The organism is Bradyrhizobium sp. CCBAU 51627, assembly GCF_028128765.1.
GTDB lineage: Bacteria > Pseudomonadota > Alphaproteobacteria > Rhizobiales > Xanthobacteraceae > Bradyrhizobium.
In genome coordinates this window covers 1-51,873 of record NZ_LBJG01000076.1, presented here as the reverse complement: position 1 = coordinate 51,873, position 51,873 = coordinate 1, and the positions used below count along the sequence as shown (strand labels likewise).

The 51,873-nt window shown below is 64.5% G+C and carries 51 protein-coding genes and 2 tRNA genes; 32 read left to right on the top strand and 21 right to left on the bottom strand.

Translation table 11 applies throughout. From position 1 onward, the window contains the following. Window positions 1–148 precede the first annotated feature (148 nt). On the bottom strand, window positions 149–664 hold the full coding sequence (locus tag XH88_RS27200) for a L,D-transpeptidase (protein WP_271671316.1): 516 nt from the start codon (window positions 662–664) through the stop codon (window positions 149–151). Window positions 665–1,086: 422 nt separating this feature from the next. Next, window positions 1,087–3,033 (bottom strand): acetate--CoA ligase, encoded by a 1,947-nt coding sequence (acs, locus tag XH88_RS27195; RefSeq protein WP_271671315.1) that lies wholly within the window; start codon window positions 3,031–3,033, stop codon window positions 1,087–1,089. Window positions 3,034–3,442: 409 nt separating this feature from the next. Between acs and XH88_RS27190 the strand changes: the two genes are divergently transcribed. After that, complete coding sequence (locus tag XH88_RS27190) at window positions 3,443–4,609, top strand: DNA topoisomerase IB (RefSeq protein ID WP_271671314.1); 1,167 nt, start codon at window positions 3,443–3,445, stop codon at window positions 4,607–4,609. An 8-nt stretch (window positions 4,610–4,617) separates the two neighbouring features. On the opposite strand, the gene XH88_RS27185 is transcribed toward XH88_RS27190, so the two are convergent. Continuing rightward, window positions 4,618–5,073 carry an SRPBCC family protein gene (locus XH88_RS27185; RefSeq protein WP_271671313.1) on the bottom strand — a complete coding sequence of 152 codons (456 nt, stop codon included), beginning with the start codon at window positions 5,071–5,073 and terminating at the stop codon, window positions 4,618–4,620. Window positions 5,074–5,175: 102 nt separating this feature from the next. Between XH88_RS27185 and XH88_RS27180 the strand changes: the two genes are divergently transcribed. Continuing rightward, window positions 5,176–6,276 (top strand): adenylate/guanylate cyclase domain-containing protein, encoded by a 1,101-nt coding sequence (locus XH88_RS27180; RefSeq protein ID WP_271671317.1) that lies wholly within the window; start codon window positions 5,176–5,178, stop codon window positions 6,274–6,276. On the opposite strand, the gene XH88_RS27175 is transcribed toward XH88_RS27180, so the two are convergent. Genes XH88_RS27175 through tsaD form a run of 3 tightly spaced genes read right to left on the bottom strand, consistent with a single transcriptional unit; the run spans window position 6,271 to window position 8,743 of the window. Then, window positions 6,271–6,684 carry an EVE domain-containing protein gene (locus XH88_RS27175; RefSeq protein ID WP_271671312.1) on the bottom strand — a complete coding sequence of 138 codons (414 nt, stop codon included), beginning with the start codon at window positions 6,682–6,684 and terminating at the stop codon, window positions 6,271–6,273. The genes XH88_RS27180 and XH88_RS27175 overlap by 6 nt on opposite strands. A gap of 2 nt (window positions 6,685–6,686) precedes the next feature. Continuing rightward, entirely contained in the window at window positions 6,687–7,667 is a 981-nt protein-coding gene (locus tag XH88_RS27170; RefSeq protein WP_271671311.1) for an NAD(P)H-dependent glycerol-3-phosphate dehydrogenase, read from the bottom strand. A gap of 2 nt (window positions 7,668–7,669) precedes the next feature. Then, the gene (gene tsaD, locus XH88_RS27165; protein ID WP_271671310.1) at window positions 7,670–8,743 is read right to left on the bottom strand and encodes a tRNA (adenosine(37)-N6)-threonylcarbamoyltransferase complex transferase subunit TsaD; all 1,074 of its coding nucleotides are present in this window, start codon (window positions 8,741–8,743) and stop codon (window positions 7,670–7,672) included. A gap of 153 nt (window positions 8,744–8,896) precedes the next feature. Here tsaD and XH88_RS27160 point away from each other — a divergent pair, with 153 nt between their 5' ends. The 4 genes from XH88_RS27160 to XH88_RS27145 all read left to right on the top strand — a co-directional run bounded on the left by XH88_RS27160 (window position 8,897) and on the right by XH88_RS27145 (window position 12,895). Beyond that, window positions 8,897–9,643: a uroporphyrinogen-III synthase gene (locus XH88_RS27160; RefSeq protein WP_271671309.1), complete on the top strand. Its 747-nt coding sequence runs from the start codon at window positions 8,897–8,899 to the stop codon at window positions 9,641–9,643. A 65-nt stretch (window positions 9,644–9,708) separates the two neighbouring features. After that, window positions 9,709–10,932 carry a COG4223 family protein gene (locus XH88_RS27155; RefSeq protein WP_271671308.1) on the top strand — a complete coding sequence of 408 codons (1,224 nt, stop codon included), beginning with the start codon at window positions 9,709–9,711 and terminating at the stop codon, window positions 10,930–10,932. A 48-nt stretch (window positions 10,933–10,980) separates the two neighbouring features. Further along, window positions 10,981–12,720, top strand: coding sequence for a heme biosynthesis protein HemY (locus XH88_RS27150; RefSeq protein ID WP_271671307.1), 1,740 nt, complete (start codon window positions 10,981–10,983; stop codon window positions 12,718–12,720). A 99-nt stretch (window positions 12,721–12,819) separates the two neighbouring features. Then, window positions 12,820–12,895: transfer RNA gene (locus XH88_RS27145), tRNA-Thr, on the top strand. Window positions 12,896–13,190: 295 nt separating this feature from the next. On the opposite strand, the gene XH88_RS39290 is transcribed toward XH88_RS27145, so the two are convergent. The 3 genes from XH88_RS39290 to XH88_RS27135 form a co-directional block, all read right to left on the bottom strand. Then, window positions 13,191–13,436 carry a DUF6946 family protein gene (locus tag XH88_RS39290; protein WP_442868477.1) on the bottom strand — a complete coding sequence of 82 codons (246 nt, stop codon included), beginning with the start codon at window positions 13,434–13,436 and terminating at the stop codon, window positions 13,191–13,193. A gap of 84 nt (window positions 13,437–13,520) precedes the next feature. Next, window positions 13,521–13,820, bottom strand: a complete 300-nt coding sequence (locus XH88_RS27140) for a hypothetical protein (protein WP_271671306.1) — start codon at window positions 13,818–13,820, stop codon at window positions 13,521–13,523. A gap of 197 nt (window positions 13,821–14,017) precedes the next feature. After that, window positions 14,018–14,479: a cupin domain-containing protein gene (locus XH88_RS27135; RefSeq protein WP_271671305.1), complete on the bottom strand. Its 462-nt coding sequence runs from the start codon at window positions 14,477–14,479 to the stop codon at window positions 14,018–14,020. A gap of 775 nt (window positions 14,480–15,254) precedes the next feature. On the opposite strand from XH88_RS27135, the gene XH88_RS27130 reads away from it, so the two are divergent. Continuing rightward, window positions 15,255–15,434, top strand: coding sequence for a hypothetical protein (locus XH88_RS27130; protein WP_271671304.1), 180 nt, complete (start codon window positions 15,255–15,257; stop codon window positions 15,432–15,434). A 354-nt stretch (window positions 15,435–15,788) separates the two neighbouring features. Here the strand turns inward: XH88_RS27130 and XH88_RS27125 are convergent, their stop codons facing one another. Next, window positions 15,789–16,856 (bottom strand): polysaccharide deacetylase family protein, encoded by a 1,068-nt coding sequence (locus tag XH88_RS27125; protein WP_271671303.1) that lies wholly within the window; start codon window positions 16,854–16,856, stop codon window positions 15,789–15,791. A 254-nt stretch (window positions 16,857–17,110) separates the two neighbouring features. Here XH88_RS27125 and XH88_RS27120 point away from each other — a divergent pair, with 254 nt between their 5' ends. Both XH88_RS27120 and XH88_RS27115 read left to right on the top strand, forming a co-directional pair. Then, window positions 17,111–17,419 carry a hypothetical protein gene (locus tag XH88_RS27120; protein WP_271671302.1) on the top strand — a complete coding sequence of 103 codons (309 nt, stop codon included), beginning with the start codon at window positions 17,111–17,113 and terminating at the stop codon, window positions 17,417–17,419. Between the two features lie 150 nt (window positions 17,420–17,569). After that, window positions 17,570–17,785 (top strand): hypothetical protein, encoded by a 216-nt coding sequence (locus XH88_RS27115; protein ID WP_271671301.1) that lies wholly within the window; start codon window positions 17,570–17,572, stop codon window positions 17,783–17,785. 8 nt (window positions 17,786–17,793) lie between these two features. On the opposite strand, the gene XH88_RS27110 is transcribed toward XH88_RS27115, so the two are convergent. Then, window positions 17,794–19,488, bottom strand: coding sequence for an MFS transporter (locus XH88_RS27110; protein WP_271671300.1), 1,695 nt, complete (start codon window positions 19,486–19,488; stop codon window positions 17,794–17,796). A 137-nt stretch (window positions 19,489–19,625) separates the two neighbouring features. Between XH88_RS27110 and XH88_RS27105 the strand changes: the two genes are divergently transcribed. The 7 genes from XH88_RS27105 to XH88_RS27075 all read left to right on the top strand — a co-directional run bounded on the left by XH88_RS27105 (window position 19,626) and on the right by XH88_RS27075 (window position 27,342). Further along, window positions 19,626–20,996, top strand: coding sequence for a hydrolase (locus XH88_RS27105; protein WP_271671299.1), 1,371 nt, complete (start codon window positions 19,626–19,628; stop codon window positions 20,994–20,996). A gap of 33 nt (window positions 20,997–21,029) precedes the next feature. Beyond that, window positions 21,030–22,397 carry a cytochrome P450 gene (locus XH88_RS27100; protein ID WP_271671298.1) on the top strand — a complete coding sequence of 456 codons (1,368 nt, stop codon included), beginning with the start codon at window positions 21,030–21,032 and terminating at the stop codon, window positions 22,395–22,397. 50 nt (window positions 22,398–22,447) lie between these two features. Then, window positions 22,448–23,857, top strand: coding sequence for an adenylate/guanylate cyclase domain-containing protein (locus XH88_RS27095; protein WP_271671297.1), 1,410 nt, complete (start codon window positions 22,448–22,450; stop codon window positions 23,855–23,857). A 137-nt stretch (window positions 23,858–23,994) separates the two neighbouring features. Further along, window positions 23,995–24,483, top strand: coding sequence for a tellurite resistance TerB family protein (locus XH88_RS27090; protein ID WP_271671296.1), 489 nt, complete (start codon window positions 23,995–23,997; stop codon window positions 24,481–24,483). 229 nt (window positions 24,484–24,712) lie between these two features. Further along, complete coding sequence (locus XH88_RS27085) at window positions 24,713–25,492, top strand: SDR family NAD(P)-dependent oxidoreductase (RefSeq protein ID WP_271671295.1); 780 nt, start codon at window positions 24,713–24,715, stop codon at window positions 25,490–25,492. 130 nt (window positions 25,493–25,622) lie between these two features. Further along, window positions 25,623–26,417, top strand: coding sequence for a glutamine amidotransferase (locus XH88_RS27080; protein WP_271671294.1), 795 nt, complete (start codon window positions 25,623–25,625; stop codon window positions 26,415–26,417). Between the two features lie 112 nt (window positions 26,418–26,529). After that, window positions 26,530–27,342, top strand: a complete 813-nt coding sequence (locus XH88_RS27075; RefSeq protein ID WP_271671293.1) for an enoyl-CoA hydratase — start codon at window positions 26,530–26,532, stop codon at window positions 27,340–27,342. Between the two features lie 102 nt (window positions 27,343–27,444). On the opposite strand, the gene XH88_RS27070 is transcribed toward XH88_RS27075, so the two are convergent. Beyond that, a tRNA-Ala gene (locus XH88_RS27070) sits at window positions 27,445–27,520 on the bottom strand. 200 nt (window positions 27,521–27,720) lie between these two features. Between XH88_RS27070 and XH88_RS27065 the strand changes: the two genes are divergently transcribed. The 3 genes from XH88_RS27065 to folD are packed head-to-tail and all read left to right on the top strand — an operon-like array spanning window position 27,721 to window position 29,265. Beyond that, complete coding sequence (locus tag XH88_RS27065) at window positions 27,721–28,011, top strand: YggT family protein (protein WP_271671292.1); 291 nt, start codon at window positions 27,721–27,723, stop codon at window positions 28,009–28,011. Window positions 28,012–28,043: 32 nt separating this feature from the next. Continuing rightward, window positions 28,044–28,379 carry a DUF167 domain-containing protein gene (locus XH88_RS27060; protein WP_271671291.1) on the top strand — a complete coding sequence of 112 codons (336 nt, stop codon included), beginning with the start codon at window positions 28,044–28,046 and terminating at the stop codon, window positions 28,377–28,379. Between the two features lies 1 nt (window position 28,380). Continuing rightward, window positions 28,381–29,265 carry a bifunctional methylenetetrahydrofolate dehydrogenase/methenyltetrahydrofolate cyclohydrolase FolD gene (gene folD, locus XH88_RS27055; protein ID WP_271671290.1) on the top strand — a complete coding sequence of 295 codons (885 nt, stop codon included), beginning with the start codon at window positions 28,381–28,383 and terminating at the stop codon, window positions 29,263–29,265. 135 nt (window positions 29,266–29,400) lie between these two features. On the opposite strand, the gene ppa is transcribed toward folD, so the two are convergent. Together ppa and XH88_RS27045 are read right to left on the bottom strand one after the other, a co-directional pair. Then, complete coding sequence (gene ppa, locus XH88_RS27050; RefSeq protein ID WP_271671289.1) at window positions 29,401–29,937, bottom strand: inorganic diphosphatase; 537 nt, start codon at window positions 29,935–29,937, stop codon at window positions 29,401–29,403. A gap of 196 nt (window positions 29,938–30,133) precedes the next feature. Further along, on the bottom strand, window positions 30,134–30,643 hold the full coding sequence (locus tag XH88_RS27045; protein WP_271671288.1) for a GNAT family N-acetyltransferase: 510 nt from the start codon (window positions 30,641–30,643) through the stop codon (window positions 30,134–30,136). A gap of 266 nt (window positions 30,644–30,909) precedes the next feature. Here XH88_RS27045 and XH88_RS27040 point away from each other — a divergent pair, with 266 nt between their 5' ends. Genes XH88_RS27040 through XH88_RS27025 form a run of 4 tightly spaced genes read left to right on the top strand, consistent with a single transcriptional unit; the run spans window position 30,910 to window position 34,069 of the window. Continuing rightward, complete coding sequence (locus XH88_RS27040; protein ID WP_271671287.1) at window positions 30,910–31,809, top strand: alpha/beta hydrolase family protein; 900 nt, start codon at window positions 30,910–30,912, stop codon at window positions 31,807–31,809. Next, window positions 31,806–32,273: a DUF2269 family protein gene (locus tag XH88_RS27035; RefSeq protein WP_271671286.1), complete on the top strand. Its 468-nt coding sequence runs from the start codon at window positions 31,806–31,808 to the stop codon at window positions 32,271–32,273. The genes XH88_RS27040 and XH88_RS27035 overlap by 4 nt, the downstream gene beginning before the upstream one ends. 8 nt (window positions 32,274–32,281) lie before the next feature. Then, window positions 32,282–33,601, top strand: a complete 1,320-nt coding sequence (locus XH88_RS27030; RefSeq protein ID WP_271671285.1) for an SDR family oxidoreductase — start codon at window positions 32,282–32,284, stop codon at window positions 33,599–33,601. Window positions 33,602–33,661: 60 nt separating this feature from the next. Beyond that, window positions 33,662–34,069, top strand: coding sequence for a thiol-disulfide oxidoreductase DCC family protein (locus tag XH88_RS27025; protein WP_271671284.1), 408 nt, complete (start codon window positions 33,662–33,664; stop codon window positions 34,067–34,069). Window positions 34,070–34,161: 92 nt separating this feature from the next. Here the strand turns inward: XH88_RS27025 and XH88_RS27020 are convergent, their stop codons facing one another. The 3 genes from XH88_RS27020 to XH88_RS27010 all read right to left on the bottom strand — a co-directional run bounded on the left by XH88_RS27020 (window position 34,162) and on the right by XH88_RS27010 (window position 38,466). After that, window positions 34,162–35,406 (bottom strand): flavin monoamine oxidase family protein, encoded by a 1,245-nt coding sequence (locus XH88_RS27020; protein ID WP_271671283.1) that lies wholly within the window; start codon window positions 35,404–35,406, stop codon window positions 34,162–34,164. Window positions 35,407–35,571: 165 nt separating this feature from the next. Continuing rightward, the gene (gene typA / locus XH88_RS27015) at window positions 35,572–37,398 is read right to left on the bottom strand and encodes a translational GTPase TypA (RefSeq protein WP_271671282.1); all 1,827 of its coding nucleotides are present in this window, start codon (window positions 37,396–37,398) and stop codon (window positions 35,572–35,574) included. Between the two features lie 291 nt (window positions 37,399–37,689). Continuing rightward, entirely contained in the window at window positions 37,690–38,466 is a 777-nt protein-coding gene (locus XH88_RS27010) for a Crp/Fnr family transcriptional regulator (protein WP_271671281.1), read from the bottom strand. A gap of 187 nt (window positions 38,467–38,653) precedes the next feature. On the opposite strand from XH88_RS27010, the gene XH88_RS27005 reads away from it, so the two are divergent. Then, complete coding sequence (locus tag XH88_RS27005; RefSeq protein WP_271671280.1) at window positions 38,654–39,037, top strand: response regulator; 384 nt, start codon at window positions 38,654–38,656, stop codon at window positions 39,035–39,037. Window positions 39,038–39,044: 7 nt separating this feature from the next. On the opposite strand, the gene XH88_RS27000 is transcribed toward XH88_RS27005, so the two are convergent. Together XH88_RS27000 and XH88_RS26995 are read right to left on the bottom strand one after the other, a co-directional pair. Continuing rightward, the gene (locus XH88_RS27000; protein ID WP_271671279.1) at window positions 39,045–40,592 is read right to left on the bottom strand and encodes an alkaline phosphatase D family protein; all 1,548 of its coding nucleotides are present in this window, start codon (window positions 40,590–40,592) and stop codon (window positions 39,045–39,047) included. Between the two features lie 193 nt (window positions 40,593–40,785). Then, window positions 40,786–42,231 carry a TAXI family TRAP transporter solute-binding subunit gene (locus tag XH88_RS26995; RefSeq protein ID WP_271671278.1) on the bottom strand — a complete coding sequence of 482 codons (1,446 nt, stop codon included), beginning with the start codon at window positions 42,229–42,231 and terminating at the stop codon, window positions 40,786–40,788. A 151-nt stretch (window positions 42,232–42,382) separates the two neighbouring features. Here XH88_RS26995 and XH88_RS26990 point away from each other — a divergent pair, with 151 nt between their 5' ends. Further along, entirely contained in the window at window positions 42,383–42,685 is a 303-nt protein-coding gene (locus tag XH88_RS26990) for a 4a-hydroxytetrahydrobiopterin dehydratase (protein WP_271671277.1), read from the top strand. Between the two features lie 101 nt (window positions 42,686–42,786). After that, window positions 42,787–43,176 carry a YkvA family protein gene (locus XH88_RS26985; RefSeq protein WP_271671276.1) on the top strand — a complete coding sequence of 130 codons (390 nt, stop codon included), beginning with the start codon at window positions 42,787–42,789 and terminating at the stop codon, window positions 43,174–43,176. A gap of 154 nt (window positions 43,177–43,330) precedes the next feature. Here XH88_RS26985 and XH88_RS26980 read toward each other — a convergent pair whose 3' ends face one another. Then, a complete protein-coding gene (locus tag XH88_RS26980) occupies window positions 43,331–44,305 on the bottom strand; it encodes an NADPH:quinone oxidoreductase family protein (protein ID WP_271671275.1) in 975 nt (324 codons plus the stop codon). Between the two features lie 220 nt (window positions 44,306–44,525). On the opposite strand from XH88_RS26980, the gene XH88_RS26975 reads away from it, so the two are divergent. From XH88_RS26975 to argG, 6 genes are all read left to right on the top strand, one after another. Further along, window positions 44,526–45,365: an SDR family oxidoreductase gene (locus XH88_RS26975; RefSeq protein WP_271671274.1), complete on the top strand. Its 840-nt coding sequence runs from the start codon at window positions 44,526–44,528 to the stop codon at window positions 45,363–45,365. A gap of 114 nt (window positions 45,366–45,479) precedes the next feature. Further along, a complete protein-coding gene (locus XH88_RS26970; protein WP_271671273.1) occupies window positions 45,480–46,130 on the top strand; it encodes an invasion associated locus B family protein in 651 nt (216 codons plus the stop codon). Window positions 46,131–46,320: 190 nt separating this feature from the next. Beyond that, entirely contained in the window at window positions 46,321–47,523 is a 1,203-nt protein-coding gene (gene rlmN / locus XH88_RS26965; RefSeq protein WP_271671272.1) for a 23S rRNA (adenine(2503)-C(2))-methyltransferase RlmN, read from the top strand. 133 nt (window positions 47,524–47,656) lie between these two features. Next, entirely contained in the window at window positions 47,657–48,145 is a 489-nt protein-coding gene (locus XH88_RS26960) for a hypothetical protein (protein ID WP_271671271.1), read from the top strand. Window positions 48,146–48,193: 48 nt separating this feature from the next. After that, complete coding sequence (locus XH88_RS26955) at window positions 48,194–48,970, top strand: phosphatase PAP2 family protein (RefSeq protein ID WP_271671270.1); 777 nt, start codon at window positions 48,194–48,196, stop codon at window positions 48,968–48,970. A 93-nt stretch (window positions 48,971–49,063) separates the two neighbouring features. Next, complete coding sequence (gene argG / locus XH88_RS26950; RefSeq protein ID WP_271671269.1) at window positions 49,064–50,401, top strand: argininosuccinate synthase; 1,338 nt, start codon at window positions 49,064–49,066, stop codon at window positions 50,399–50,401. A gap of 184 nt (window positions 50,402–50,585) precedes the next feature. On the opposite strand, the gene XH88_RS26945 is transcribed toward argG, so the two are convergent. Beyond that, window positions 50,586–51,873 (bottom strand): OmpA family protein (locus XH88_RS26945; protein WP_271671268.1); only part of this gene is annotated, 1,288 nt, incomplete at its 5' end.

Below are 51,873 nucleotides of genomic sequence, written 5' to 3'. Positions count from 1 at the left end.
GCTCAGCCTGTTGCTGCGCCAAATCCTCTCGGCTCTCACCGCCGCGCTTCAGGCCATTCCAGCCTGAAGCCAGAGTTCTTCACGGACGACTAACAAAAGAGCCGCGTCGGCGACGCGGCTCTTGCGATCTCTGTTGTGGTGGCGACGATCAGCGCGTCACGACGACTTTCGTTCCCACCGACACGCGGCTGTAGAGGTCGGTGATGTCGTCGTTGAGCATGCGGATGCAGCCGTAAGAGACGAAGCCGCCGACCGAGCCCGGCACGTTGGTGCCGTGGATGGCATATTCGCCACCGGCCAGCGTCATCGCCGCCACGCCCATCGGGTTGCGGGGCGAGCCGCCCGGAATGACGTCGGGAAGCTGTGGCTTGTCGCGCTTCACCTCGGCGGGCGGCGACCAGGCCGGATAGCGATACTTGCCCTCGATTCGGGTGGTGCCGGCCCACTGCTTGCCGGACTTGCCGACGCCGACCGGATAACGCATCGCGTGCCCGCCATCGAGGATGAGATAAAGCCGCCGCTCATTGGTTTTGACCACGATGGTGCCCGGTGAATAATCGGCCATATGTGTGCCGACCATTTCCGGCCGCGCCTCGGCCGCCGTCGACAGCAAGAGCCCGGTCCCGATGGTGGTAGCCAGCGCCAGCACAATCTTCATCGACATCGATTTTCCCCTGCCCCCGAACGGATCGTCCAAATTCACGCAAACCGGCAATTGCCCGCGCGCCCAGACATTCTTAACCCCGCCTGTTAACCGGATTGTTTCCACGCGAGACTGCCGGGGCGAGCCAGCAGGGGGAAGCAAAGGAAATGTTCGAAATAAAGTAAATGACCCGAAAACAACACCCGGCGGGAAAGATGCCGACACGGCCGCTCGCGCTCTGACAAATGTGTGAGGGGGTGAACGGCGGTTGTTTCAGGCGACGTCGGCGCGAAAAGCAGTCTCATGTCCCGCACGCGGCGCAGCGCGAAGCGGCGCAAGCCGGGACACCGAAAGCCAGAGGGTGCGCTGCGGATGGGTGGGCCCCGGCCCTGCGGCGCATCGTCGAAGAGACGCTGCGCTGGGTCCGGGGCACGAGAGCGGCCTTACGCCGACTTCCTGTTCTGCCGGTTCTTGACGAGATCGTCGACAACGGCGGGATCGGCCAGTGTCGAGGTGTCGCCAAGGCTACCCGGCTCGTCCTCGGCGATCTTGCGCAGGATGCGGCGCATGATCTTGCCGGAGCGGGTCTTGGGCAGGCCGGGAGCGAACTGGATCTGGTCGGGCGAGGCGATCGGGCCGATTTCCTTGCGTACCCAGCTGACGAGCTCCTTGCGCAGGTCCTCGGTCGGCTCGATGCCGGCCATCAGGGTGACATAGGCGTAGATGCCCTGGCCCTTGATGTCGTGCGGGAAGCCGACGACGGCGGCCTCCGAAACCTTCTCATGCGCGACCAGCGCGCTTTCGACTTCGGCGGTGCCCATGCGATGGCCGGAGACGTTGATGACGTCGTCGACGCGGCCGGTGATCCAGTAATAGCCGTCGGCATCGCGGCGGCAGCCGTCGCCGGTGAAGTATTTGCCCTTGTAGGTCGAGAAGTAGGTCTGCTCGAAGCGCGCGTGGTCGCCATAGACGGTGCGCATCTGGCCGGGCCATGAGCGCGTCAGGCATAGATTGCCTGTGGTCTCACCCTCCAGCACCTTGCCGTCGGCATCGACGATTTCAGGCGCCACGCCGAAGAACGGTTGCGTCGCCGAGCCCGGCTTGAGCTTGGTCGCGCCCGGCAGCGGCGTGATCAGGATGCCGCCGGTCTCGGTCTGCCACCAGGTGTCGACGATCGGACAGCGGTCGTCGCCGACGACGCGGTGATACCACTCCCAGGCTTCCGGGTTGATCGGCTCGCCGACCGAGCCGAGCAGACGCAGGCTCGCGCGCGAGGTCTTTTTCACGGGCTCATCGCCGCCCTGCATCAGCGCGCGGATCGCGGTCGGTGCGGTGTAGAAGATGTTGACCTTGTGCTTGTCGATGACGTTCCAGAATCGCGAATTGTCTGGGTAATTCGGCACGCCCTCGAACATCAGCGTCGTCGCGCCATTGGCCAGCGGCCCGTAGAGAATGTAGCTGTGGCCGGTGACCCAGCCGACATCCGCGGTGCACCAGTAGACGTCGCCATCGTGATAGTCGAAGACGTATTGATGCGTCATCGAGGCGAACACGAGATACCCGGCGGAGGTGTGCAGCACGCCCTTGGGCTGGCCTGTCGAGCCCGAGGTGTAGAGAATGAACAGCGGATCCTCAGCGTGCATGTGCTCGACCGGGCATTCCGTCGTCACCATAGCCGCCGCCTCGTGATACCAGAGGTCCCGCGTCGGGTTCATGTCGATCTTGCCGCCGGTGCGCTTGACGACGATGACCCAGTCGACGCCGTCGGCCTTGGCGAGAGCCGCATCGACATTGGCCTTCAGCGGCACCTTCTTGCCGCCGCGCAGGCCTTCGTCCGCGGTGATGATGACCTTGGACTGACAGTCGTTGATGCGCTGCGCGAGTGAATCAGGCGAGAAGCCGGCGAACACCACGGAGTGGATCGCGCCGATCCGCGCGCAGGCCAGCATCGCATAGGCCGCTTCCGGAATCATCGGCAGATAGATGGTGACGCGGTCGCCCTTCTTGACGTTGCGGGTGCGCAGGATGTTGGCCATCCGGCAGACTTCGTCGTGCAGCTCCTTGTAGGTGATGTGTTTCGACTGCGAGGGATCGTCGCCCTCCCAGATGATCGCGGTCTGGTGGCCGCGCTTGGCGAGGTGCCGATCGATGCAGTTATAGGCGATGTTGAGGATTCCGTCCTCGAACCATTTGATCGAGATGTTGCCGGGCGCGAAGGAGACGTTCTCGATTTTGGTCGGCGCGTGCATCCAGTCGATGCGCTTGGCCTGTTCGGCCCAGAAGGCATTCGGATCCGCGATCGAGCGGGCGTACATGTCCTTGTACTTGGCCTGGTCGATCCAGGCGCGCTTGGCCCATTCCGCGGGGACGTCGTAGATCTTCTCGGACATGCTTCCCTCCACATACGGCAAGCCGAGCACGGGTGACTGGCAAGCCGACTTCATCATTGAACGATTATGCGTCGGGCTAACCGGACCCGACAAGCAGCACAAGCTGGACCTTCGATGAGTGGCCGGCCATGCGGAGGATCAAGATTCGCGGGCCCGCTGTCGCAAGTCTGACACAGCCTGAGCGGCTGCTTTCGGTCTTTACCCAAATCCCCAGAACAGGCCCGCGCAGGGCGCCCATGCATCGCTGGAGGTATTTAGGAACCGTCCTTCACTGATTCGGGACTCGCAATGCGGTTCGGAACACCCTAAATGGCCAACCCGGGTCCCAAGACACCCTCCAAGCGAGGCTTGGAACAAAAATCAGAACGGCGGCATTGACCGACAACAAACAGGGCTAAGGCTTAAGACTATGATGGATCAGCAGAATCTCGGCACGATGCGGCCCGCTTCGGCCGATCCTGCCGCCATTGCGCTGGCCAAAGCCCTCGGACAATGGCCGAAACCGCCGGTTTCGACGCGTTCCAGCCCGAAAAAAGTGTTCGACACGGCGCCGGCGACGGTCGAGGCGCTTGCCAAGGAGCTGGGCCTGCGGCTCGGCGACCAGAACGAGCTGACCATCCGCCGCGTCAGGCGTGGCAAGGGCTATTCCTTCGTCCGCCCTAACGGCGCCCATATCCGCGACGCCCGCACTATCCGCCGGTTGCACGCCATGGCGGTTCCGCCGGCCTATCGCGAGGTGCGCTACTCCGCCGATCCGAGCTCGCACCTCCAGGCGGTGGGCCGCGATGCCGCGGGCCGGTTGCAATATCGCTATCACGCCGACTGGGAGAAAGTCCGCGAGCACCGCAAGGCGCATCGCCTGGAAAAGCTCGTCGGTGCGCTGCCAAAGATCCGGCGCAAGGTGTCGGCGTTCCTGTCGGGCGACGAGCCGACGCGCGAGTTTGCACTTTCGGCGGTGATCGAGCTGATCGCGCGCACCGCGATCCGCCCCGGCAATGAATCCTACGCCCGCCTCAACGGCACCCGCGGGGCGACCACGCTGCTGAAGTCCAACGTCACACTGGAAGACGACTGCTTCGTGCTGACCTTCAGGGCGAAGGGCGGCAAGGCGGTGCGCAAGGAATGCGATGCCGCCAAGCTGGTGCGCGCCATCGGCATTTTGCAGGACGTCCCCGGCAAGCGCATGTTCCAGTATCGCGATGCCTACGGCATCGTGCGCGCGGTCAGCACCACGCAGGTGAACGCGTTCCTGCGCGAGATCGCCGGCATCAAGATTTCGCTGAAGGATTTCCGCACCCTGATGGCCTCCGCTGTCGTCGTGGAATCGCTGTCGCGGATCACGCCGGCGACCAGCCAGCGCGGCCGCAAGAAGCAGGTGCTGGATGCGATACGTGCCGCCGCCGACAAGCTCTCCAACACGCCCGCGATCTGCCGCAAGAGCTACGTCCACGACACCATCGTCACCGCCTTCGAGGACGGTATCCTCGAGCGATTCGCCGCGACCATGAAGGGCCAGCGCTCGCAGGCGAGGCGCGAGCAGCTGCTGGCGCAGGTGGTGGCGACCGCGGCGGTGTAGGAGCGCCGTTACATCTTGTCCGAAACGCCTTTGTCGGGACCGGGATCGCGGCCTGCGGCCGCGCTCGTCAATCGCTCCAGATAATGCGCCCACCCCTTCGCGTGCGCGGCCATTTGTTCCTCGGTGGGCAGCCCGCTATGGGTCATGCGAAGCAGCGTGCCGCCGTCGCGTTCGATCAGGTCGATCTCGATCAGGCTCGAACCGGGCGGCACTTCCTGGCCGCCCTCCCAGCCGAAGGTGTAGGCCAGGCGATGCACCGGCACGACCTCGCGGAAGGCGCCGCGGGCGACGCTGCCGCGCGGGCCGATGCCCTTCAGCAAATAAAGCCCGCCGGGATGCGGCTCGGTGGTCGCATCCGAGCCCATCCAGCTCAGGATTTTCTCGGGGTCCGTCAAATAGGCGAAGACGGTGGCGCGTGGGGCGGCGATCTGGGTTTCGCGTCGCAATACGAACGGGTCGGTCATCGGCGATCATCCCGGGAGTGATATGGTCACATGGCGGCACCAAGGCAGCCCGTCAAGGATTGCCCAGTGACAAAGACGGTCCTCCTTGGCCATGATCGGATCATGCACCTCTCTCCCACCCTTGCCTGGCTTGTCGACGCCGCCTCAGAATGTTCCGGCGCCGATCGCCTGTTGGCGGAACTCGGCACGCATTTGCTTGCTGACGGTATGCCGCTTGTGGCAGGCAGCCTCACGCTGGAGGTGCCGCATCCGCTGATCGCAAAACGGACCTGGTTGTGGCGCGCGGAGAACGGCCGGGTGATCGAGGCGCTCGGCTTTGCGCCCGCCGGGCTCGCACCCGATCTGCCTGATGATGCTGGCCGCCGCTGGCTGCGCGGGATAGCGGGCGGCGACGTGCACGAAGATGTTGTCGGGCGCGACGGGCCGTTGCTCGGCTGGATCGGACCGCGTCCATTCACTGCGCAGGAGATCGAGCAGTTGCGCCAGGCCGCGCGCTTTGCCGCAACACCGCTCGCCGCGCTCGCTGCACGCGCCACGCTGCGGGCGACGCTGGAGGCCTATCTCGGCAAGCGCAGCGCCGAGCGGGTGCTGGCAGCGCCGCTGCGGCGCGATCTCGGCGAGACCATCCAGGCCGCGCTGCTCTATGCCGATCTGCGCGGCTTCACCATCTTGTCGGAAACCAGCCCGCCGGCAGATGTCATCGTTGCACTCGATGCCTGGTTTGATCGCATCGCCGGTGCCGTTCACGCTTTCGGCGGCGAGGTGCTCAAGTTCATCGGCGACGGCGTGCTGGCGATCTTTCCGGTGGTCGAGGCGTCACCGCGTCGCGCCTGTGAGGCCGCTCTGCGCGCGGCAGGCGCTGCCGAAGCCGGGATGGCGTATCTCAACGCCGAGCGCAGCGCGCAAGGCTTGCCGCCACTTGCGTTCGGCGCGGCGCTTCATCTCGGAGAAATGCTCTGGGGAAACATCGGCGCCGCCAATCGGCTCGACTTCACCGCCATTGGGCCCGCCGTCAATCTCGCCAGTCGACTCGAGGGCTTGTGCAAGCCGCTTCGTAGGACGGTGCTGGTCTCGGGCTCGCTGGCCGCCGAGACCGAGATGCCTCTGATTGCGCTCGGACTGCACAAGCTGCGCGGCATTGCCTCGCCGTGCGAGGTGCTTACGCTGCCGGAGGCGCAGGGCCGGACATGGTCGTCCTTATAACCCGCCCATCTTGCAGACGAGCTTCCATTCCTCCGAAGTCACCGGCTGCACCGACAGGCGCGAATATTTCACCAGCGCCATGTCGGCGAGCTTCTTTTCGGCTTTGATCTCGGCCATCGTGACCGGCGTCTTCAAGGGCTTGTCGGCCTTGATGTCGACGCAGACGAATTTTTCGGTCTTGTCGGTCGGATCGGGATAGGCCTCCTTGATGACCTCCGCGATGCCGACGATCTCCTTGCCCTCGTTGGAATGATAGAAGAATGCCTTGTCGCCCTTCTTCATGTTCACGAGGTTCTGGCGCGCAGTGTAGTTGCGCACGCCGGTCCAGGCTTCACCCTTGGCGCCCTTTGCGACCTGCTGGTCCCAGGACCACACTGATGGTTCGGATTTCACCAGCCAGTACGCCATGTTCATTCCTCTGCTTTGAAGGGGCGGGTCAACAGCCCCGATATCGCCGCATCGATCGTGATCTTTCCGCTGAGGATCGCCGCGACTGCTTCTGATACCGGCATCTCAACCATTTGCGAAGCCGCGAGCTCGACCAGCACCGGCGCGGTGAATGCACCTTCCGCAAGCTTGCCTGCGGGCGCCGCCTCTCCACGACCGAGCGCGATCCCGAGCGCAAAATTGCGCGATTGCGCCGTCGAACAACTCAACAAGAGGTCGCCGAGGCCGGAGAGACCCGAGAGCGTTTCCGCGCGCGCGCCGCAGGCGCGGCCGAGCCGCGCCAGCTCGCTGAAGCCGCGCGTCGTCAGGGCGGCGAGCGCGGAAGCGCCGAGGTTGCGGCCGACTACGACGCCGGCGGCAATTGCCAGCACGTTCTTGGCGGCGCCGCCGATCTCGACGCCGCGGACGTCCGTGGTGTGATAGGGCCGGAACGTCGCCGAGCCCAATGCCTGTACCAATGCGCTCGCCAGCGCCTCGTCCTTCGCCGCCAGCGTCACCGCCGTCGGCAGGCCATGCGCGACGTCGTCGGCAAAACTCGGGCCGGACAGGATCGCAGCTTGCGCATGTGGCGCAGCTTCCACGATCACTTCGGTCATGAATTTGTGGGTGCCGTGCTCGATGCCCTTGGCGCAGGCCACAATCGGCGCTGGACTTGCAATGTGCGAGGCCAGCATGTTGACTGCGCCACGCAGGTGCTGCGCCGGTGTCGCGATCAGCAGCATGTCAGCGCGCGCGGCGAGCGCCAGATCGCTCGTCACGACGATGTCGGGTGCGAGCCGCACGCCCGGCAGCCGCGGATTGTCACGGGTCGATGCGATCCGCGTCGCATGTTCCGCATTGCGCGCCCATAGCGTCACGTTCCGTCCGGCACGCGCGGCCACCGTCGCCAGCGCGGTGCCCCAGGCGCCCGCGCCGATCACCGCCACGGAGTCGAATGCAGCCATCGTCAGTACCCCGCCCGCGTCTTGCCGTAACCATCAGGCGCGGTCGCATTCGCGTCGAGCAGCCAGCGCGCGCGCGGCTGTGCGTCCATCGTATCGGTGATGCCGAGCGCGAGGCGTTCGGCGCCGGCCCAGGCGATCATCGCGCCGTTGTCGGTGCAGAGCGCCGGCGGCGGCATGATCAGCTGCGTCCCGGCTTGCCGTGCAACGTCAAACAGCGCGCCGCGGATTGCCCGATTGGCGGCGACGCCGCCGGCCGCGACCAGCGCGCGCGGCGCGCCGAATTGTTGGCGGAAAAGCTTCAGGCCAACGCTCAGGCGATCGGCCGTCGAGTCCAGGACGGCGGCCTGAAAGCTCGCACAGAGATCGTTGACATCCTGCGGCGTGATCTCGGCCAGGCGGCTGGCTTCGGTGCGGACGGCCGTCTTCAATCCGGACAGGGAGAAATTGGCATCGGGACGTCCCTGCATCGGCCTTGGAAATGCGAAGCGCGCGGCATCGCCGTTTGCCGCCGCGCGTTCGACCTGCGGTCCGCCAGGATAGGGCAGGCCCAGCATCTTCGCGACCTTGTCGAAGGCCTCGCCGATCGCGTCGTCGACGGTGGTGCCAAGTCGCACATAGTGGCCGACGCCGGTCACCGCGACGATCTGGGTGTGGCCGCCGGAGGCGAGGAACAGGCAATAAGGGAATTCAATGCCGTCGGTCAGACGCGGCGTCAGCGCATGCGCCTCGAGATGGTTGACTGCGACCAGCGGCGTGTCGTGCACCATCGCGATGGCCTTCGCGGTGGTGAGCCCGACGATGACGCCGCCGATCAGTCCCGGCCCCGCGGCGGCTGCGACACCGTCGAGCTGGGCGAAGCCGATGCCGGCTTCGCCCATGGCGCGGTCGATGATGCCGTCGAGCAGGTCGACATGGGCGCGCGCGGCGATTTCCGGAACGACGCCGCCGAAGCGGGCATGCTCCTCGATTTGCGACCGCACGATATTGGACAGTATCCTGCCGCTGCCGCCAGGCGCGCGCTCGATCACGGCCGCCGCAGTCTCGTCGCAGGTGGTCTCGATACCCAGTACCAGCATTGGCGAATTGTTATCCAATTTGCGCCCTTGCGCTCATCCGTAAAGCAGAGTTCTGGTACGTCCGGTAGCATTCCGGGGTCGGCTTGCGCAATCGCCACCCGCCGTATTCCCCTCGCGAATGTGTCACCGCCAGGTGGTTCGGGAACACAAGCGATGTCCATTCTTGTCACACGGCCGCATCCCGACAACGAGGCGACGGCGGAAAATCTGCGCGCGCGGGGGCATGTGGTGCTGCTCGCGCCGGTGCTCAAATGCGAACCGGTTGCCTTTCATGAGGAGAGCGAGGCAGCCTATGGCGGCATCATCGTCACATCGGCGAACGCGATCCGCGCCATCGCGCCGCAATTGCGCGATCTCGGCCTTTTGGAGCTGCCGCTCTTTGCGGTCGGCGAGCACACGGCTTCCGTGGCGCGCGAGGCCGGTTTCACGGATGTGATCGTCGCCGGCGGCGATGCCGCTTCCTTGCGCGACAAGGTGATGCAAGGCACGCGTGACAAGGTGCTGAAGAAGAAGAGTACGCTGCTCTATCTCGCCGGGGCGGATCTGTCGCGGGATCTCGGTGGCGAGCTTGGCGCGGAAGGGTTCAGCGTGGTCATGCAGACCATTTATCGCATGGCTCCGGTCAAGGTGCTCCCGCGCGAGGTCTGCGAAGGCTTTGCCGCGCATGGCATCGAGGCGGTGCTGCATTACTCCAGGCGTAGCGCGCGCGCCTTCCTGGATGCCGCGCGGGAGGAAGGCGTCGAAATCTCGGCGCTGGCGATTCCGCAATGTTGCCTGTCCGAGGCGGTTGCCAGCGTGCTGCGCGATGCCGGCGCATCGCAGGTTCTGGTCGCCGCGAGCCCGGACGAAAATGCCCTATTTGACGCCTTGGAGCGTGCTTTGCGTACCCGTTTGGCGTAAGAGGACGGGCCGAATCCGATGTAATCGGGCTCGTCTCTGGGATGCAAGTGTGAGGAACCGTCACGATGGCCGACGACAAGCCTGAAGACGCAGGATTGGCCCCCGAACCTGGCCGCGCCAAGCGCTCGCCGCCGACCATCGACCTCGAGGCGACCGAAGTCTCTACCCAGCCGCAGGACGCAGCGGGCGAGCCTTCGACGCAGCCATCGGCCGAGCAGGCAAGCTCGGAGCACGCCGCTGCCGAGGATACCAAGGTTGAGGCGACCAAGATCGAGCCGGAGCCACAGCGCGAGGAGGCGCAGGCCGCCGCAACGTCTGCAGCCATTTCTCCCTGGGTCATCGCGCCATTTTCCGGTGCCGCCGCAGCCGCAGTCGTAATCGCTGTCGGCTGGATGCTGGGCTGGCCCGCGGTGCAGGCTCCGCCCGCCGCGCCGCCAGTGACGAGCGCCGCGCTCGATGCACTGAGCGGACGTGTCGCCGCGGTCGAAGCCAAGGCCGGCAAGCCGGCGGCGGATCCGGCGATGACGGCGCGGCTCGACGCGCTGGAGAAATCGGTCGGCATGCTGCGCAATGACATCGCCAATGTGCGTGCGCAGTCCGACAAGGTTGCGAGTGCGTTGAACGATGCGAAATCCACGCCGCGCGACGCCTCGTCGTCCGCCCTCGCCGCCCTCGACGATCGCATCTCCCAGCTCGAGCGCGCCAGCAGAACCGCGCGCGCCGAGCTCGCGCAGCAGGGCGAGAAGATCGCCGATGCCAAGATGATGGACGACAAGCCGTTGCGCTATGTGGTTGCGGCCACGCTGCTCGACGTCGCGGTTCGCCACAATGACCCCTATGAGGCGCAGCTCGCTGCTGCGCGGTCGTTCGCAGCCAAGCCCGAATTGCTGAAGCCGCTCGACATGTTCGCCGCATCGGGCATCCCGACGCCGTTCGCGCTGACCCGCGAGCTTCTCAACATCGTGCCGAAGTTGTCGCCGCCGCCGGAGGCTCCGCCCCCTGGCGCCGGCATCGTCGAGCGCCTTCAGGCGGGAGCGTCGAAGCTCGTCCGCATCGAGCGCACCGACGGGGGCGGCAACGACCGCGGTGCGATCGTCGCGCGGGTTACGGCGGCGGCGCTGCGCAACGATTTCGCGGAGGCGCGGCGCGAGCTGATGTCGCTGCCCGAGAGCGAACGTGTGCCGGCGAAGGCGTGGCTGGACAAGGCCGATGCCCGCGATGCCGCGCTCGCAGCCTCCCGCAAATTCGCCGACGATGCTCTGGCTGGTCTCGCCAAGCCTGCTCAATAAGACTGCTTGATAAGACTCGCGCAACAATCCGCGCGTATAGGGATCGCCATGCTTCGCATCGTCCTCTTCCTCGTTCTGATTGCGCTTGCAGGCGCCGGCGCCGCGTGGGTCGCCGATCAGCCCGGCAATGTCGTGCTGACCTGGGGCGGTTTCCGGGCCTCACCGACCATTCCGGTGTTCGTGCTCTGTCTCGGCATCTTCGCAGGCCTGATCGTGTTGCTCTGGAGCATTCTGACCGCGATCTGGCGCACGCCGGGGCGGATGCGCCGCCGCCGTCATGAGAAGCGCCATGCCCGCGGCCGTCACGCCATCACCCACGGCCTGCTCGCGATCGGCCATGGCGACACCGCGCTCGCCCGCCGGCATGCCGAAGCGGCGCGGCGGCATGCGCCCGATGATCCGCTCGCGCTTCTCCTGCATGCGCAATCGGCTCAACTCGAGGGCAACCGCGATGAGGCGCAGCGCGTTTTCCGCGCCATGGCCGAGCGCGAGGACACGCGTTTGCTCGGCCTGCGCGGCCTGTTCATCGAGGCGCAGCGCGCCGACGATGCCGTCAGTGCGGTAATGATCGCGGAGGAGGCGATCAGGCTGGCTCCGTCCTCGACCTGGGCCTCGCATGCGGTGCTCGGCTTCCGCTGTGCGCGCGGCGACTGGAGCGGCGCGCTCGCAATTCTCGACTCGAATCTGTCCGCAGGGCTGATCGACAAGCCTACTTACCGCCGGCAGCGTGGTGTGCTGCTCACCGCGCGCGCGCTGGAATTGGAGACGATGGATCGCGACGTCGCGCGCGAGAGCGTGATGGAAGCGGTCAAGCTCGCACCGACTCTGGTGCCGGCCGCCGTGCTTGCCGCGAAATTCGAGAGCGAGGCGCATCAGGTGCGCCGCGCCATGAAGCTGGTCGAGGCCGCCTGGCTCGCCAATCCGCATCCTGATCTTGCCGCCGCCTATGCGCATGTGAAACTCGGCGATTCGGCGCGGCAACGCCTGCAGCGGGTCGAGACGCTCGCGGCGAAAACGCCCGCCGACAAGGCCGGCCATGTCGAGGGCCAGCTCGCGATCGCGCGCGCCGCGATCGACGCTTCCGAGTTCGCCCGTGCGCGCGAGGTGCTCGCTCCTTACGTCAACGATCCCACCCAGCGCGTGGCGCTGCTGATGGCCGAATTGGAGCGCGCCGAACACGGCGACGGTGGCCGTGCCCGCGCCTGGACCTTGCGCGCCGTGCGTGCCCGTCACGATCCGGCCTGGACAGCGGATGGCTATGTCAGCGATCGCTGGCGCCCGGTCTCCCCGGTCACCGGTCGGCTCGATGCTTTTCAGTGGCAGACGCCGGTGGCGAGCCTGCCCTCGGACAAGGGCACGACGATCGAATCCTTCGCCTTTGAGGAAGCCACGCTCGCCGCCTCGCCGCCGAAACGGGTGACGGTGGCCAGTGAGGCGCCGGTGGAACCGGTCGTGATCGCCCCGGCCCCGGCCCCCACTGCGGCCGCGCAAGACAACGCGCCCCCTGCGGCCAGGGAAGAGCCGGCGGTGATCCCTGCCGAGCCGGTCAAGCCGGTCCCTGAAGTCACCGAATCATCGCCGGTGGCGGAAACCCCGGTATTCCGGACCCGCGCCGACCTCGGCAAGCCGACGCAGGCGCCGATCCAGACCGTCATCCCGATCGTCCGCGCGCCCGATGACCCCGGCATTGACGACGACGGCCCGAGCGATGAATTTACGGAACAAATCGGCACACCCAAGGCCCAGGCGGGCGGCTGGCGCGGATTCTGGTCCCGCTGGGGGGGATGAGCCACATTTCGCACCTCCCTTGTCCTTGCCAATTCGGGCCATGCCCGATATCAGGGGCGCGCGTATCGGGGCCGGCATCGCCCAGCCCCGGCAGGGTTCGCCGCAATAGCTCAGTCGGTAGAGCACGTCATTCGTAATGACGGGGTCGGGGGTTCGAATCCCTCTTGCGGCACCAGCAATTTCAATAAGTTATGTTGCTTTTGCGTCCGCCTGAAGTTGCGCTGCTTTGCGCAAGGGCTTCTTGGTCCATTGGCTCTTAGAGATGCCAGGCTACGGTGGCCTATTCTTGTCTCGGCGACCGTTCTATCCGCCAGTTTGACGGCGCAACGATTTGAATTCATTGACAAAATCGAAAATGGGGTGCCGCGACCCACAGGCCGCCCACCAATCCGTGCTGGTGGGCGCACAATCGGGGGCCCCTTGGCAAGTGGAGACGATGGAGCTCGTCTGAAAAGAAGTCACCGACTAGTCTAGAGGGCCGGCTGGACGGATTTCGGTCGTATCAGAGCGAACACGGCCGTCTGGCTCTCTCTTCCTGCATCGCGAAGCGAGAACTTGTCCTCTGGGATCGCCAGGAGCAGCTCAGCATCTGATCCGAATAGCCGAGCGATTTCCGGCGAACAGCAATCCTTCTGCGGCTTCCCGGCAGTGCAAAGTCTTCGCGCAGAAAAGCCTATTCGCCAATGCTTTCTGGGTCGGTCAGGAGAGCTTGCCAGCTCTGCGCATCAACGGTCCGAGCATAGATCTTTGGCATTCAATCCCCTCGCGGCGTCATCGCGATGAACTCCATGGGAAGAGGATCATTCATTGCCTTCAGCCTGAACCGGCGGCTTCCGCACGCCTTGCACGTTCTGGCTCAGCAACGCCAGCGCCGTCTTCAGCTCGTCAGAGATGGACGCTATGCCTTCAATGTCCTCGAAGGCTTCAGAGACGCGCTCATTGGCTGATTTATCGAACGGTTCGAAGCCTTCAGAGATGCGCGTTCCTGCACCGAGCGCGGTGGACGCGGCTATCGGCCCGAGCAGGAGGATTGCTGCTCCGATGATGCCGATCTTGCGGATGCTGGCGATTGGCGGCCCTACGAGGCGGTCATTGATCATTGCCGTAACCTCTCGGCGCGTAGCCCGTGCATCATGCCAATGGTTGCGAACAGACGGTAGATCTGGCGGCCACCATTAGGAGGTACCCAGGCAGAGTCACCTTTTTTATCCGGCTCTCGGGAGAAGGGTCAGCATGCGGCTAGGCCGGATAGGGTGCGTCTCTGCGGATGTCAAAAAGACCCCGCAGAAGTACGATTTCAATTCGTGCCGATAGTGCAAGCCACCACCGCCATCACAGGACCGTTCCGCGCGACAAGTGATTTGAGCTTGTTGATGGCTCGGATCGCGATGCCAATTGGGAATGGATTGTTCAGACGGAGGAAGGCGATTTTCCTCACGAAGCTCTCGACATGCCATTTGGCGTGCGCGCCCGCACGAAAATAGATCACGTCACCGGCGCCATAGCGCTTCAGCGGCGTGCCGTCGCCCTCAAGCACGATCGATCCTTCGAGGATCACGATGGTCTCGTCGAGATCGTAGTACCAGTTGAATTTGCCTTCGGTGCAGGACCAAAGCACGGTCTTGGCGGTGTTGCAGCCGCTGGCCGCGAGGACGCGGGATCGAGCTTCAGGTTTGCCTTCGATGATCCAGGATGGCTCGATCGGAGAGGGATCGAGATCCATCTTGTCGTGCCCGGTTTCAATGAGAGCGAGTGGCATCGGTTTCTCCGCTGCAATCAGCTTGGAAGCCATTTCGTGGCGCTAGTTAGCGATCTTTCAAACGAGTGAGAAGAGACCACTTTGCCGCGACTCTGAAGAGGTACCTCTACCTCCTAACTCAGGATATTCCCGGAACCGCAGGCCCGATGCCGAGTTTTTCCAGGTCCCGGATGAGGAACGAATGACGCGCCACTCGGGAGGGTGGTCGGCCCCAGCTTTCTGGGGCCGCTTCGTTTTTGGCTGCTAGAAACATCAGGGTCTTTGCCAAGTTTTCCCGATGATCTTCCCCAAAGGGCAGACCCCAAATTGGCCCCAGCTCCATCGCCCCCGATTCCGCGAGCCGGGCCTTTTTGATATCCGCAGAGGTGGATTAGGACACTGCAAATCCGAGTTAGGCCGAATGCCACATCGCAGACGGCAAGGTTCCAGTGCATGTTGATGTGCGGACTGGCGCACGACTTGGCCGGTCCGGCACCTCTCCCCCAGCTCAGCCAGCCTCGGGCTGGGGGCTTTTTTTATAGCCGGGCCGTTGTCCGAAAACGAAAAGAGCGCGTGGGGGATGCCTCAAGGCTCTGGGCATTCTCCGAGCTCTTTAGTTTTTCCCGCCATCAATCACTCGGAACTCCGCTTCACCCGCAGGCGACCAGCTTTCCTGGAGCTGCTTCCCGCAGCCTGGGCTGCTCATTCTTGGCTGCTGGGAACATCAGAGCCGCTACCAAGTTTTCCCGATCTGCTCGCCAAGGGTACTGCTCTCGTTCCGCGTAGAGAAAGTCCAATGAAAGACCCGATTCGCGATCCCAACCATTGGCGCGAACGCGCCGACCAGACGCGAGCGAAAGCTGATCGGTCCTTTGACGTAAGAACGAAACTGAGGCTTTTGAAGATTGCAAGCGAGTACGATCGGTTGGCCGAGCGCGCTCAACAATGGCAAACGGGGGATGAATTGAAAGAGTAAGGTCGCCTCAGTTGGCGGCCGGCCTAAGCGGACTTGCGCTTCCGACCCCCTTTCAGACCCGCCGGTATGGCCTGCCGATGTCTGCTTCCGGAGGGTAGAACGGACCCTCCCGAGTGAAGTGCGGGTTTAACCGAAAAATGTTTGGGCTGCCTTCCCGCCGCCCCTCGTTGACAAGCCTTTTGCTTCTGCCAACGCGCGCACAATCTTCCTTGTCCAGCTTCGATTGCCGTCCGCCGAACAACGGATATGGCCCAGCACCGCCACGGCATTTACCGGTAAGCGGCGGCGTGTCATTCCCGAAATAAGAATGGCCGGGCTGAGCCCGGCCATCATGCTTTGTCGAAACCTAAGCGCCTAGCGCTGAGAGACCGTCTGCACCACGCTCGAGACCGGGCGCGCGTTCGTCGCATTGGTCGCCGGCACCTTCAGCTCCTTGAGGATCGCTTCGTCATACTCGGGCAGCGAGTCGAACGTGGTCTTGGCTTTGATCTGCACGACCTTGTAGCCGCCGGCCTTGAGACGCGCCAGCAGCGTCGGCAGCGCTTCGCCGGTGCGCTTCTGGAAGTCGTGCATCAGGATGATGCCCTTGCCGAGCTTGTCGAGCTTGGTCATCACGTTGCTGACAATCTTGTCCGGCGTATTCTCCTTGCGGAAATCGAAGGAGTCGATGTCGGTCGAGAAGATCCCGAGGTTGCGGCTGCCGAGATAGCTCACGAGCGCCGGACTCTGCGACAACTGCGGGAAGCGGAAGAATGGCGACGGATTGGTGCCAAGCGCCCATTTCACCGCGCTAAAGCCCTTCTCGATCTCGTCCTTGGCCTGCTGCTCCGTCATTTTCTTGCCGGCGAGATTGACGTGCGACCAGGTGTGCGTGCCCACCGTGTGGCCCTGGGCCAGAACCTGGCGCAGGATCTCCGGATGCCAGGTGGCGTGCTTGCCGACCGAGAAGAACAGGCCCTTGGTGCATTCATCGGCCAACGCCTTCAGCACGGCCGGCGTGTTGTGCGGCCACGGGCTGTCGTCGAAGGTCAGCACGACCTCCTTGTCGGTCAGGAAATCAAACTGCTTGAACTGCTCGAAGCCGAAGCCCGGACCGCCGGTCGTGTCGATCTCGACCACGCGCGAGACGCCCAACGCATCCGGATTGGTGCAGGTCGTGGTCTGCTGAACCGGAGCCGGCGCGGGCACGGGCGCCGGAACGGGCGCGGCGGCAACAGCGGCGGGCTTGGCGGCGATCGCCGCAGTGGTCTCGACGTCGTCCCTGGCGGCGAGCTTGACCGGTGCCGGCAGAGGATCGGCGGCACGGGCGGCTGTTGTCTTGGGGGCGCCCTGGTCGGCGCGGGAAGAATAAAAGTACCAGCCTCCGGCGATCACGACCGCCGCAAGGACACTGGCCAGCATCAGGCCTAACGCATTACGCATCGCTACTCTTTCCAATTACGCAACCAAACCAGCGGAATTTCCCGCGCGACGAGCCATTAATGCGAAGGAACAGTTAACGTGACACCAACACGACGGCGGATCCGGAGGAATTTCAGGCAGGTGCGCCAAAGTGACCGATGTCACAGAGGGCGCGGCGCCCGTGACCGTCATCACAGTGGAAGGGACTTTCCCGGAGCATGGTCATTCCCATCGACAACGGGCCCGCGCACCCGCGGTGTCAATGGGAGCTTCACATGACGAAGTCGTTCTCCGCCAAGTCCCTCACTGCGAAGATTCGCGACACCAGCCTCGGCCTGGGCTTTGCCGCCATCGTCGCGATCGTCTCGACGACATCGAGCTTCGCCTTCACGGCCGAAGCGCAGCAGATGTGCACCGGCGATGCCTTCCGCCTGTGCTCTTCGGAAATCCCAAATATCCCGAAGATCACCGCCTGCATGATCAAGCACCGCTCGGACCTGAGCGCCGGCTGCCGCGCGGTGATGGACAAGGACCTCGCCAAGGGCGCCTCACGCAAGGTCGCCGATGCGCAGGACGGCCAGTAAGAGCGCGCTGCAAAGCTCCCTTCGCGATCCGCCCCGGCGTCAGGCCGGCTTCGCGGCAGCGCGTGGATGCCTTTCAATAAAGCCGTTGCGACCAGGAGATCGTCGCACTAGCTTCGCCCGCCTATCTCAAGGGGTACGAGGCATTACGCGATGACCAGATTTCTTTTCATAGTTTCTATGGTTCTGTGCGCATCGGGTGCGTCCGCGCAGCAGCAGCCCGGCCACGACGCCTGCGCGCGTGACGTCACGCGCTTTTGCCGGGCCGTCATGAACAATGGCGATAGCGCCGTACTCGCCTGCCTGAAGGAGCATCGCGCGCGCCTCAGCAAGGCCTGCGACAAGGTGCTGACAGAGCACGGACAGTAGGGTGGCGGCTAGCGACTGATGGTGCTGCCTGCCGCGGTCGCGACCACAGGCAGCACCTCGCTCGACGCACGGTCCGGCGTCTCTTCCTTCCAACGCACTGAGCCGAACGGCCGCTCCAGCATGCGGCGGATCCGCACCGGCTCGGGACCGATATGGAAGTCGATCGCCTGCTGATGCAGGGCGCGCTCGGACTGGGTCGAACGGTTGCGCTGGCGCAAGTAATCGAACCAGGTCGGGCAGTGATAGCGCTCGGTCCACAATTCCGGATCGGCAATGTCGCGCGCGATCGACCAGCCATAGGCGCCGTTGCGCTGGCGCGAGAGCTGCACGTCCTGCATCACGTTGTGGAAGGCGCGCGCGTTCTCCTGGGGGACGCGATATTCGATCTCGACCACCAAGGGTCCGCTGCGCCCGGTCAGCGACAGCTTGACTTCCGGGTCGGCCAGCACCTCGGCATCCTCGTTGCGCGCGCCGACGCGCGGCATTGCAAGCCAGATGCCCAACAGCGGCGAGACCAGCATCAGGCCGGCGGCCGTCAGCAGCGCGACCTCGACGCCTGCATAGTCGGTGAGATGGCCCCAGCCCCAGGCGCCGATCGCGATGCCTCCGGAAATCGAGGCCTGGAATGCGGCGAGAGATCGTCCGGCGACCCAGCGCGGCGCTGAAAGCTGCACGCCGATATTGAACAGGGCAACGGCGGCCATCCAGACCGCGCCCGCCAGCACCAGCGCGGCAGCGGTGAGCACCGGCTCGCTGCTCAGGCCAATCGCCGCCATCGCAAATGCCAACGAGATCGTGCAGGCTCGAATCGCAGCCTCGCCGCTCATGCGCTTGCGCAATTCGTGGATGTTGAGCGCACCGATGACCGCGCCCATGCCGAATGCGCCGAGCATGATGCCGTAGGTCTGTGCGCCGCCATGCAGGAGGTCGCGGGCGACCAGCGGCATCAGCGCCATCACGGCGCCGCCGATCAGGCCCATCACCAGCGTGCGCAGCAGCACGATCTTGATCGGTGGCGAATTGGTGATGTAGCGAAAGCCGGAGACCATGGCGCGGTTGAGTTTCTCCCGCGGCAGGCGCGATGGCTCGGTGGTCCGCCGCCACAGCAGCAGCACCACCAGCAGCGGCAGATAGAGGATCGCGTTGCAGGCGAATGCCGCGACCGCGCCGGCTGCGGCGACAATCACGCCGCCGACCGCAGGTCCAAAGCTGCGCGCGATGTTGTAGCTGATGCCGTTCAGCGCCACCGCGGACGGCAGCGCGTCCGGCGGCACCTGCTCGCTGACCGAGGACTGCCAGGCAGGTCCGAACAGCGCGTTGCCGCTGCCGACGACGAAGCAGAAGGCCAGCAGCGATTCCGGGGCGATGAGCTTGAGTCCGGCGAGGATCGTGAGCGCGGACGCGCCGGTGAGCGCGATCATCAGCGCGACGAGCGTCACGATGCGACGGTCGTACATGTCGGCGATGGCGCCGGCCGGCATCGAGATCAGCATGATCGGCAGCATCAGGGCGGTCTGCACCAGTGCCACCTTGTCGGCCGAGGCTGCCATTTGCGTCATCGCCCAGGCCGCGCCCACGCCCTGGATCAGGAGGCCGAGATTGGACAGCAGGCTGGCGAGCCAGATGCGCCGGAATACGGTGTAGCGCAGGGGGGCCGTGATGCCGTCGGCGGAACGTCTCTGACGGTTCGTCTGCTCGGTCATATCCCGTTCCAAGTCGTCTGGCAGAAATGGCTTCAATGATTCCGGCGCCTTCAGTGATGCCCGCGAAAGTCCTTCGCTGTCCAGTGGTTAGGCCGCTATAAGCGGTGCAAAGACATGGTTTTATCGGAGAGGAACAGATGAAGCTGTCACGACGGGCGATCCTGCAGGGTGCGGGCGGACTGGCTTTCGCGGTTGCGAACTTCCGGATGGACGCGCTGGCACAAGCGCCGTCCGCGGCTGCAAGCTCGGAGGTGCCCCCCATCCTGTTCGTCCACGGCAACGGCGATTACGACGCGCTCTGGATGACGACGCTGTGGCGGATGGAATCCAACGGCATCGCGCATGATCGCATGATGGCGATCAATTTTACCAATCCCACGGCGCGCACCGACGACACGGTCGAGCAGGCCAGCCGGTCCTCGACCGAGGATCAACGTCGCGAGCTTGCCGCCGCCATCGCTGAACTGAAGCGCCGCACCGGCGCGGCCCGCGTGGCGCTGGTCGGCAATTCGCGCGGCGGCAATTCCATCCGCAACGTCATCAAGAACGGCGGTGCAGGCGATGTCAGTCACGCCGTCCTGTGCGGCACGCCCAATCACGGCGTGTTTGCACTCGATGATCTCCTCGGCAGCGAGTTCAACGGACGCGGCGCCTTTCTGCGCGGCTTGAACGAGGGGGACAGCGAGGTGACGCCGGGCGTCGCCTTCCTCACCTTGCGCAGCGACGGCATGGACAAATATGCGCAACCCGATGGTCGCTTCATCGGTAAGCCGGGCGTGCCCACGAATGTCACCGCTGAGGGACCGGAGCTGAAAGGCGCGACCAATCTCGTGCTCGGCACCATCGATCATCGCGAGACGGCGTATTCTCCGCGCGCGTTCCGCGAGATCTACAAGTTCATCGCCGGCCGCGAACCCGCGCGCATCGCCATCACGCCGGAGCGGAGCGTCCGCCTCAGCGGATTGGTCACGGGCGCCGCAGACGGCGCGCCGACCAACCGTCCGGTCGCCGGGGCGACAGTTGAAGTTCACCACGTCGATCGCGAGAGCGGCGAGCGAAGAGGCGATGTCGTGCACCGGTCGACGACGGGGGCCGACGGCCGCTGGGGGCCGGTCGAGGTCGAATCCGACTGGCCGCTCGAGATCGTCCTGGCCTCGCCGGACGCCCCGATCACGCACTTCTACCGTTCGCCTTTCCCGCGCTCGTCCGACGTCGTGCATCTGCGCGCCGCGCGCCCGTTCATGCCTGCGGAGAGGGATGCTGGAGCGGTGCTGATCATGTCGCGTCCACGCGGCTATTTCGGCCTGCCGCGCGACATCGTCCTGTTCGACGGCAAGGAGCCCGCCGACGTTCATCCGGGCGTGCCCACGGATGCGACAGCAACCCTGCGCCTTCCGGCCAGCGAGATCGGACGTAACGTCTTGGCCCAGTTCAACGAAGAACGGATCGTAGCACGCGCGTGGCCCGCCTCCGAGAATAGGATTGCGGTTGCCGAACTGACTTACTAGCTTTTACCTGCGTCAGATCTGCGGGAGAGAGCCATGAACATCGCCAGTGTGCGTCGGCCCATCATCCCCCCGACCCCGCCGCGCGCGCCGGAGAATCTCTCGTTCTTCGGCCGGCTTGCGGTGATCAGGCAGAACATGATCGCAACCTGGGGGCAGCGCGCCTATGAGGAAGGGATCGTCGAGGGTCGCTTCTTCCTGCACAAGAGTTTCATCCTGAACCAGCCGGACGCGATCCGGCACGTGCTGCTGAGCGATTACGAGAACTACACACGGACGCCGGCGGGCATCCGCATGCTGCGTCCGGTGCTTGGCGACGGTCTCCTGCTCGCAGAAGGCCACTCCTGGACATTTCAACGCCGCACGCTGTCGCCCGCGTTCACGCCGCGCGCTACCGCCAACCTCGTTCCGCACATGACGGCGGTGCTCGACGAGACCATCGCGAAGCTGGATGCGCGCACGAGCGAGCCGGTCGATCTGCGGGATGTCATGCAGCGGATGACGCTCGAGATCGCCGGGCGCACGATGTTCTCGTTCGGCATGGACCGGCACGGACCGACCTTGCGCAACTTCGTCATGGAGTATGGCGAGCGGCTCGGGCGGGCCTACTTCCTCGACATGCTGCTGCCGGTGTCCTGGCCGACGCCCATGGATCGCGCCCGCGCCCGCTTCCGCACGCGCTGGACAAAATTCGTCGCGATGCTGATCGCCGAGCGGCGTGCTGCGGGCAAGAAGGAGGGCGCGCCGCCGCGCGATCTGTTCGATCTTATGGACGAGGCGCGCGACCCCGTAACGGGCAAGGGATTTTCGGACGAGCAGCTCGTCGACGAGGTCGCAACCATGATCCTGGCCGGCCATGAGACGACCGCAACTGCGCTGTTCTGGGCGCTCTACCTGCTTGCGCTCGATCCGGAGACGCAGGAGGAGGTTGCCTCCGAGACATCAGGCGAGCATCTCGACAGCATCGCCGATATCGAGCGGCAAAAATTCACCCGCGCCGTGATCGACGAGACCATGCGGCTCTATCCGCCGGCCTTCCTGATTGCCCGCGCCGCGCGCGACAGGGACAATGTCGCCGGCGCTAAGGTCGGCAGGGGCGATATCATCATGATCGCACCCTGGCTGCTGCACCGGCACGAGAAGCTGTGGGATCAGCCGGACGCGTTCATCCCCAAGCGCTTCATGTCGAAAGAGCCGCCCGACCGCTTCGCCTATCTGCCGTTCGGCGCGGGTCCGCGCGTCTGCATCGGCGCGCCGTTTGCGCAAGCCGAGTCCGTGTTGGCGCTGGCGCGTTTGATCGGCGCATTCCGCATCGAGCTCGTCGACGCCGATCCCGTCATTCCGTACGGTGTTGTTACGACACAGCCGGACCACTCCCCGATGTTCCGCGTCACGCGTCGGTGACAGGCGATCGCCTGACCGATGGCGCGATCCAACAAAAATCGAGTTACGCCATGAGCGACATCCAGGCCCAGTTTTCCGTTCTCAAGCAGACGGCCGATCCCGTCGTCGTCGAGGCCATCGCGGAGCTGATCGCCAAAGGTCATGATCGCGATCTCAACCGCATCAATGTGCTGGACTTTGCCGATCGGAGCGGGCTCGATCAGGAGAAGGTCATTTCCGGATTCCTGCACGCCTCGCGGCTCGGCCTGTTCGACATGAGCTGGAACGTGCTGTGTCCCGGCTGTGGCGGCGTATTGGGCGCGCATACGACGCTGAAGTCGCTGAAGCACGAAGACTACAATTGCGCGCTCTGCGCAGCCGGATACGAGGCGTCCGTCGACGAGATGGTCGAGGTGGCCTTTACCGTCAGTCCGCGAGTCCGCCGCATCGGTGCTCACGATCCCGACACCTTGCCGATGTGGGAATACGTGCGGCAGATGTTCTGGAGCTCCGGCGTCGACATCAACGAAGCGGCTTTTTCGCGCCTGATCAACGAGGTGACGCTCGAAGCGCTGGAATTGCCTGCCGGTGAAAAGGCAATCCTCTCGCTGAACCTTCCCAGCCAGTTCATCATCGTGTTCGAGCCGGTGACCCATTCCGCCCACTTCCTGGATGTCCAGGGTGAGGCGACCAGCGAACGCCAGCAGCTGTCAATCATGTTCAACAAGCTGGAGGCGCCGACCGGGACCACGGTCGTGCGCCCCGGGCCGCTCCGACTCACGCTGGAAAATCAATCGGACAATCGCGTGTTGCCCTCGGTCTGGATCGCCGGCGACGCGCTTCATGAGATGATCGGCAAGCGCAAGCCGATCCTGACCGCCAAGCGGATGCTGTCGAACCAGACGTTTCGCGACGTCTTCAAGGCCGACAATCTCAACGTCGATCAGCGATTGAAGATCACGTCGCTGACCTTCCTGTTCACCGACCTGAAGGGCTCCACCGCGCTGTACGAGCGTGTCGGCGATCTCAACGCCTTTGACCTCGTGCGCGCGCACTTCCGGGCGCTGCTGGAGATCATCGCCGCCGAGAAGGGCGCCGTCGTGAAGACCATCGGCGATGCCGTCATGGCGACCTTCGTCAGGCCCGAGCACGCGATCACCGCGGGGCTGCGTATGCGCGCGGCCATGGATGATCTGAACAAGGAGCGCGGCGCCAAGGATCTCGTGCTCAAGATCGGCATTCACGAAGGCCCTTGTCTCGCGGTGATGCTCAACGAGCGGCAGGATTATTTCGGCCAGACCGTCAACATCGCCGCGCGGGTGCAGAGCCTGTCGACCGCGCAGGAGATCCACATCACCGGCCCGGTGCTGGATGCGCCCGCGGTCGCCGAGATCCTTCAGCGGCGCGAGATCAGGCCGATCCAGAAGCAGGCGGCCCTGCGCGGCATCGCCGACAAGATGGTGGTGTACGAGATACCGTGAGTCGGCGCTCCCAGATTGCCGAAACGTAATGCAGCGCGCGGAACTGACGCACGTTGCGCCGGTTGAATTTCCTGCTCATATAGTGCTGGTAACCGCCGCGCTTTCCCTCGCGGCGTCATCGATTTCGGTAGGACCTTATGCTCGACGGCCTGCGCCAATTCATCGCCGACATTGTTGCTCCCCAAGCCCAGGACCGCGCCTTCGGCGACAGCGATTATCGGCTGGCGGCGACCGCGCTGCTGATCCACGTGGTCTCGCTTGACGGCCAGCCGACGCAGGCCGAGCAGCGCAAGCTGCATAGTCTGATCGAAAGCCATTTCAAGCTCGATCGGGGCACCGCCGACCGGCTGATCGCCGACGCGACCCAGGTCGAGGGCGAGGCGGTCGATCTCTATCACTTCACCAGCGTCATCATGCGCTCGCTCGATGAAGAGGGCCGCAAGCGCATCGTCCAGATGATGTGGGAGCTGGTCTATGCCGATGGCGAGGTGACCGAGTTCGAGGACAACGTGGTCTGGCGCGCCTCCGATCTGCTCGGGATTTCCCAGCGCGACCGCATCGATCTGAAGCACGCGGTCGCAGACCGCGCCGGTGGCCAGATCAAGGACAATGCAGTCGGCGGCTAAGCCGTCGGCAACGCGACGTGGTTGCTGATTGTATCGACCACATGACGAAACTTTAATGTAGTGCCGAGCCGCAAGGTTCCGGATTCCTCTGTAATTCCGGGACTTTCTCCCTTTCCCTGTCGTTCGCTCAGGCCGCCATGCCGCCGGTGCCGCTTGCTTGTCCTGCACGGCCTATGCTCCAGTTCCGCCATTACGGTGCCAAAAGACTTCAATTCAAGAGACTGCAATCGTGACTGAGCGGGTAACGTTGATCACCGGTGCCTCGGCGGGCATCGGCACGGAGCTAGCGCGTGTGTTTGCCGCGAACGGACACCGGCTCGCCCTCACGGCGCGACGTGCCGACCGGCTCGAGGCGCTCGCGAACGAGCTCGCTGCGACGTGCGGCAAGAAGCCGATCGTGATCGCCTGCGATCTTGAGCAAGCCGATGCCGGCGAACGGATCGCCGCCACGCTTGCTGCCGAAGAGGTCGAGCTGGACAATCTCGTCAACAATGCCGGCTTCGGCGTCTTCGGCGACGCCATTGAGCGCGACCGCGACGAGCAGGTCGGCATCGTCGACGTCAACGTCCGGGCGCTGACCGATCTGTCGCTGCGCTTTGCCGATCAGCTCATCAGGAACAAGGGCGGCCTGCTCAATGTCGGCTCCATTGCCGGCTTCCTGCCGGGTCCCGGCATGGCCGTCTATTACGCCTCCAAGGCCTATGTGATTTCGTTCACCGAGGCCTTGCGCGCGGAGCTCGCGCCACGCGGCGTTCGCGTTACCGTGCTGTGTCCAGGTCCAGTGCCGACCGAATTCCAGGAGCGCGCCGGCGTCGGCTCGGGGCATGATACCGCCATTCTCAACGTCTCCGCCGCCGAGGTTGCGCGGCAGGCTTATCGCGGCCTGATGGCGAACAAAAGGGCAGTGCTACCGGGTCTCGGCATCAAGATTGTGCCGTTCGCGCTCCGCTTCTTACCGCGCGCCTTCATCCTGTCTGCCACCAGCCGGTTCCAGCGCCGGCGGTACTGACGAAGTCCTCAAGTCTCCGTACTGGCCCGGAGCTTGCTTCTGTATCGCATCGTGTGTGCGCAAACTCACACGATGTTAACCAGCGCTTAGCTATGCTGGCGGCTTGAACCGATAGCACTCGCAAAAGACCATGTCGTTTCGGACGGACAGGTTTGGTGGCGCAGAAGTGGTGCCCTTCCCCGGAAGGACGTCGCGCACGGCCGCCTCCGAGCCTAGGCTTCCGGTTCTGATCGTCCTGCACCAGGAATCCTCGACGCCCGGTCGTGTCGGCAACGCGCTCCGCGCGCTCGGCCATCGTCTCGACATCCGCAGGCCGCGGTTCGGCGATCCCCTGCCCGATACGCTGGATGCGCATGCCGGCGCCGTGATCTTCGGCGGCCCGATGAGCGCCAATGATTCGGACGACTATATCCGCCGCGAGATCGACTGGATCGAAGTTCCCCTTCGCGAGCAGCGGCCATTCCTCGGCATTTGCCTGGGCGCGCAGATGCTGGCGATGCAGCTCGGCGCACGTGTGGCACCGCATCCGGAGGCGCTGACCCAGATCGGCTATTATCCGATCCGACCCACCGCGGCGGGCCACGCGCTCTGTCCGGACTGGCCGGCGCAGGTGTATCACTGGCATCGCGAAGGCTTTCAATTGCCGAGAGTCGCCGAATTGCTGGCGGAAGGCGACGATTTTCCGAACCAGGCGTTCCGAGCAGGCAACGCTTTCGGCGTGCAGTTCCATCCTGATGTGACCTACGCGATGATGCATTGCTGGACCACGCGCGGCTATGACGGCCTCCGCGCGCCCGGTGCGCGCGAGCGGCATCATCATTTTGCGGACCGTGCCGTCTACGATGCCGCTGAACGCGCCTGGCTCGATCATTTCATCGACGGCTGGCTGGCGCGCCGGCCGGTGCTGGCGCAAGCGGCCGAGTAATCGCGCGTCCGCGCAGGTCCTCCGCGCAAGTCCTTGCCTCATCCCTGGATATGCTAGGCTGGCCGCCAAACGAGCGCGCGTGAACGCGTGCCGGCAGACAAGGGAGAGCGCGATGGCCTACGAGCACATTCTCTATGAGGTGAGCGACAAGATCGCGACCATCACGCTCAATCGTCCCGATCGCATGAATGCGTGGACGCCGACCATGGAGCGCGAGGTGCGGCAGGCGATGGAAACCTCAAACGCCGACGACAATGTCCGCGTCATCGTGGTGACCGGCGCGGGCCGCGCCTTCTGCGCCGGCGCGGATATGGATGCGCTGAAAGGGCTCGATCCCAACGACGTCAGGCGCGCGACGAACCTGCCGCCCTTCGATATGAACCGCCGTCCGGACTGGCAGACGCGCTACGGCTTCTATCCGTCGATCGGCAAGCCCGTCATCGCCATGCTCAACGGCGCGACCGCCGGTATCGGCCTCGTTCACGCCCTCTATTGCGACCTGCGCTTCGCCGCCGACAACACGGTGTTCACGACGGCCTTCGCGCGCCGCGGCCTGATCGCCGAGCACGGAATCTCATGGATGCTGCCGCGCATCGTCGGCCACGCCAATGCGATGGACCTGCTGCTCTCGGCGCGCCGCGTTTCGAGCGAGGAGGCGTTGCGAATCGGGCTGGTCAACCGGCTCTGCTCGCCCGACAAGCTGCGCGAGGAGACTTACACCTATGCCCGCGACCTCGCCGATTTCGTCTCGCCGAGTGCGATGGCCGTGATCAAGCGGCAGCTCTACGAGGTGCCGTTCCAGACATTGGCTGAAGCGACGATCGAGGCGAACAGGGAGATGATGGTGGCGCTGAACGGCAGTGATTTCCGGGAGGGCGTAGCCAGCTTCATGGAGAAGCGTCCGCCAAGGTTTACGGGGAAGTAGGGGACTCGTGAAGGAAGCCCGCCGTCGCCCTTCGGGCTATGGCGCGGCAGCCTTCGCTACGAAGCGGCTTGCCGAGCCGAAGCAGGCGCAGCCTGCGAAGGCTGGTGGAGCCAGGCGGGATCGAACCGCCGACCTCGTCATTGCGAACGACGCGCTCTCCCAGCTGAGCTATGGCCCCTTTGCTGGCCGCTCTGGTAAACGCGGCCGACAACCGGGCGCCATTTAAGTCCCCGCCAAGGTCAAGTCAAGGACGCGAGTAAAGGGGTTTTAGCCATAGTGGCATCGACTTCCCTTGTTTGGGCCGGGGGGAACCGATATCTAGCCATGATCACCCCAAACACTGCCCCCAATGACACAGGCCCAGAGAGTGCTTCGCTGATGCGCCCGATAGTCTTCATTCTGATCCAGATCATCAATCTGTACATCTATCTGCTGATCGCGTCGGCAATCCTGTCCTGGTTGATCGCGTTCAACGTCGTAAATACCCGCAACCAGTTCGTCGGCGGGGTCTGGGAGTTTCTCTATCGGATTACCGAACCGGTCCTTGGGCCCATCCGGCGCAGGCTGCCCAACATGGGCGGTCTCGATGTCTCTCCGATCGTCGCCTTTTTCGTGCTCTGGCTGATCCAGCTCTATCTCGCCGAGTACGTCTATCCGAACGTGCCCTAGCCGGCGGAACCGTGGCGGAGCCTTGTGGCCTCTTGACCGAACCTTGGCGCATCTCCACCACCGGCATCAGTATCGCGTTGCGGGTGACGCCGCGAGGTGGACGTGACGGCGTCGACGGGATCGAGCAGTTGTCCGACGGCCGCAGTGTGCTGAAGGTACGCGTGCGTGCCGTCGCTGATGGCGGCGAGGCGAATCGCGCGGTTCTGGCGCTGCTGGCAAAATCGCTTGGCGTGCCCAAGGCCAGCGTCAGTCTGCTGTCGGGGGCGACGTCGCGGCTGAAGCAGGTTGCCGTCGCGGGCGATCCGGCACGGCTTGCTGATGCGTTGCGCGAGCTCGCATCAGTCAAATCGACAGGGACAAGGAACTGACATGACGGCCAAGATCATCGATGGAAAAGTCATCGCTGCGGACCTTCGCGCCCGCGTGGCGGACGAGGTCGCCCGCGTCAAGCGCGAGCACAATCTGTTGCCGGGCCTCGCAGTCGTTCTGGTCGGCAACGATCCCGCCAGCGAGGTCTATGTCCGCTCCAAGCACAAGCAGACCCAGACCGCCGGCATGGCATCGTTCGAGCACAAGCTGCCCGCCGACGTCTCGCAAGCGGATCTGCTGGCCGTCGTCGCCAAGCTCAACCGCGATCCCGCCGTGCACGGCATTCTCGTGCAACTTCCGCTGCCCAGGGGCCTCGACACCGAGGCCGTGATCAACGCCATCGATCCCGCCAAGGATGTGGACGGCCTGCATCCGAACAATGCCGGCCGGCTTGCCGGCGGCTTCCAGGCGCTGTCGCCCTGCACGCCGCTCGGCTGCATCATCCTGACCAAGAGCGTGCATGCTTCGCTCGAAGGCATGAATGCCATCGTGATCGGTCGCTCCAATCTGGTCGGCCGCCCGCTGGTGCAATTGTTGCTGAACGAGAATGCCACGGTGACGATCGCGCATTCGCGCTCGCGCGACCTGCCCGGACTCGTGAAGCAGGCCGACCTCGTCTATGCCGCGGTCGGCAGGCCCGAGATGGTGCGTGGCGATTGGCTGAAGCCCGGCGCGACCGTGATCGATGTCGGCATCAACCGCATTCCCCCAGACGACGGCAAGACCCGCCTCGTCGGCGATGTCGCCTATCAGGAAGCGCTTGGCGTTGCCGGTGCCGTGACGCCCGTGCCGGGCGGCGTCGGCCAGATGACGGTGGCGTGCCTGCTGGTGAACACGCTCCGCGCCGCCTGCGCGATTGCCGGCCTGCCGAAGCCGGCGGTGTAGTCCCGCTCTCGTGTCCCGGACGCGGCGCGGCATGAAATGACGCGACGCTGAGCACAGGGACCCATCGCTCCACTGGGCTGGGCCCCGGCTTTGCAGCGCATCGTTTCACGCTGCGCTGCGTCCGGGGCACGAAACCTACGCCTTCTTTTTCTTCTCCCGCTCGATACCTTCGAGGATCAGCTTCGCCGCTTCCTCGGGGCCGCCCCAGCGCAGGATCTTCACCCACTTGCCCTTCTCGAGATCCTTGTAGTGCTCGAAGAAGTGCTGGATCTGCTGCAGCGTGATGTCCGGCAGGTCGGAATAGGATTTCACCTTGTCGTAGCGCTGCGTCAGCTTCGACGACGGCACTGCCAGAATCTTCTCGTCGCCGCCGGCCTCGTCCTCCATGAAAAGCACGCCGACCGGACGCACGCTCATGACGGCGCCGGGAATGATGGCGCGGGTGTTGACGATCAGGACGTCGCAGGGGTCGCCGTCATCGGACAGGGTATGCGGGATGAAGCCGTAATTACCGGGATAACGCATCGGCGTGTACAGGAAGCGGTCGACCACCAGCGTGCCGGCCTCCTTGTCCATCTCGTATTTGATCGGCTCGCCGCCCACGGGGACTTCGATGATGACGTTGACGTCGTGGGGTACGTTTTTTCCGATCGAGACCGCATCGATACGCATTCAGAAGGCTCCGTTGTTGCCGAGGTGAAATCGCGCCCGGCAGCGATTTGGCGCTGTCATACGCGGGGTTGGCCCGCTGATCCATGGTGTTTTTATGAAAAAATGAATCCCGCGATCACCGGCGCAAAAAGCGGGCGGTATCGACGGATGGGAATCGCTGCCGACTAAATTTTCAGCAGCTCAATTGGACCAAACCCTAGTTGGTCCAGGCGAAGGCAACCTTGTCGAGCGCCTTTGGTCCGAACCGCTCCGAAGAGCGTGCCACCATGCGGCCGCCCAGGGCGCGATAGAACTCGGTGGCCGGATCGTTGTCCGAGAGCGCCCACACCACCATGCTCTTCAGATTGCTCTGCATGAGGTCGCGGCGGGCCGCAGTGAACAGGCGGCGGCCGAAACCGAGGCCCTGAAACTCGGGACGCAGATACAGTTCGTAGATCTCGCCGTCAAAATGCAGGCTGCGGGCGCGATTGCGGCCGTAGTTCGCATAGCCCGCGATCTTGTCGCCGAACACGAGCACGCTGACGCGGCTGCCCTTGCGGATTGCGCTGTCCCACCATTGCGGACCACGGCGGTTGATCAGCTTCTCAAGCTCGGCGCCAGGAATGATGCCCTGATAGGCGGAGCGCCAGGCTTCGTCATGGGCGGACGCCACCGCAGTTGCATCTGCGGCTTTGGCCGGCCGGACCTCTATCAGGGTTGTGCTCATGGACGCGATCAAATCAAGTCGCCGCGCTGGCGGCAAGACCTATCCTTAATTATCGGTTAACCTGTGGACTTTCTGCATCAGTATTTTAACCATGTTGTGCCGAAAAAAGACAAGAGGTCACTTTGGACGGCACCGACCTGCCGTGGGTCGGTGCAAAACTGCGTTGCGACAACGAATGAACCGCAACGGCAGCGCGGAAAGTCCGCCTAAAATGATTCGTTCCTACTAGTGTGGGCGTCGTTGTCTGTGCTCGCCTCCGGCCATTCATGCGGCTCCTCAACACTCTTGCTCTTCTACTTCTGGTGGTCCTGCCGACTGCGCCGCCTGTGCGCGGACAGCTCACGTTTGGGCCGTCGGGACAGGAGGGCGGACCGTTCCGCCGACAGGAATGGCGCGTGCCGTCACCCGATACCGGTATCGCAGCGCGCGCGCTGTTGTTTCGTCCCGCCGGCGCTGGTCCATTCCGGCTTGCGCTGATTGCGCACGCGTCGACGCAGAACGTGCTCCGTCGTGCCCAAATGCCGCAGCCGGAATATCGCGCGTTGGCAGCCTTTCTCGTTGCGCGCGGCTTTGCCGTGCTGGTGCCGGAGCGGCTCGGCCATGGTGCAACCGGTGGCCGCTACGTCGAAGACCAGGGCGGCTGCGACGAAGCGGACTATGCACGTGCGGGTCGCGCCACCGCGGAAGAAATCCTGCTCGCGTTGAGTTATCTGCAAAAGCAGGATTTTATTCGTAAGGATGCCGCGGTCGTGATCGGCCATTCTGCCGGAGGTTGGGGCGCGCTGGCGCTTGCGGATGCCGATCCGAAGGCGATTTCAGCGATCATTGCCTTTGCGCCCGGGCGCGGTGGTCATGCCGATGACGAACCGAACAAGGTCTGTGCGCCGCATACGCTTCTCGCTGCCGCCGCCGGATTCGGCAAGGCGGCGCGCATTCCCGTGACGTCGCTGGTTGCAGCCAATGACAGCTATTTTGTGCCGGCATTTTCGCAAAGACTGGCGGACGCTTTTCGCAGCGGCGGCGGCAAGGACGATTTTCGCACGCTGCCGGCCGTGGGCAGCGAGGGCCATTGGATGATCGAGCTAGATGCCGGCGTCCAGGCCGCAAGCAGCGAACTCGCGCGTGCGCTGAACCTGCCAAACCCTGCGGCGACCAAGAAGCCATGACGCTGTACTTTCTGGTCAAATATCTGCACGTGCTCGGCGCCATCGTCATTCTCGGCACCGGGTCAGGCATCGCCTTCTTCATGCTGATGGCACATCGCACTGATAACGCGGAGTTCATCGCCCGCACGGCTTCGGTGGTCGTGATCGCAGATGCGATCTTCACGCTATCGGCCGTGATCCTGCAACCGGTCACCGGCGGCTTGCTGATGATGCTCTCGATGACCTCGATCACCGAGCGCTGGATTCTCGCCTCGCTCGCGCTGTATGCCATCGCGGGCGTGTTCTGGATTCCTGTCGTTTTCATGCAGATCGAGATGCGCGAGCTCGCGCGCAAGGCCGCGGCGCAGCAAGCGGCGCTGCCGGAGCGCTACTTCGTCCTGTTCCGCCGCTGGTTCGCATTTGGTTTTCCCGGCTTCGGCGCCACGATGCTGATCCTGTGGTTGATGATCGCCAAACCGTTTTGAATGACGCGATGACCCAGCGAAGCATTTTGGTGCTCGGCGCCTCCGGCCTGATCGGCCGCTTCGTCACCGACGATCTGCGTGCGCGGGGTTTTCGCGTTGTCGGTCTTGCACGGAGCCTGCCCCCGGCGCAGCAGATGAGTGCGCTCGATATTGAGCTGCCGATCTTGTCGCTCGACACGGCAGCGCTGACACATGTGCTGAACGAGCATGCGGTCGATGTCGTCGTGAACTGCCTCGGCGTGCTCCAGGATGGTCCCGGCAGCGACACCAACGCCGTGCATCGCGACTTCGTTTCACGGCTGCTTCAGGCGATAACCGGTAGCGGCCGTCCGATCCGGCTGGTGCACATCTCGATCCCCGGCGCCGCCGAAGCCGATCGCACCGCCTTCGCCACCACCAAGCGCGAGGCCGAGCGGCTGATCGCGGCGTCTGGCATTCCCCACATGATCCTGCGGCCCGGTTTCGTATTGGCGCCGTCAGCCTATGGCGGCAGCTCCATGCTGCGCTCGCTCGCCGCCTTTCCGTTCGATCTGCCGCCTGCCGAGATGGCGACCCCGTTCCAGCCCGTTGCGGTCGATGACATCTCCGCGACCATTGCCTGGGTCGCCGCGCGCGATATCGACGATGCATCCGTCAAGGCTGTGAGCTGGGACCTGATGCAATCCGAGCCGATCACCATGGCCGGCGTCATCAAGCAGTTCCGGCTTGCGCTCGGCACGGCTCGATGGCGTCATGTTCCGATACCATCCTTCATGCTCGATCTCGGCGCCAGAATTGGCGATTTCGCGAGCACTCTCGGCTGGATGCCGCCCATGCGGACCACCGCGATCACCGAGCTCCGCCGCGGCGTAACCGGCGATCCCTCGGTTTGGATCGCCGCCACCGGCCTCGTGCCGAAGACGCTGGTGGATGCGATCGGGCGCCATCCCGCCACCATCCAGGACAAATGGTTCGCGCGGCTGTTCCTGATCAAGGCGATGATCGTCGCGAGCCTGGTCGCATTCTGGCTCGTCTCCGGCTTCATCGCGCTGTTCGTATCCTACCGCGCCGCCGCCGGGATTCTCAGCGCGCACAACTTCCCGCCGACGCTTGTCGATCCCATCACCATCGGCACCAGCCTGATGGACATGAGCATCGGCGTCCTGATCGCCTTCCGCCGCACCACTGCGATCGGATTGGTTGCCGGCATCGTCGCCTCGCTCGGCTACATGCTCGGCGCAGCCATCCTGACGCCCGATCTCTGGATCGAGCCGCTCGGCGCATTGGTGAAGACAGGACCGGCGATCGTGCTGATGCTGGTGGCGCTTTTGATGCTGGACAATCGATAGCGTTTTCGATCGAAGCGGATACCGGTTCGCGTGAAGAAAACGCGTCAAAATGAGAATCTGATGCCCAAATGGCCCGACGATGATGTCATCCTGTTCGACGGCGTCTGCATCTTCTGCTCGCGCTGGGTGCGGTTTGTCGCGGCGCGGGACAAGGCGAAGCGATTTCGCTTCACACCAATCCAGTCGGAGTACGGGGCGAAGCTAGCCCGCACCTTTGGCATCAACCCAGAGGATCCCGATACGAATGCCCTGATCCATGGCGGCGAGGCGTTCCTGAAGTCCGATGCTGCGCTGACGGTGCTGTCGCTGCTTCCGGGCTGGGGCGGGGTGCGCGCGCTCTTCGCTGTGCCAAAGCCGCTGCGCGACGTCGTCTACAGCCTCATCGCCCGCAACCGCTATCGCATTTTCGGCAAGTACGACTCCTGCTTCGTGCCGGATGCCGATTTGCGGGCGCGAGTGATCGAGTGACTCGTCATTGCGAGGGCAGCGAAGCAATCCAGGATCTTTCCGCGGTGGCAGTCTGGATTGCTTCGCTGCCCTCGCAATGACGGAGTGTGCGGTTAGGGCTCGCCTAGAGCCGCCAACACGTCCTTCGCCGCCCGCTCACCACTGTCCCGCGCACCATGCGCCGTCGTGAAGAAATTTGGCGACGTCGCCTCTCCCGCGAAGAACAGGCGTTCATCCACCGGTGCAGCCAAGACGGCGCGATCGCCGGCATGCCCCGGCAACGCGTGCGAGTAGGAGCCACGCGCAAACGGATCGCGTGCCCAGCGCGACTCGCAGAGCGGCTTCAGCTTGCGGCGGATGTCGTTGCCGAGAAAGCCGGCGATCTCGTCGATGCTGTGCGCGGAGATGGCGCCTTCGCCGGCCTCTTCCAGCTGGCGGGCAAAGCTGCCGCCGAAAAAGCCTTCGATGCAGGGCTGGCCGAACGGCCGGATGTGATAGGTGCCCATCTCGGTGCGCATGGTTGCGCCGCGCAAATTTGCTTCCTTCGGGAAGGCCTCGGCGCCCTCGAGCGCCAGCGTGACCTTATCGTCGACGCCGAGCGGCAGACCGGCTGCGGCGTCGACCTTGGCCGGCAACGGTGGCGAGAAGCGGATCGCTTCGTCGGCGATCAGATTGGTCGGCACGGTGACGATCACCTTGTCCGCGGTCAGCGTGCCCCGTGATGTCGCGATGCGGACCCGCTTGTCCGAATGATCGACCAGACGGACGTTGCAGTTCAGCGCGACAGGGCAGGGCGCGCCATAGGCTGCGACGAGCGCGCCATAGCCGCGACGGACGCGCCAGTTCAGCTCGCTGTCCTCATAGGCATCCCAGTCGAGCGTCGACATGTCCTTGAGTTCGCAGCCGTTGATGTAGGTCGAGATCGCGTCGATCATCGGATTCCAGCGGTTGCCGGGCTCGAGACTGCGGCTCGCCGGCTCGTCTTTGCCCTTCTGCGCGGCCTGCCACAGCCGCTCATAGAACGCGTCCAGCGCGCGCATGAAATCGTCGCGCTCGCCTTGCGGAAACGCGTTGCCATAGGCGCGCTCGCGCCAGGGCGGCAGGTCCCTGTTGAGCTCGAATCCCAGCTGCTTTGCGATTGGAACGAAGGAATTCCGGTCGGCCGAATGCAGCCAGCCGCAGCCGACGTCGAAGGTGACTTCAGGCGAGGCCTGCACCGTCCAGGCGCGGCCGCCGAACCGGTCGCGCGCTTCGAGCACGATCACGGAAAGACCGGAGCCTGCCAGCGCATGCGCCGCGCCGAGGCCGGCCGCGCCGGCACCGATGATCGCGACGTCGACGGAGGAGGGGAGGGACATGGGTCGGCTCTAGCACGTTCGGAATGTGCGCTAAAGCCACCACAACACTGGTGTCACCACTCGCGAAAGCGGGTGATCCAGTATTCCAGAGACAGTCGTTGTAGAGTCGAGGGGCCGCGGCGTACTGGATTCCCCGCTTTCGCGGGGAATGACAGCGGGGCGGCCTTACGCCACCGCTTCCTTGGCCTTTTCCGCGCGCTTGCGCTCGTTCGGGTCGAGGTGCTTCTTGCGCAGCCGGATCGACTTCGGGGTGACCTCGACGAGCTCGTCGTCCTCGATATAGGCGAGCGCCTTTTCCAGCGTCATGCGGATCGGCGGGGTCAGGCGCACGGCTTCGTCCTTCGAGGTCGTGCGGATGTTGGTGAGCTGCTTGCCCTTGAGCACGTTGATCTCGAGATCGTTGTCGCGGGTGTGCTCGCCGACGATCATGCCCTTGTAGACCTTCCAGCCCGGCTCGATCATCATCGGGCCGCGGTCTTCCAGCTTGAACATGGCGTAGGCCACCGCTTCGCCCTGGTCGTTGGAGATAAGGACGCCGTTGCGGCGGCCCTGGATCTCGCCCTTGTACGGGGCGTAGCCGTGGAACAGGCGGTTCATGATCGCGGTGCCGCGGGTGTCGGTGAGCAGCTCGCCCTGATAGCCGATCAGGCCGCGGGTCGGCGCGTAGAACACCAGGCGCTGGCGATTGCCGCCGGACGGCTTCATCTCGATCAGCTCGGACTTGCGCTCGCTCATCTTCTGCACGACGACGCCGGAATGCTCCTCGTCGACGTCGATCACGACCTCCTCGATCGGCTCCAGGGTGGCACCGGTGGCTTCGTCCTTCTGGTACACGACGCGCGGGCGCGACACCGAGAGCTCGAAGCCTTCGCGACGCATGGTCTCGATCAGGATGGCGAGCTGCAATTCGCCGCGGCCGGACACTTCCATCGCATCCTTGTCGGCGGATTCGACCACGCGCAACGCGACATTGCCTTCGGCCTCGCGCAGCAGACGGTCGCGGATCATGCGGCTCGTCACCTTGTCGCCTTCGGTGCCGGCGAGCGGGGAATTGTTGACGATGAACGACATCGACACGGTCGGCGGATCGATCGGCTGTGCCGGCAGCGGCACCTCGACGGTGGGATCGCAGAAGGTGTCGGCGACGGTGCCCTTGGTCAGGCCCGCAATCGCGACGATGTCGCCGGCCTCGGCTTCATCGAGCGGCGTGCGCTCGAGACCGCGGAACGCCAGGATCTTGGTGATACGGCCGGTCTCGACCAGCTTGCCGTCGGCGTGCAACACCTTGACCTGCTGGTTCGGCTTGAGCACGCCGGACGAAATGCGGCCGGTGATGATGCGGCCGAGATAGGGGTTGGCCTCCAGGATGGTGCCGATCATCCGGAACGGACCTTCCTCGACCTTCGGCGGCGCGACGTGGCGCAGGATCAGGTCGAACAGCGGCTCCATGCCCTTGTCCTTCGGACCCTCGGGGCTCTCAGCCATCCAGCCCTGCTTGGCCGACCCGTAGAGGATCGGGAAGTCGAGCTGCTCCTCGCTGGCATCGAGCGCCGCGAACAGGTCGAACACCTCGTTGATGACTTCGGTCGGGCGCGCGTCGGGGCGGTCGACCTTGTTGATGACGACGATCGGCTTGAGGCCGACCTTGAGCGCCTTGGAGACGACGAATTTGGTCTGCGGCAGCGGACCTTCGGCGGCGTCCACCAGCACCAGCGCGCCGTCCACCATGTTCAGGATGCGCTCGACCTCACCGCCGAAATCGGCGTGGCCGGGGGTGTCGACGATGTTGATGCGGATGTCCTTCCACTGCACCGAGGCCGCCTTGGCCAGAATGGTGATGCCGCGCTCGCGCTCCAGATCGTTGGAGTCCATGGCGCGATCCGTCACCTTCTGGTTCTCGCGGAACGTGCCGGATTGCTGGAGGAGCTTGTCGACCAGGGTCGTCTTGCCGTGGTCGACGTGGGCGATGATGGCGACGTTACGAAGGTTCATGAGTGAGCTTCTTTGCGGTCGGACAATGGGTTAAGCGCGATCTCGCCGGTCAAGCCGGGACCTCTCTTCGGATAACGCTGAAACGTGGAAAACGGGGCCTGCTACGCCCAAAAAGGAAACCCGGCCATATCGACCGGGTAGCCCAATGCGTTTGCGGCGCAATATAGGGAAAAAACGTCAAAAAACAATGCGTTCTTTCGGAGTTGGTTGATTGAATTTTGTCCGGGAATCCCCGGAGCTTAGGCGATCCCGGCCAAATCGGCCTGATCTTCGCGAGCCCCGTCGTCCCGGTCAGCCCGACGCGGAGCGGCTTTCGGGCTCCTCGGTCGGATAGACGCCGCGCAGCACCTCCTCGAAATGCAGCTTGACGGCGTCGTTGCAGAGGCAGGCGCGCAGGCGCAGGCCGTCATGGTTGCGGACCAGGATCGCGCCGCGCCGCGTGTCGAGCACGCCTTCGGCCTTGAACGATTGCAGCACGCGGCTCGCATAGCTGCGGCCGACGCCGAGCAGAGTGGCAAGCTGCTCATGCGTCAGCGGCACGCTGTGCTCGTCGCCGGTCCGCTCCATCGCCGCCACGATCCATTTCGCCGTACGTTGCTCGATCGAATGAATCGCGTTGCAGGCGGTCGACTGGAGGATTTGCGCCAGCATGCAGTCGGCGTAGCGGGCGAAGATGTTGCGCAGCGACGGCGAGCGTGTCTTGGCCGCCTCCAATTTGCCGACGTGAATGCGCGCGAATGGGCCGCCGAATTTCACGCAGATGCGGGTATAGGCCGGCAGGAATCCTTCGCTGACGATGCCGCCCACCGCGCCTTCGCGACCAACCAGAATAGTCTCGACGTCACGGCCGTCTTCGTTCGGAACGAGGAATGTCGCGAGCGCCGGTCCGCAGGGAAAGTGCACGACCTGGACGTCGTCTCCGGGATTGTAGAGCAAATGGCTCGCGCCGACGTCGTCCACGCTGACGTGTGGTGCGAGCAGCGCATAATCTGCCGCGGTCAAACGCCGGAGCAGATTGTTGGCGGGCCGGCTGTCGACCTCGCTTGTCTTGCTGGTACGTGCATCCATCGTGAGCTCCCTGTCCTCCACTCCACATTACCGAGCTCCATCCTTGGCCTGTGTGCACATGTGGACAGACGTAAAAACTGTTCTGTGGTGAGTTTCGTTCCGGGAACTCTCCGATGCGCTGGGCGCAGGCGTCGGCCTGAGGCTGTCCTGACCCGTGACAACCATGCAGCCATCGATAGCCAGGACCATGATACCTGCCTCCCCGGACGGCTCGGCCGAAATCCCTGCCGACGTGCTGATCGTCGAGGACGATCCGATCATCGCGATTGATTTCGAGGATCGCCTGCTCGGATTCGGCGTGAGCAGCGTGCGCACGGTGGGTTCAGTCGCCCAGGCCCTGAGCGTGATCAAGGCACGCGCGCCTGATTTCGCGCTGCTCGATGTCGAGCTGATCCGCGAGAAGAGTTTTGCGATCGCCGAGCGCCTCGCAGCGCTGGAGATTCCCTTCGTCTTCGTCACCGGCTATGGCGCGGAGACCAGCATCCCGCCGGAGTTTGCCGCACGGCCGCGGCTGCAAAAACCGTGCTCCAGTGATGCGCTGGAGGCGGCATTGCAGGCCCGCGGCGGTTGAGCCGGCTTCAGGCGAATTTCGGATCCAGCGTGGTTGACCACAGCGCGACGTCGGCGCGGTCGCGCAACGTCACGGTCATCTGGCCGGAGGCACCGTCGATCTTGACGTGACCGAAGAACTGCATGCCGGCGGACGGCGGCAGGTTCTGCTTGTCAACACCTGGCGCCTTGATGAAACGCACGTCGGGGCCGAATGTGTTGTCGAGCTCGTTCGGGCCGAACGTGCCGGCGTGAAGCGGGCCCGAGACGAATTCCCAGAACGGCTCGAAATCCTGGAATTGCGCCTTGTTGGGATCGTAATAATGCGCGGCGGCATAGTGCACGTCGGCCGTCAGCCAAACCGTATTCCTGATCGGCGCCATCTTGATGAAGCGCAGGATGTCGGCGATCTCGAGTTCGCGGCCGCGTGCCGGGCCATCGCCTTGCGCGAAGGCTTCCGAGCCCTTCTTGTTGGCGGCGTCGTCATAGACGATCAGGCTGAGCGGCATGTCGGAAGCGATCACCTTCCAGGTCGCGCGTGAGTTGAGCAGGCCGCGCTTCAACCAGGCCATCTGCTCGGGCCCGAGGAAGTAGCTGGCCGGGCCGTATTCCGTCTCGAGATTAGCGCCGTTCGGGCCGCGATAGCTGCGCTCGTCGAGCACGAATACGTCCAGATGCGGGCCGTAGGAGATCTGGCGATAGACCCGGCCCGGCTCATTGATGCTCTCCCGCATCGGATACATCTCGTGGAAGGCGCGCGCCGCGCGGGCCGCGAGCAACGAGATGTCGCGCACCTTGTAGGTCGAGGGCAGATCCTTCGACAGCGACCAGTTGTTGGTCACCTCGTGATCGTCCCACTGCACGAAGATTGGCACTTCGGCATTGAAGGCGCGGACATTGTCATCGGTGAAATTGTATTTGTGCGCGGCGCGGTACTCGTCCAGCGTCTCGGCGACCTTGGCCTTCTCGGGGATCGTGAGGTTCTTCCAGACCTTGCCGTCGGCAAGCTTGACCTCGGCGGGGATCACGCCGTCGGCATAGATGGTGTCCCCGGAATGCAGCAGGAAATCCGGCCGGTGTTTGCGCATGGTTTCGAACGTGACCATGCCGCCGTCTTCAGGGTTGATGCCCCAGCCCTGGCCTGCGACGTCGCCGCCCCAGACGAAGCTGACATCGCGGCGGTCGGCCGGCGCCGTGCGGAAGCGGCCGACCACCGGCTCGCCTTCGATCGCGGTGTGCGAGAGATCGCAGAAGCGGACGCGATAGAAGATGTCCTGGCCCGCGGGCAGATTTTCCACCAGCATCTTGGCGGTGAAGTCGCTCTCGGGCAGCGCGGCGATCGGCGGCAACGCGCGGGCGTTCTTGAACGAATCCGTCGTCGCCACCTCGACCAGCATCTGCGCGGGCCGATCAGTCCGTGCCCAGACCACGCCGCCGTCGACAGTGACGTCGCCGGATTGCACGCCATGGGTGACCACGGGACGGTCGGCCGCGCGCGACAGATGCGGCATCGCGATCGCGCCGAGCGCACCGGCGCTGGTGGTGAGGAATTTGCGGCGGGAAAATCTGATCTTCATGGCGTGGCTCGCTAGCTCGCGGTCTCGTGCGCATCCTGCGCTGTTATTCCGGGATGGTCCGAAGGACCAGACCTCAGGTGCGCAATTGCGCACCGGGGAATCCCGAGATTCCGGATTCGCGCTCTGCGCGCGCCCCGGAATGACGGCGGAAGCTATATTGAGACAGTGTGACGCCGCGATTACGCGCGAGCCTCTATGCGTTGCCAGCGGCCCGGAATTGCGTGCCGGCGCGTTGCAGGTTCGGCGGCAGGCTGGACAGCACGACTTTGCGGTCGGCAACCGCGGCGTGGAACTGATCGAGCACGATGTTGAAGGCGGTCAGCGCGCCTTCTTCGATGGCGCCGTGATCGTAGCAGCGCAGCGTATCGCGCAAGATCTCATCGGCCTCGGCCTGCAGCTGGTCGAGATCTTCGGTCGTCTCGCTCCTGCGGGCTGCGGCGAGCATGTCGAGCAGGCGCTCGCGCTGATGGTTGTTGGTGTTGCGCTCGTCCTTCTTGAGGTAGCCGGCGAACCAGGCGCCGATCGAGCCCATGGCCGAAAGCCCCATCAGGCTCCACCAGATGTAATCGCTGTACTTGTCGAGGAAGGTCTTCTCCTCGCCGTCGACGAAGGCGGCCGCGCCCGGATGCACCGGGATCGCCGCATCCTTGTCGGTATCGGGCGTTTCGATCTTCGCAGCCTGCGGGAACTCCGTCAGTAATTGCTGGCGCACGGCGAAGAGCTGCCGGGTGAAGGCCGCGACCGTGGTCTCGGACAGGCCTTTGCGCGCCACGATGTGATGCGAGAAGCTGATCGTCTTGACCTCGTCGTCGGGGCGATCGGGCGAGCCGCCATAGGTGCCGGCAGGAATCTCCGAGGATTCATAGACCGGATGGTTCTGCGCGATCGCATCGGCCGAATCGATCGCAAGGAAGGTCGGCGAGCCGCCATCCCGGGCGGAGGCGGCAATCGCGTCGGACGTGATCTTGCTGTTGACGGGACCGGCCGCGAGATAGACGTCGGCCTTCTGGGATTTGATCGCCTCAGCGACCTCGCTTGCCGGGAATTGCACGACCTCCACCTTGGCCGGATCGACGCCATATTGCTGGAGGATCACCTTGAGCAAATTGACATTGGCCGGCGTGCGGCCAACCACGCCGACGCGATGGCCGGCGAGCTGCGCGATCTTGGTGATCTTCGCGCCCTTCTTCTTGCCCTTGCCGGATACCGACCACAGCACCACGACGTTCTTGCGCAGCGTCGCGACGGCTTGCGCGTTCTTGGGCACGTCGAGATCGCCGCGTATGATGGCGAGATCGGCCTTGCCCTCGGCGAGTTCGTTCGCGCTGGCGATCGCGCCGTCGGTCTGGATCGGGCGCAGCCGCACGTAGCCCTTGCTCTGCGCGAAGGCCTGCGTCAGCGCCTGCACCACCTTGACGTCGTCGCTGTTGGCGGGACCGACCGCGATCTTCAGCGCCACCGGCCGCATTGCGAAATAGTAGCCGCCCGCCAGCGCGCCGATGATGGCGAGCACCAACGCCAGGGACACGAGCGCCGTCTTCCGCGCCGCCGATCGCGGCGAAGGCGGAGAGGGCGTTTCGGCCAGGTCCAATCCCCCGGTCATAAATCTCCCAAACAGGCGCTTGAGGCTCAGCTTCATCTTGGCCGGCGATTTACGCGCACAATTGTAGCAAATTTCTTGTCCGGCGGGGTTACATCTCCGTCATGGTTAGCGGACCGGGCGAAACCTCCTTTGGACCCGGACCGCAAGTACGGTGTTAGGGTAAAGTTCCCCTGAAACGGAGGTCATCATGGCAGAGCGGCTATCGGCGGACGCACGCAAGCAGGCGCTGGGGGGTATCCCGGGCTGGACCGAGGTTCAGGGGCGCGACGCCATCGGGAAGGTATTCGTTTTCAAGGATTTCAACGAGGCGTTCGGCTTCATGACCCGCGCGGCGCTGGTCGCCGAGAAGATGGATCACCATCCCGAATGGCGCAATGTCTACAAGACGGTCGAGGTGGTGCTGTCGACCCACGACGCTGGTGGCGTCACTCAACTCGACATTGCGCTCGCCACGGCGATGAACGCCATCGCCAAGCCGGCATCGGGCTGACATCTTGCAGGCAGGATGCGCATCCCCATGTTGTGATCAACACCGGGTGCGGCCAGCCGCCGCATTGGGCTGAGCTTGGAATCTCCTTGGAGTTCTCGAACATGGCTGCCGAACACAGCGTCGGCTTCGAGCCGGCCGATCGGCTCGCGGAAGATCGTGAAAGCGTCCGCCGTCGCTTCTGGCGCAAGCTGAAGCGCGTCGCCGCGCAGCTGCCGTTCGCGGAAGACCTGCTCGCCGCCTATTACTGCGCGTTCGACCGGCAGACGCCGCGCCATGTCCAGGCGTCCCTGCTGGGTGCGATCGCCTATTTCATCCTGCCGTTCGACTTCATCCCCGATGTGATGCCGGTGCTCGGCTTCACCGACGACGCCGCCGTGCTCGCCACAGCCATTCGCATGGTCGCGAGCCACATCACGACGGAGCATCGCGACGCGGCGCGCGCTGCGCTCAAGCGCGGGATGGATGAGGCGGAAGTGGCGGAAGCGGCATAATAGCGCGCGGCCTCAGCCACTCACACCGCCGTCATGCCTCGGCTTGACCGGGGCATCAAGTACGCCGCGCCTCTTCGGCTCTTTCGCTGACGTCTCTGGAATACTGGGTCGCCCGGTCAAGCCGGGCGACGACAGCGGAGTTTGTGGCACACCCTCACGGATGCAAGATCACCTTGCCCATGGCCTGGCGTCCCGCCAGCACCTTCAATGCATCCGCGGTCTGCGCCAGCGGGAAGGTGCGGTCGACATGCGATGAGATCTTTCCTTCCGCCGTCCACTTCACCAGCTTCTCGAGATTGGCGCGGTTCTTGGCGGGGTTGAGCCGGGTCCAGGCGCCCCAGAACACGCCTCTGATGTCGCAGCCCTTTAACAGCGCGAGGTTCAGGGGCATCTTCGGGATATCGCCGGCGGCGAAACCAATCACGAGGAAGCGGCCTTCCCAGGCGATCGAGCGCAGCGCCTGTTCGGCGTAAGCGCCGCCCACCGGATCGAAGATGATGTCGACGCCCTTGCCGTCGGTGAGTTTGCGCAGGCCTTCCTTCAGGTCTTCCTTGGCGTAGTTCAGCGTCAGCTCGGCGCCGTGCGCTTTGGCAAAGGCAAGCTTCTCGTCCGACGAAGCGCAAGCGATCACCTTCAGGCCCATCAGCTTGCCGAGCTCGCAGGCAGCGAGGCCGGTGCCCCCCGCCGCACCGAGCACCGCGAGCGTCTCGCCCGGCTTCGGGCTGGCGCGATCCTCCAGCGCATGCAGCGCGGTGCCGTAGATGATGATGATGCCGGCCGCGCGGTCGTAGTCGAGACTGTCGGGGATCTTCACGATTCCCGCCGCTGGCAGCGCGATTTTTTCACGCGCGCCGTTGTGGCCGCAGGAGGCGACGACGCGATCACCCACCTTGAGATCAGTGACACCAGGGCCGATGCTCTCGATCACGCCGGCAACTTCCGCGGCCGGCGAGAACGGGAAGGGCGGCTTGATCTGGTACTTGCCCTGAATCATCAGGATGTCGAAAAAATTCAGCGCCGCCGCCTTGATCGCGATCACGGCTTCGCCGGGGCCAGCCACCGGATCCGGCACGTCAGCGAGCACGAGATCGTCGGGCTGGCAATATTGCGAGCAGAGAATGGCTTTCATGGCGGCACCTGAAGCGTTTCGAGGGGAACTATAGTTGGGCCGGTTTTGCCGGATTTGGTGCGGTCGGACAATCCGGATTCTTTGCTAGTGGCAATGTTCAGCCTATCCTCGTCGTTGAGAGCGCAGCGAAGCAATCCAGACTTTTTCCGCCGCACGGTTTCTGGATTGCTTCGCTGCGCCCGTGCTGACGGAGCAAGCAGAAACAGCGAGGATTCAAACGATGTTTGAAACAGGCCTGCTCAAGAACAAGCGGATCCTCGTCACCGGCGGCGGCTCGGGCCTCGGCGCCGCGATGGGACGACGCTTCCTCGCGCTCGGCGCAGAGCTCGTGATCTGCGGCCGCAAGCTCGAGCGACTTGAGGCAACTGCGGGCGAGATGCGCCGAGAAACCGGCGGCAAGGTCACCACAATCGCCTGCGATGTTCGCGACGGCGCCGCCGTCGACGGCATGATGGATGCGATCTGGCGCGAAGCGCCGCTCGACATCCTCGTCAATAACGCGGCTGCGACCTTCATTGCGCAGAGCGAGCATCTGTCGTTTCGCGCGGCCGATGCGATCCTGGCACCGACGCTGCACGGCGCGATGTATTGCACGCTCGCCGCGGGCAAGCGCTGGATCGATGGCAAGCATGGCGGCGTCGTGCTCTCGATCCTGTCGACCTCGACCATCACCGGCCGCGCCTTCACCGTTCCCTCGGCGATGGCGAAATCGGCGGTGCTGGCGATGACCAAGAGCCTGGCGGTGGAATGGGGCCCGAAGGGCATCCGCACGGTCGCGATCGCGCCCGGACCGTTCCCGACATCAGGCGCTTCCGGGCAGCTTCGCCCGGAGGGCCGCGACGAAGGCTGGACCGCGCGCAACCCGCTGGGCCGCACCGGAGAACATAGCGAACTGGCCGATCTCGCCAGCTTCCTGGTTTCGGACCGCGCCGCTTACATCAATGGCGAGATGGTGGTGATCGATGGCGGCGCGCATTTGCGCAGTTCCGGCGCCGAGGACCTGCTGCAATGGTCAGACGCGCAATGGGCCGAACAACGCGCCGCGCGGTCCAGAAGCTAACCGTCTGGTCCCGCTAACTGCCTTCCCAAATTGGACTTTCCCGGCTATCCCTGACCGGGGACAACGCGCGACCGGGCCATCTTCCAGTCACAATATTGAGGGAACCACTCCGGCATGTGGCGGGTGCTCTTTTTGGCTTTGATGACTGGCGTGGCGGCGTGCGGACTCAGTGATTCCGCGCGCGCGCAGACGGCCCAACCGGCTCCGAAGACTGCGGCAAAGCCGGCTGCCGCCAGGACGGCAACCAAGACGGCCATCAAGACGGCAGCCAAGCCCGAGGGCAAGTCGGCCCCTTCAGCGGCGGTCGCGGGTGGTGCGGAGCCGACCCTCATCGGTCAGTTCGGCACCTGGGGTGCCTATTCGGCGGCACCCAACGGCAAGAAGGTCTGCTTTGCACTGGCCAAGCCGTCGTCGTCCAAGACCAATCCGCCGAACCGGCCGCGCGATCCCGCCTATGCCTTCGTCTCGACCCGGCCGGCCGAGAAGGTGAACAACGAAGTCTCGGTGATGATCGGCTACGCGCTGAAGCCGGGCTCCGAATCCACCATCGAGGTCGGCGGCGCCACTTTTGCGATGTACACGCAGGGCGACGGCCTCTGGATCAAGAACGCGGCCGAGGAGGAGCGCATGGTGGAGGCCATGCGCAAATCCGCCGATCTCGTGGTCAAGGGTGTCTCGGCCAAGGGGACGGAGACGACGGATACCTTCTCGTTGAAGGGTCTGGCCCAAGCCCTCGACAAGATCGCACAGGATTGTCGGCGGTAAGGCTAGGTAATAGCCACGGTCGCAATCAGCGGTCCCGATTGCTATATAGGGCCGGTTCCAGATTTCATCCGTCATTCCGGGGCGCTGCGGAGCATCGAACCCGGAATCTCGAGGTTCCGGGTCTGGTCCTTCGGACCATCCCGGAACGACGAAAACAAATTCCAGGTCCATTCAATTCCAGGTCCATTCAATGCAACCGACGACCGAGCCGCGCGACGCAATCCTGGTGGAGAAGACTCCGCTCGAAACTTATGTTCCGCCGGCAAAACCCTCGCTGATCGGATTGTCGCGCACGGAGCTGGCCGATCGCCTCGGCGAGATCGGCGTTCAGCCCTCGCAGCGCAAGATGCGGGTGCAGCAGCTGTGGCACTGGCTCTATTTCCGCGGCGCCCAGAGCTTCGACGACATGACCTCGATCTCGAAGGGCATTCGCGCCGAACTGGCGCAGCGCTTCACGGTCGACCGGCCCGAAGTCGTGGCCGAGCAGATATCCAACGACGGCACCCGCAAATGGCTGCTGCGGCTGCCGAGCGGCGATAATGTCGAGAAGGCGCATGAAGTCGAATGCGTCTACATCCCCGAGACCGATCGCGGCACGCTCTGCGTCTCCTCGCAGGTGGGCTGCACGCTGAACTGCGCCTTCTGCCACACCGGCACGCAGCGCCTGGTGCGCAACCTCACCGCCGGCGAGATCGTCGGGCAGGTCATGGTCGCGCGCGATCGCCTGAACGATTGGGCCGACCGCGAGGACGGCACCCGCCGCGTCACCAACATCGTGATGATGGGCATGGGCGAGCCGCTCTACAATTTCGACGCGGTGCGCGATGCGCTCTTGATCGTCGGCGACAATGAAGGCATCGGAATTTCCCGCCGCCGCATCACGCTGTCGACCTCGGGCGTGGTGCCGAACATCGTGCGCGCCGGCGAGGAGATCGGCGTGATGCTCGCGATCTCTCTGCATGCGGTGCGCGACGAGCTGCGCAACGAGCTGGTGCCGCTCAACCGCAAATATCCGATCAAGGAGCTGCTACAGGCCTGCCACGACTATCCCGGCGCCTCGAACGCGCGCCGCATCACCTTCGAATATGTGATGCTCAAGGGCGTCAACGATTCGCTCGACGATGCAAAGCTGCTGGTGAAGCTGCTGAAGGGCATTCATGCCAAGATCAATCTGATCCCGTTCAACCCCTGGCCCGGCACGGCCTATGAATGTTCGGACTGGGACCAGATCGAAAAGTTCTCCGAATACATCTTCAACGCCGGCTATTCCTCGCCGGTGCGCACCCCACGCGGCCGCGACATCCTCGCCGCCTGCGGCCAGCTCAAGTCGGAGACGGAAAAGCTGTCGGCCAGGGAACGCCAGGCGCTGCGCGCCATGGCGATGACGGATTGAGGATGAGTGCCCGCGCTCCCGCCTCCTCGTCATTGCGAGCGCAGCGAAGCAATCCAGAATCCCTCCGCGGCGGCAGCCTGGATTGCTTCGCCGCTTCGCTCCTCGCAATGACCGTGGAGTTGGCAGTCCCGTTATGTCCCTGATCGGCCGCCTCATCGTCATCTTCATCGGCTTCCTCGCCGCCTGTTTTGTCGGCGGCATGATCGTGGTCGGCGCGCTGCTGTTTCCGGAGTTGTCCGATCTCGGCGCCGGTCCCGTCGATCAGGGCACGATCGACATCCTGCTCGGCTTCGGCTTCATTTTTGTTTCTGGTTTCGCGCTGGTGCCGGCGGCGGTCATCGTCGCGATCACGGAGGCGCTCTACATTCGCAGCGCGCTGGCCTACGCTGTCGGCGGCGGCCTCGTCGGGCTCGCCTGCTATCTCGGCCTCGTCCCGTTCGATCCGGATACGTTTCAGTTCGAAGGCATCGTGCGCCGGCATCTGGAGATCATGACCGGCGCGGGCATCGTCGCCGGAATCGTCTACTGGCTGATCGCCGGCCGCAACGCCGGCGCCTGGCGCATCCCGCCGGCCCCGCGCACGCCGCCTCCGCCGCTGCCGTCGAATTCAAGGCCGGAATGACGGTGGCAAGGGTTTTCATCCGCGGCCCGCTCCGCTAAACCGCGCGCCATGAACCGGACTGGACTCTTCATCGCCCTTTCGCTGTGGCTCGTGATCGGCGTCGTTTTCGGCCTCTATCCCGAGCTCGATCTTAAGCTCGCCGCGCTGTTCTTCGATCCCGCGACCAGGACGTTTCCGCTCAAGCTGAATGCGTGGGCCGGCTTTGCGCGCGATGCCGCGATGTGGGTCTCCTGGGCCTTCGTGCTGCCGTCGCTGGTCGCCCTCGTGGTCAAGATGATCAGGCCCGACCGTCCCCTGATGGTCTCAGGGCGCGCGATCGTGTTCCTGCTGGTCACGATCATCCTGTCGGCCGGCATTCTCACCAACCTCACCTTCAAGACCTATTGGGGCCGGCCGCGGCCGGTGGTGGTGACCGAGTTTGCCGGCGATCAGCAATTCGTGCCGTGGTGGGATCCGCGCGGCGGCTGCGCGCGGAATTGCTCGTTCTTCTCCGGCGAAGGCGCGACCGCGTTCTGGACGCTGGCGCCGGCTGCGCTGGCGCCCCCGGCGTGGCGGCCGCTCGCCTATGCCGGCGCAGTCGTGTTCGGGGCCGTGACCAGCGGGCTGCGCATGGCCTTTGGCGGCCACTTCTTCACGGACGTTGCGACCGCCGGCCTCGTCACCTTCGTCGTGATCTGGTTCGGTTTCGCGCTGATCTACCGCTGGCCACAGACGCGGTTTTCGGACGAGGCGGTCGATGCGGCCCTAACCCGGCTGAACATGCCCGCCTACCGGCTCCGCCGGCGCCTGTTCAGCCGCAAGACGGGTCCCGAGCCCTCGGTTTGAGCCATTAAATGCGTGCCGAGCCCTGCGAAATTTGATATTCGCGCGGTCAAACCACGCCCCTCATCAGCCCCTTAAGACCCGATTGGAAGCCCCATGACCACGATCCTGAAAAGCCTGCCCAAGGGTGAGAAAGTCGGCATCGCTTTTTCGGGCGGCCTCGACACATCGGCGGCGCTGCTCTGGATGAAGCAGAAGGGCGCGCGCTGCTACGCCTATACCGCCAATCTCGGCCAGCCTGACGAGGCCGATTACAACGAGATCCCGCGCAAGGCAGAGGCGTTCGGTGCCGAGAAGGCCGTGCTGGTGGATTGCCGCACGCAGCTCGTTCACGAGGGCATCGCCGCGATCCAGTCGGGTGCCTTCCACATCTCGACCGGCGGCATCACCTATTTCAACACCACCCCGCTCGGCCGCGCAGTGACCGGCACGATGCTGGTTGCGGCGATGAAGGAGGACGGCGTCAACATCTGGGGCGACGGCTCGACCTTCAAGGGCAACGACATCGAGCGCTTCTATCGCTACGGCCTTTTGACCAATCCGAGCTTGCGGATCTACAAGCCCTGGCTCGACCAGCAGTTCATCGACGAACTCGGCGGCCGCGCCGAAATGTCGGCGTTCATGACGGCGCAGGGCTTTGCCTACAAGATGAGTGCCGAGAAGGCCTATTCGACCGACAGCAACCTGCTCGGCGCCACGCACGAGGCCAAGGATCTCGAGAGCCTCGACAGCGGCATCAAGATCGTCAACCCGATCATGGGCGTGCCGTTCTGGCGCGATGACTGCAACGTCAAGGCCGAGAGGGTCGTGGTGCGTTTCGAAGAAGGCCAGCCCACCGCGCTGAACGGCAAGGCCTTCTCTGATCCCGTCGCGCTGTTCCTCGAAGCCAATGCCATCGGCGGCCGTCATGGTCTCGGCATGAGCGACCAGATCGAGAACCGCATCATCGAGGCCAAGAGCCGCGGCATCTATGAGGCCCCCGGCATGGCGCTCTTGCATGTTGCCTATGAGCGTCTCGTCACCGGCATCCACAACGAGGATACCATCGAGCAGTACCGCATCAGCGGCATGCGCCTCGGTCGCCTGCTCTATCAGGGCCGCTGGTTCGACTCGCAGGCCTTGATGCTGCGCGAGACCGCGCAGCGCTGGGTCGCACGCGCCGTCACCGGCGAGGTGACGCTCGAGCTGCGCCGCGGCAACGATTATTCGATCCTCAACACCGAGAGCCCGAACCTCACCTATGCGCCTGAAAGGCTTAGCATGGAGAAGGTGGAGGACGCCGCCTTCACGCCGGCCGATCGCATCGGCCAGCTCACCATGCGCAATCTCGACATCGCCGACACGCGCACCAAGCTCGGCCTCTATTCGAAGACCGGCCTGCTCTCCGGCAGCGAAGGCTCGCAGATCTTCCGGCTGGAGAGCGATAAGGGCTGAGGCTCCCGTGTCCCGGACGCGATGCAGCGCGGAGCGATGCATCGCGGAGCCGGACCCAGACTCTCTCCACGATTTCGCTCTTGGCTTCTGGGCCCCGGCGCTCCGCGCCGCGTCCGGGGCACGAGAGTGAAAAACAAAAATGGCCGGGATCGCTCCCGGCCATTTTGCAGTTGTGGCTTTCGCCTCAGCGCGGCGGCGGGGCCGCGTTGGCCTGGCCGCCGTTGAGCAGCGGGGTGATGCGGCGGACAGTGACGCGCCGGTTGATCCGGCTCGGGCCGTCGGTCTGCTCCTTCAGGTACTGCTTGCCGTAGCCCTGCGAGGTCAGGTTCTCGGCGGGCACGCCGAACTGCTGGGTCAGCAATTCGGCCGCGGCCTGCGCCCGGCGATCCGACAGCGACAGATTGTCGACGTCGTTGCCGACCGCATCGGTGTGGCCTTCGATCAGGAACACCTCTTGCGGGTTGGCCCGGATCGCCTGGTTGATGCCGTCGGCGATCACCTGGAGCCGCGCCGCCTGGTCCGGCGGAATGGTCCACGATCCCGTCTCGAAGTTGATCGTGTTGACGTCGATGCTCGGCATCGCCATGCGGACGTTCGGCGAGTAGCGGATCTCGTCGAGCGAGTAGCGCCGTTCGATCCGCTGCACCGGCGGCGCCCGCATCGTCTCGTAGATCACATCCGGCGACGCTTCCTGGGCATCGACGATATAGCGATCATAGGGGATGCTCACGACCGGCGGCGGCACGTCGACATAGAAGCCGCCGACCGCGCGCGGATCGCGGTAGGTGTTGTCGATGATGATGATCTCCCGCCCGCCGGGGTCCCTGCGGATTCGGCGCAGCAGCGAACCATCAGGACCGACGACGGTGATCACCTCGCTGCCATCAGGACGGATCACGACGGTGCGGGTCTCGCCGCCTACGGTCTCGGTGCGGATGTCGCGGGCGCCGTAGCGGAAGCGATAGAGATCGTTGCCGCGGACATATTCCTGACCGCTGGGATCTCGGATGATGATGCGGTCCGGCTCCGTGTAGATGGTGCGGCCGTCTTCGACGACTTCCTGCCGCTGATTGCGGTAGTCGGCGATGGTGGCGCCGATCACGGCACCGGCGACCACGCCCGCACCGAACGCCAGCGGCGTCAGGTCACGCTGCGGCGGACGCGGCGGCGGCGGCAGCGGGGCGGCGACGGCCGGCGCGGCGCGGAACGCCGGTGCAACCGTCGGCGGCGCATACTGAACCTTGTTGGGCGGCGGTGCCGCGGCAGGTGTGGCCGGGACGACGGTCGGTGCCGCGGCGCCGGGCGGCGGCGCCGAAGGTCGCTGCACGGCACCCGCCTGCGGTGTCGCAGGCGGAGTTCCAGCAGTGGGCGCGCCCGCAGGCGGCGCTGCACCCTGGCGTCCGGAGGGCGCCGCTGCGCCGCCGGGAGCCGGTGTTGGCGTCGTCGTCGGGGCGCCCGGACGTCCGGGCGCG

Coding starts and splice junctions, on each gene's coding strand:
- XH88_RS27200 (WP_271671316.1), bottom strand. CDS start 664: ATGTCGATGAAGATTGTGCTGGCGCTGGCTACCACCATCGGGACCGGG.
- acs (WP_271671315.1), bottom strand. CDS start 3,033: ATGTCCGAGAAGATCTACGACGTCCCCGCGGAATGGGCCAAGCGCGCC.
- XH88_RS27190 (WP_271671314.1), top strand. CDS start 3,443: ATGATGGATCAGCAGAATCTCGGCACGATGCGGCCCGCTTCGGCCGAT.
- XH88_RS27185 (WP_271671313.1), bottom strand. CDS start 5,073: ATGACCGACCCGTTCGTATTGCGACGCGAAACCCAGATCGCCGCCCCA.
- XH88_RS27180 (WP_271671317.1), top strand. CDS start 5,176: ATGCACCTCTCTCCCACCCTTGCCTGGCTTGTCGACGCCGCCTCAGAA.
- XH88_RS27175 (WP_271671312.1), bottom strand. CDS start 6,684: ATGGCGTACTGGCTGGTGAAATCCGAACCATCAGTGTGGTCCTGGGAC.
- XH88_RS27170 (WP_271671311.1), bottom strand. CDS start 7,667: ATGGCTGCATTCGACTCCGTGGCGGTGATCGGCGCGGGCGCCTGGGGC.
- tsaD (WP_271671310.1), bottom strand. CDS start 8,743: ATGCTGGTACTGGGTATCGAGACCACCTGCGACGAGACTGCGGCGGCC.
- XH88_RS27160 (WP_271671309.1), top strand. CDS start 8,897: ATGTCCATTCTTGTCACACGGCCGCATCCCGACAACGAGGCGACGGCG.
- XH88_RS27155 (WP_271671308.1), top strand. CDS start 9,709: ATGGCCGACGACAAGCCTGAAGACGCAGGATTGGCCCCCGAACCTGGC.
- XH88_RS27150 (WP_271671307.1), top strand. CDS start 10,981: ATGCTTCGCATCGTCCTCTTCCTCGTTCTGATTGCGCTTGCAGGCGCC.
- XH88_RS27140 (WP_271671306.1), bottom strand. CDS start 13,820: ATGATCAATGACCGCCTCGTAGGGCCGCCAATCGCCAGCATCCGCAAG.
- XH88_RS27135 (WP_271671305.1), bottom strand. CDS start 14,479: ATGCCACTCGCTCTCATTGAAACCGGGCACGACAAGATGGATCTCGAT.
- XH88_RS27130 (WP_271671304.1), top strand. CDS start 15,255: ATGAAAGACCCGATTCGCGATCCCAACCATTGGCGCGAACGCGCCGAC.
- XH88_RS27125 (WP_271671303.1), bottom strand. CDS start 16,856: ATGCGTAATGCGTTAGGCCTGATGCTGGCCAGTGTCCTTGCGGCGGTC.
- XH88_RS27120 (WP_271671302.1), top strand. CDS start 17,111: ATGACGAAGTCGTTCTCCGCCAAGTCCCTCACTGCGAAGATTCGCGAC.
- XH88_RS27115 (WP_271671301.1), top strand. CDS start 17,570: ATGACCAGATTTCTTTTCATAGTTTCTATGGTTCTGTGCGCATCGGGT.
- XH88_RS27110 (WP_271671300.1), bottom strand. CDS start 19,488: ATGACCGAGCAGACGAACCGTCAGAGACGTTCCGCCGACGGCATCACG.
- XH88_RS27105 (WP_271671299.1), top strand. CDS start 19,626: ATGAAGCTGTCACGACGGGCGATCCTGCAGGGTGCGGGCGGACTGGCT.
- XH88_RS27100 (WP_271671298.1), top strand. CDS start 21,030: ATGAACATCGCCAGTGTGCGTCGGCCCATCATCCCCCCGACCCCGCCG.
- XH88_RS27095 (WP_271671297.1), top strand. CDS start 22,448: ATGAGCGACATCCAGGCCCAGTTTTCCGTTCTCAAGCAGACGGCCGAT.
- XH88_RS27090 (WP_271671296.1), top strand. CDS start 23,995: ATGCTCGACGGCCTGCGCCAATTCATCGCCGACATTGTTGCTCCCCAA.
- XH88_RS27080 (WP_271671294.1), top strand. CDS start 25,623: ATGTCGTTTCGGACGGACAGGTTTGGTGGCGCAGAAGTGGTGCCCTTC.
- XH88_RS27075 (WP_271671293.1), top strand. CDS start 26,530: ATGGCCTACGAGCACATTCTCTATGAGGTGAGCGACAAGATCGCGACC.
- XH88_RS27065 (WP_271671292.1), top strand. CDS start 27,721: ATGCGCCCGATAGTCTTCATTCTGATCCAGATCATCAATCTGTACATC.
- folD (WP_271671290.1), top strand. CDS start 28,381: ATGACGGCCAAGATCATCGATGGAAAAGTCATCGCTGCGGACCTTCGC.
- ppa (WP_271671289.1), bottom strand. CDS start 29,937: ATGCGTATCGATGCGGTCTCGATCGGAAAAAACGTACCCCACGACGTC.
- XH88_RS27045 (WP_271671288.1), bottom strand. CDS start 30,643: ATGAGCACAACCCTGATAGAGGTCCGGCCGGCCAAAGCCGCAGATGCA.
- XH88_RS27040 (WP_271671287.1), top strand. CDS start 30,910: ATGCGGCTCCTCAACACTCTTGCTCTTCTACTTCTGGTGGTCCTGCCG.
- XH88_RS27035 (WP_271671286.1), top strand. CDS start 31,806: ATGACGCTGTACTTTCTGGTCAAATATCTGCACGTGCTCGGCGCCATC.
- XH88_RS27030 (WP_271671285.1), top strand. CDS start 32,282: ATGACCCAGCGAAGCATTTTGGTGCTCGGCGCCTCCGGCCTGATCGGC.
- XH88_RS27025 (WP_271671284.1), top strand. CDS start 33,662: ATGCCCAAATGGCCCGACGATGATGTCATCCTGTTCGACGGCGTCTGC.
- XH88_RS27020 (WP_271671283.1), bottom strand. CDS start 35,406: ATGTCCCTCCCCTCCTCCGTCGACGTCGCGATCATCGGTGCCGGCGCG.
- typA (WP_271671282.1), bottom strand. CDS start 37,398: ATGAACCTTCGTAACGTCGCCATCATCGCCCACGTCGACCACGGCAAG.
- XH88_RS27010 (WP_271671281.1), bottom strand. CDS start 38,466: ATGGATGCACGTACCAGCAAGACAAGCGAGGTCGACAGCCGGCCCGCC.
- XH88_RS27005 (WP_271671280.1), top strand. CDS start 38,654: ATGATACCTGCCTCCCCGGACGGCTCGGCCGAAATCCCTGCCGACGTG.
- XH88_RS27000 (WP_271671279.1), bottom strand. CDS start 40,592: ATGAAGATCAGATTTTCCCGCCGCAAATTCCTCACCACCAGCGCCGGT.
- XH88_RS26995 (WP_271671278.1), bottom strand. CDS start 42,231: ATGAAGCTGAGCCTCAAGCGCCTGTTTGGGAGATTTATGACCGGGGGA.
- XH88_RS26990 (WP_271671277.1), top strand. CDS start 42,383: ATGGCAGAGCGGCTATCGGCGGACGCACGCAAGCAGGCGCTGGGGGGT.
- XH88_RS26985 (WP_271671276.1), top strand. CDS start 42,787: ATGGCTGCCGAACACAGCGTCGGCTTCGAGCCGGCCGATCGGCTCGCG.
- XH88_RS26980 (WP_271671275.1), bottom strand. CDS start 44,305: ATGAAAGCCATTCTCTGCTCGCAATATTGCCAGCCCGACGATCTCGTG.
- XH88_RS26975 (WP_271671274.1), top strand. CDS start 44,526: ATGTTTGAAACAGGCCTGCTCAAGAACAAGCGGATCCTCGTCACCGGC.
- XH88_RS26970 (WP_271671273.1), top strand. CDS start 45,480: ATGTGGCGGGTGCTCTTTTTGGCTTTGATGACTGGCGTGGCGGCGTGC.
- rlmN (WP_271671272.1), top strand. CDS start 46,321: ATGCAACCGACGACCGAGCCGCGCGACGCAATCCTGGTGGAGAAGACT.
- XH88_RS26960 (WP_271671271.1), top strand. CDS start 47,657: ATGTCCCTGATCGGCCGCCTCATCGTCATCTTCATCGGCTTCCTCGCC.
- XH88_RS26955 (WP_271671270.1), top strand. CDS start 48,194: ATGAACCGGACTGGACTCTTCATCGCCCTTTCGCTGTGGCTCGTGATC.
- argG (WP_271671269.1), top strand. CDS start 49,064: ATGACCACGATCCTGAAAAGCCTGCCCAAGGGTGAGAAAGTCGGCATC.